The 55855-nt window shown below is 60.9% G+C and carries 57 protein-coding genes (2 of these 57 running past the window's edge); 26 read left to right on the top strand and 31 right to left on the bottom strand.

From position 1 onward, the window contains the following. From C4J86_RS18060 to C4J86_RS18050, 3 genes are all read left to right on the top strand, one after another. Positions 1-549: the 3' portion of a non-ribosomal peptide synthetase gene (locus tag C4J86_RS18060; protein ID WP_124371397.1), read on the top strand. It extends 12348 nt beyond the left edge of the window; only the last 549 of its 12897 coding nucleotides appear in the window; its start codon lies beyond the left edge, outside the window; its stop codon occupies positions 547-549. Positions 550-700: 151 nt separating this feature from the next. Next, positions 701-3394, top strand: coding sequence for a hypothetical protein (locus C4J86_RS18055; RefSeq protein WP_124371396.1), 2694 nt, complete (start codon positions 701-703; stop codon positions 3392-3394). 276 nt (positions 3395-3670) lie between these two features. After that, positions 3671-6388, top strand: coding sequence for a hypothetical protein (locus C4J86_RS18050; RefSeq protein WP_124371395.1), 2718 nt, complete (start codon positions 3671-3673; stop codon positions 6386-6388). 69 nt (positions 6389-6457) lie between these two features. Here C4J86_RS18050 and dsbG read toward each other — a convergent pair whose 3' ends face one another. The 3 genes from dsbG to dsbD are packed head-to-tail and all read right to left on the bottom strand — an operon-like array spanning position 6458 to position 9767. Then, positions 6458-7219: a thiol:disulfide interchange protein DsbG gene (gene dsbG / locus C4J86_RS18045; RefSeq protein ID WP_124367825.1), complete on the bottom strand. Its 762-nt coding sequence runs from the start codon at positions 7217-7219 to the stop codon at positions 6458-6460. Continuing rightward, complete coding sequence (locus tag C4J86_RS18040) at positions 7195-8040, bottom strand: TlpA disulfide reductase family protein (RefSeq protein ID WP_124371394.1); 846 nt, start codon at positions 8038-8040, stop codon at positions 7195-7197. Before C4J86_RS18040 ends, dsbG begins: the two co-directional genes overlap by 25 nt. Beyond that, positions 8040-9767 carry a protein-disulfide reductase DsbD gene (gene dsbD, locus C4J86_RS18035; RefSeq protein WP_124371393.1) on the bottom strand — a complete coding sequence of 576 codons (1728 nt, stop codon included), beginning with the start codon at positions 9765-9767 and terminating at the stop codon, positions 8040-8042. The genes C4J86_RS18040 and dsbD overlap by 1 nt, the downstream gene beginning before the upstream one ends. A gap of 176 nt (positions 9768-9943) precedes the next feature. On the opposite strand from dsbD, the gene C4J86_RS18030 reads away from it, so the two are divergent. From C4J86_RS18030 to C4J86_RS18010, 5 genes are all read left to right on the top strand, one after another. Continuing rightward, complete coding sequence (locus C4J86_RS18030) at positions 9944-10624, top strand: response regulator (protein ID WP_124371392.1); 681 nt, start codon at positions 9944-9946, stop codon at positions 10622-10624. Beyond that, positions 10624-11943, top strand: a complete 1320-nt coding sequence (locus tag C4J86_RS18025) for an ATP-binding protein (protein WP_124371391.1) — start codon at positions 10624-10626, stop codon at positions 11941-11943. Before C4J86_RS18030 ends, C4J86_RS18025 begins: the two co-directional genes overlap by 1 nt. A gap of 120 nt (positions 11944-12063) precedes the next feature. After that, the gene (locus tag C4J86_RS18020) at positions 12064-12831 is read left to right on the top strand and encodes an N-acetylmuramoyl-L-alanine amidase (RefSeq protein WP_124371390.1); all 768 of its coding nucleotides are present in this window, start codon (positions 12064-12066) and stop codon (positions 12829-12831) included. 246 nt (positions 12832-13077) lie between these two features. Further along, complete coding sequence (locus tag C4J86_RS18015) at positions 13078-14478, top strand: aspartate aminotransferase family protein (RefSeq protein ID WP_124371389.1); 1401 nt, start codon at positions 13078-13080, stop codon at positions 14476-14478. A gap of 82 nt (positions 14479-14560) precedes the next feature. After that, positions 14561-14782, top strand: coding sequence for an MbtH family protein (locus tag C4J86_RS18010; RefSeq protein WP_057721389.1), 222 nt, complete (start codon positions 14561-14563; stop codon positions 14780-14782). A gap of 106 nt (positions 14783-14888) precedes the next feature. Here C4J86_RS18010 and C4J86_RS18005 read toward each other — a convergent pair whose 3' ends face one another. The 7 genes from C4J86_RS18005 to minC all read right to left on the bottom strand — a co-directional run bounded on the left by C4J86_RS18005 (position 14889) and on the right by minC (position 21718). Continuing rightward, the gene (locus tag C4J86_RS18005) at positions 14889-17060 is read right to left on the bottom strand and encodes a mechanosensitive ion channel family protein (protein WP_124371388.1); all 2172 of its coding nucleotides are present in this window, start codon (positions 17058-17060) and stop codon (positions 14889-14891) included. A gap of 72 nt (positions 17061-17132) precedes the next feature. Next, complete coding sequence (locus C4J86_RS26890) at positions 17133-17300, bottom strand: hypothetical protein (RefSeq protein ID WP_164485221.1); 168 nt, start codon at positions 17298-17300, stop codon at positions 17133-17135. Between the two features lie 217 nt (positions 17301-17517). Continuing rightward, a complete protein-coding gene (locus tag C4J86_RS18000; RefSeq protein ID WP_124371387.1) occupies positions 17518-18807 on the bottom strand; it encodes a M18 family aminopeptidase in 1290 nt (429 codons plus the stop codon). A 171-nt stretch (positions 18808-18978) separates the two neighbouring features. Next, positions 18979-19614, bottom strand: a complete 636-nt coding sequence (locus C4J86_RS17995) for an RluA family pseudouridine synthase (protein ID WP_124367815.1) — start codon at positions 19612-19614, stop codon at positions 18979-18981. Between the two features lie 96 nt (positions 19615-19710). After that, positions 19711-19965 (bottom strand): cell division topological specificity factor MinE, encoded by a 255-nt coding sequence (gene minE, locus C4J86_RS17990; protein WP_003175252.1) that lies wholly within the window; start codon positions 19963-19965, stop codon positions 19711-19713. Positions 19966-19968: 3 nt separating this feature from the next. Next, positions 19969-20781, bottom strand: a complete 813-nt coding sequence (gene minD, locus C4J86_RS17985) for a septum site-determining protein MinD (RefSeq protein WP_124363734.1) — start codon at positions 20779-20781, stop codon at positions 19969-19971. A gap of 199 nt (positions 20782-20980) precedes the next feature. Further along, the gene (minC, locus tag C4J86_RS17980) at positions 20981-21718 is read right to left on the bottom strand and encodes a septum site-determining protein MinC (RefSeq protein ID WP_124363733.1); all 738 of its coding nucleotides are present in this window, start codon (positions 21716-21718) and stop codon (positions 20981-20983) included. Between the two features lie 118 nt (positions 21719-21836). Between minC and C4J86_RS17975 the strand changes: the two genes are divergently transcribed. After that, on the top strand, positions 21837-22772 hold the full coding sequence (locus C4J86_RS17975; RefSeq protein WP_124371386.1) for a lipid A biosynthesis lauroyl acyltransferase: 936 nt from the start codon (positions 21837-21839) through the stop codon (positions 22770-22772). A 29-nt stretch (positions 22773-22801) separates the two neighbouring features. Further along, positions 22802-23932, top strand: coding sequence for a patatin-like phospholipase family protein (locus C4J86_RS17970; protein WP_124371385.1), 1131 nt, complete (start codon positions 22802-22804; stop codon positions 23930-23932). Positions 23933-24041: 109 nt separating this feature from the next. On the opposite strand, the gene C4J86_RS17965 is transcribed toward C4J86_RS17970, so the two are convergent. The 7 genes from C4J86_RS17965 to puuE form a co-directional block, all read right to left on the bottom strand. Next, positions 24042-24827 carry an outer membrane protein OmpK gene (locus tag C4J86_RS17965; protein ID WP_124371384.1) on the bottom strand — a complete coding sequence of 262 codons (786 nt, stop codon included), beginning with the start codon at positions 24825-24827 and terminating at the stop codon, positions 24042-24044. A gap of 229 nt (positions 24828-25056) precedes the next feature. After that, entirely contained in the window at positions 25057-26403 is a 1347-nt protein-coding gene (locus tag C4J86_RS17960) for a nucleobase:cation symporter-2 family protein (RefSeq protein ID WP_124371383.1), read from the bottom strand. A gap of 175 nt (positions 26404-26578) precedes the next feature. Continuing rightward, positions 26579-27862 (bottom strand): urate hydroxylase PuuD, encoded by a 1284-nt coding sequence (locus tag C4J86_RS17955; protein ID WP_124371382.1) that lies wholly within the window; start codon positions 27860-27862, stop codon positions 26579-26581. A gap of 51 nt (positions 27863-27913) precedes the next feature. After that, positions 27914-28417: an ureidoglycolate lyase gene (locus C4J86_RS17950; protein WP_124371381.1), complete on the bottom strand. Its 504-nt coding sequence runs from the start codon at positions 28415-28417 to the stop codon at positions 27914-27916. Positions 28418-28561: 144 nt separating this feature from the next. Then, complete coding sequence (gene alc / locus C4J86_RS17945; RefSeq protein ID WP_124371380.1) at positions 28562-29557, bottom strand: allantoicase; 996 nt, start codon at positions 29555-29557, stop codon at positions 28562-28564. Between the two features lie 41 nt (positions 29558-29598). Next, entirely contained in the window at positions 29599-30114 is a 516-nt protein-coding gene (uraD, locus tag C4J86_RS17940) for a 2-oxo-4-hydroxy-4-carboxy-5-ureidoimidazoline decarboxylase (protein ID WP_124371379.1), read from the bottom strand. Then, the gene (gene puuE, locus C4J86_RS17935) at positions 30111-31037 is read right to left on the bottom strand and encodes an allantoinase PuuE (RefSeq protein ID WP_124363724.1); all 927 of its coding nucleotides are present in this window, start codon (positions 31035-31037) and stop codon (positions 30111-30113) included. The genes uraD and puuE overlap by 4 nt, the downstream gene beginning before the upstream one ends. Before the next feature lie 389 nt (positions 31038-31426). On the opposite strand from puuE, the gene uraH reads away from it, so the two are divergent. Further along, on the top strand, positions 31427-31780 hold the full coding sequence (uraH, locus tag C4J86_RS17925; protein WP_124371378.1) for a hydroxyisourate hydrolase: 354 nt from the start codon (positions 31427-31429) through the stop codon (positions 31778-31780). Positions 31781-31860: 80 nt separating this feature from the next. On the opposite strand, the gene C4J86_RS17920 is transcribed toward uraH, so the two are convergent. Both C4J86_RS17920 and C4J86_RS17915 read right to left on the bottom strand, forming a co-directional pair. Next, positions 31861-32502: a LysE family translocator gene (locus C4J86_RS17920; protein ID WP_124371377.1), complete on the bottom strand. Its 642-nt coding sequence runs from the start codon at positions 32500-32502 to the stop codon at positions 31861-31863. A 64-nt stretch (positions 32503-32566) separates the two neighbouring features. Next, entirely contained in the window at positions 32567-33913 is a 1347-nt protein-coding gene (locus C4J86_RS17915; RefSeq protein ID WP_124367803.1) for an NCS2 family permease, read from the bottom strand. Between the two features lie 308 nt (positions 33914-34221). Between C4J86_RS17915 and C4J86_RS17910 the strand changes: the two genes are divergently transcribed. Then, on the top strand, positions 34222-34824 hold the full coding sequence (locus C4J86_RS17910; RefSeq protein WP_124363720.1) for a glutathione S-transferase family protein: 603 nt from the start codon (positions 34222-34224) through the stop codon (positions 34822-34824). A 152-nt stretch (positions 34825-34976) separates the two neighbouring features. Here C4J86_RS17910 and C4J86_RS17900 read toward each other — a convergent pair whose 3' ends face one another. Beyond that, positions 34977-35873 (bottom strand): LysR family transcriptional regulator, encoded by an 897-nt coding sequence (locus C4J86_RS17900; RefSeq protein ID WP_124371375.1) that lies wholly within the window; start codon positions 35871-35873, stop codon positions 34977-34979. A 126-nt stretch (positions 35874-35999) separates the two neighbouring features. Here C4J86_RS17900 and C4J86_RS17895 point away from each other — a divergent pair, with 126 nt between their 5' ends. From C4J86_RS17895 to C4J86_RS17885, 3 genes are read left to right on the top strand one after another with little or no spacing between them, the layout of a single operon-like run. After that, positions 36000-37292 carry a CitMHS family transporter gene (locus C4J86_RS17895; protein WP_124371374.1) on the top strand — a complete coding sequence of 431 codons (1293 nt, stop codon included), beginning with the start codon at positions 36000-36002 and terminating at the stop codon, positions 37290-37292. A gap of 1 nt (position 37293) precedes the next feature. After that, positions 37294-38619 carry an acyclic terpene utilization AtuA family protein gene (locus C4J86_RS17890; RefSeq protein WP_124371373.1) on the top strand — a complete coding sequence of 442 codons (1326 nt, stop codon included), beginning with the start codon at positions 37294-37296 and terminating at the stop codon, positions 38617-38619. Further along, positions 38616-38936 (top strand): hypothetical protein, encoded by a 321-nt coding sequence (locus C4J86_RS17885; protein ID WP_124371372.1) that lies wholly within the window; start codon positions 38616-38618, stop codon positions 38934-38936. Before C4J86_RS17890 ends, C4J86_RS17885 begins: the two co-directional genes overlap by 4 nt. A gap of 34 nt (positions 38937-38970) precedes the next feature. Here C4J86_RS17885 and C4J86_RS17880 read toward each other — a convergent pair whose 3' ends face one another. The 5 genes from C4J86_RS17880 to C4J86_RS17860 all read right to left on the bottom strand — a co-directional run bounded on the left by C4J86_RS17880 (position 38971) and on the right by C4J86_RS17860 (position 41753). Continuing rightward, positions 38971-39342: a glutathione S-transferase N-terminal domain-containing protein gene (locus tag C4J86_RS17880; RefSeq protein WP_124363715.1), complete on the bottom strand. Its 372-nt coding sequence runs from the start codon at positions 39340-39342 to the stop codon at positions 38971-38973. Between the two features lie 101 nt (positions 39343-39443). Further along, positions 39444-39989: a GTP cyclohydrolase I FolE gene (gene folE / locus C4J86_RS17875; protein ID WP_124363714.1), complete on the bottom strand. Its 546-nt coding sequence runs from the start codon at positions 39987-39989 to the stop codon at positions 39444-39446. Positions 39990-40067: 78 nt separating this feature from the next. Beyond that, complete coding sequence (locus tag C4J86_RS17870) at positions 40068-40625, bottom strand: Smr/MutS family protein (RefSeq protein ID WP_003175227.1); 558 nt, start codon at positions 40623-40625, stop codon at positions 40068-40070. Positions 40626-40700: 75 nt separating this feature from the next. After that, entirely contained in the window at positions 40701-41021 is a 321-nt protein-coding gene (locus C4J86_RS17865) for a hypothetical protein (RefSeq protein ID WP_124363713.1), read from the bottom strand. Positions 41022-41162: 141 nt separating this feature from the next. Continuing rightward, on the bottom strand, positions 41163-41753 hold the full coding sequence (locus C4J86_RS17860) for a cysteine hydrolase family protein (RefSeq protein WP_124363712.1): 591 nt from the start codon (positions 41751-41753) through the stop codon (positions 41163-41165). A 239-nt stretch (positions 41754-41992) separates the two neighbouring features. Here C4J86_RS17860 and prmB point away from each other — a divergent pair, with 239 nt between their 5' ends. Further along, positions 41993-42901 carry a 50S ribosomal protein L3 N(5)-glutamine methyltransferase gene (gene prmB / locus C4J86_RS17855; RefSeq protein WP_124371371.1) on the top strand — a complete coding sequence of 303 codons (909 nt, stop codon included), beginning with the start codon at positions 41993-41995 and terminating at the stop codon, positions 42899-42901. 126 nt (positions 42902-43027) lie between these two features. Here the strand turns inward: prmB and C4J86_RS17850 are convergent, their stop codons facing one another. Both C4J86_RS17850 and C4J86_RS17845 read right to left on the bottom strand, forming a co-directional pair. Continuing rightward, positions 43028-43831: a hypothetical protein gene (locus C4J86_RS17850; protein WP_124367797.1), complete on the bottom strand. Its 804-nt coding sequence runs from the start codon at positions 43829-43831 to the stop codon at positions 43028-43030. Between the two features lie 99 nt (positions 43832-43930). After that, complete coding sequence (locus tag C4J86_RS17845; protein WP_124371370.1) at positions 43931-44893, bottom strand: alpha/beta hydrolase; 963 nt, start codon at positions 44891-44893, stop codon at positions 43931-43933. Positions 44894-45036: 143 nt separating this feature from the next. Between C4J86_RS17845 and aroC the strand changes: the two genes are divergently transcribed. From aroC to C4J86_RS17825, 4 genes are all read left to right on the top strand, one after another. Continuing rightward, positions 45037-46128: a chorismate synthase gene (aroC, locus tag C4J86_RS17840; RefSeq protein ID WP_124371369.1), complete on the top strand. Its 1092-nt coding sequence runs from the start codon at positions 45037-45039 to the stop codon at positions 46126-46128. A 10-nt stretch (positions 46129-46138) separates the two neighbouring features. Then, on the top strand, positions 46139-47299 hold the full coding sequence (locus C4J86_RS17835) for an MFS transporter (protein ID WP_124371368.1): 1161 nt from the start codon (positions 46139-46141) through the stop codon (positions 47297-47299). After that, a complete protein-coding gene (locus tag C4J86_RS17830; protein ID WP_124371367.1) occupies positions 47296-47826 on the top strand; it encodes an acireductone dioxygenase in 531 nt (176 codons plus the stop codon). Before C4J86_RS17835 ends, C4J86_RS17830 begins: the two co-directional genes overlap by 4 nt. A gap of 209 nt (positions 47827-48035) precedes the next feature. Further along, positions 48036-48305, top strand: a complete 270-nt coding sequence (locus C4J86_RS17825; protein ID WP_124367793.1) for a response regulator transcription factor — start codon at positions 48036-48038, stop codon at positions 48303-48305. A 60-nt stretch (positions 48306-48365) separates the two neighbouring features. On the opposite strand, the gene C4J86_RS17820 is transcribed toward C4J86_RS17825, so the two are convergent. After that, the gene (locus C4J86_RS17820; RefSeq protein WP_003172952.1) at positions 48366-48644 is read right to left on the bottom strand and encodes a DUF3509 domain-containing protein; all 279 of its coding nucleotides are present in this window, start codon (positions 48642-48644) and stop codon (positions 48366-48368) included. 430 nt (positions 48645-49074) lie between these two features. Between C4J86_RS17820 and C4J86_RS17815 the strand changes: the two genes are divergently transcribed. The 4 genes from C4J86_RS17815 to C4J86_RS17800 all read left to right on the top strand — a co-directional run bounded on the left by C4J86_RS17815 (position 49075) and on the right by C4J86_RS17800 (position 52939). Further along, positions 49075-49590, top strand: coding sequence for an ankyrin repeat domain-containing protein (locus C4J86_RS17815; RefSeq protein ID WP_124371366.1), 516 nt, complete (start codon positions 49075-49077; stop codon positions 49588-49590). A gap of 41 nt (positions 49591-49631) precedes the next feature. Continuing rightward, positions 49632-50162, top strand: coding sequence for a hypothetical protein (locus tag C4J86_RS17810; protein ID WP_124371365.1), 531 nt, complete (start codon positions 49632-49634; stop codon positions 50160-50162). A 67-nt stretch (positions 50163-50229) separates the two neighbouring features. Then, complete coding sequence (locus tag C4J86_RS17805; RefSeq protein WP_003172956.1) at positions 50230-50421, top strand: PLDc N-terminal domain-containing protein; 192 nt, start codon at positions 50230-50232, stop codon at positions 50419-50421. A gap of 430 nt (positions 50422-50851) precedes the next feature. After that, positions 50852-52939 (top strand): LTA synthase family protein, encoded by a 2088-nt coding sequence (locus C4J86_RS17800; RefSeq protein ID WP_124371364.1) that lies wholly within the window; start codon positions 50852-50854, stop codon positions 52937-52939. A 61-nt stretch (positions 52940-53000) separates the two neighbouring features. On the opposite strand, the gene C4J86_RS17795 is transcribed toward C4J86_RS17800, so the two are convergent. Further along, the gene (locus C4J86_RS17795) at positions 53001-53153 is read right to left on the bottom strand and encodes a DUF3309 family protein (protein WP_003192767.1); all 153 of its coding nucleotides are present in this window, start codon (positions 53151-53153) and stop codon (positions 53001-53003) included. Between the two features lie 329 nt (positions 53154-53482). Between C4J86_RS17795 and C4J86_RS17790 the strand changes: the two genes are divergently transcribed. Continuing rightward, on the top strand, positions 53483-54298 hold the full coding sequence (locus tag C4J86_RS17790; protein WP_124371363.1) for an SDR family oxidoreductase: 816 nt from the start codon (positions 53483-53485) through the stop codon (positions 54296-54298). A 127-nt stretch (positions 54299-54425) separates the two neighbouring features. Further along, positions 54426-54629, top strand: coding sequence for a carbon storage regulator CsrA (csrA, locus tag C4J86_RS17785; protein ID WP_124371362.1), 204 nt, complete (start codon positions 54426-54428; stop codon positions 54627-54629). Positions 54630-54637: 8 nt separating this feature from the next. On the opposite strand, the gene C4J86_RS17780 is transcribed toward csrA, so the two are convergent. After that, complete coding sequence (locus tag C4J86_RS17780; protein ID WP_003236706.1) at positions 54638-54865, bottom strand: YheU family protein; 228 nt, start codon at positions 54863-54865, stop codon at positions 54638-54640. Between the two features lie 59 nt (positions 54866-54924). Beyond that, positions 54925-55855, bottom strand: partial view of an osmoprotectant NAGGN system M42 family peptidase gene (locus C4J86_RS17775; protein ID WP_124371361.1) — the 3' portion only. Its footprint extends 269 nt past the window's final position; only the last 931 of its 1200 coding nucleotides appear in the window; its start codon lies off the right edge, out of view — the gene reads right to left on this strand; the stop codon is at positions 54925-54927.

Genomic DNA, 55855 nt, shown 5'->3' with positions numbered 1-55855 from the left:
GTGGCGGTGGCTGTGCAAGAGGGCGTCAATGGCAAACACCTGGTTGGCTATCTGGTGGCTGCGGATGAGGCGTTGAACCCTGGCGAACGCCTGGACCGTATCAAGCAACGCCTGCGCGCCGAACTGCCGGAATACATGGTGCCGCTGCACTGGCTGTGGCTTGAGCGCCTGCCGCTCAACGCCAACGGCAAACTCGACCGCAAGGCCCTACCGGCCCTGGAGATCGGCCAGTTGCACAGCCAGGACTACCTGGCACCGCGCAATGAACTGGAAACCGCCCTGGCCGCGATCTGGGCCGAAGTGCTCAAGGTCGAACGGGTAGGGGTGCAGGACAACTTCTTCGAACTGGGCGGACACTCGCTGCTGGCGACACAGATCGCTTCACGGGTGCAGAAGACGCTGCAGCGGGATGTGCCGCTGCGGGCGATGTTCGAATGCAGCACGGTGGCGGAGCTGGCCGAGTATATCGAGGGGTTGGCGGGGAATGAGATCAGTGCCGAGAAGGTGGATCGGTTGAGTGATTTGATGGCGGAACTGGAGGGATTGTAAGGCGGCCGTTGGTCTGGAAGATCGGGTTTTTCCAGCAGAACTGTCAATTCTGACAGTAGGCAGGATTCCTGATCCACGTGTTAGATAACCGCAGTTTCCGGCCCATCCGGCCGGGCCCGACGGTGATCTAACGCTGGACAGGAGTCTTATCGTGGCGAGCAAAATACCTGCAAAAAAAAACGGTTCCGTTCAGACAGCTAATTCGCTGCCAGCCGTTGAAACGGAACTGCCCTATGCGATTATCGAGCACGCTGCGAACAACAGCGTGCTGTATCCCATTGATGCGATTGATGGCACGACGGCCACGCTGACGCTGCCGGCGAATGCCACCAACGTCATGTTCTATATGGCGGTCAAGGATCAGGACCAGCCAAGCTTCGAGCCGATCTCTGTGGAAAACGGCGTCAATGTCGTCGACATTCCGGCACGGTGGATCAGCTACTGCATCGGGCACACGGTATTGATCAAGTACACGGCCAATGCAGGGGGGCGGGCACTGGAATCCCTGACCCTGGAGTTGGAAATCCAACAGATCAGGGAGGAGCATCTCGTCGTCTCAAGGCCGGTGTTTACCCATGCCAAGGAGCAGTGGAGTACCTGGTACCTGCGTATGCAGGAGTTTACGGGGGATGAAATTGTCGCGATCAAGGCCTGGCCGATGATTCAACCCGGGCAGCGGTTGTTTGTCGTTGTTGCGGGTAACCAGCATGTCGCGCCTTATCGCTTCGCCTGGGTGGCCAGGGATCATGTGGTGCAGGAGCACGAAGCCCATCCAGACCATGTTTTCCGCTTTACGCTTTCGCGAGGCTGGCTGTCCAGGCTGGACGACTATTCGGCGATCACCGCCCATCTGGGCGTGATTTGGGACACCACCGCCCCGGTATACCCTGCGCCTGGCGATCCGCTTCTGGAGAATCCGCTCCCAGTGAACGCCGAGGATTTCCACCTGCGCACCACTTCGTTGTTGCTGGTCGACCCCGGACAGGAACTGAACCCACCGCACTTGAAGGAGTCGGTGGAGCTACGCCCAGGTCAATGGCAGGTCAACCCTACCAATACGGTCAACGGCGGGCATGCAATCGTCAGCTACGACGGCATGTTCGAGGGCGACCATGTCTGTGCCTATGCGTCGGGCCCGAATTACGCGCCGGTGGCCCTCGGCTGCCAGGACGTGAAGAAAGACGAGACGAGCCTGTCGTACGATGTTGCCCCCGATATCGTTGCAGCGCTGTTCGACAAGACGCTGACGCTCAACTACTGCCTCCAGTTCAACAGTTATCTACCCCAATCTTCCCCCGATCGCCACATCAAAGTGCTTGCTCCGCACCTGACCACACCGGATATCGAAGAAGCGACGATGGGGACCGTTAATCTCACTACGTTCAACAACGATGCCACGGGTGTGGTACCTCTTTTTGACTATGCCAAAGAGGGCCAATGTTGCTGGATGTGGCTGACGGGCGTGGATGAGGACGGCGCGGCCTTGCAGTTGGATGTGTTGCAGGACGTGCCACTGAAGCCGCACTGGCTAATCGATGGCGTGGATACGTCCATCGTCCGGAATGCTCTGAAAAAACTGGCGGATTGCAGCGACTTCAAGCTGCATTTTGCGGCGAGCTTCGATGGACAGTGCGATCGATCGACCGCCCACGAATTCCCGGCTCGATCTTTCGCCATCGTCCAGGAACAGCGAGTGCTCAAAGCGCCCACCGTGCATGAGGCTGTGGGCAACGAGCTGACCGTGTGGAATGGACGAAATGGCGTGCATGTCGAGGTGAGTTACCTCGGTAACCACCCCAGTCACACCCTCAGTCTGTGCTGGACGAAGCCAGACGGAGCGTGCTGGCCGCTGGACTCCCAGCCGGGCACCGCCAGCGGAACCACTACTTTTTTGGTACCTCGAGAGGCGGTGATCGAAAGCATCGGCAAAACGGTAAAGATCAACTACACCGTCACCAGTGCTTGCAAGGTGCAGACTTCAGATGATTTGAATTTGCACATCAGCGTACCGGTGCGCCTGCCGACGCCGGTGGTGGAACAGGCCACGCCACGCGCTACTCAATACGGCATTCTCGATCTGGCTACCTTCCCCGCAGATGCTCTAATCACAGTTGAAACCTGGTGGTTTGCACTGGCCGGGCAACGTGTCTGGCTCAAATGCACGGGTATCAAAAAAGATGGCACTGAGCATACTTTCTATGTGGTGAAGGGCCTGCCGCTTACCGCCGAGGAGGCCCAAGCGGGGCTCTCTCAAACGATGAGTCGATCAGATATTTTGCTGTTAAAACATGATTCTCCGCTGACCGTCACCTGCATTACAGCGCCAGATAGCAACGATCCAGAAAGGGATTCCATCACTTTTCCAGTGTTGAACCTGATTGTGAAGCGGCAACTGATCTGTCAGGAAGAGCGCTTTGAGGGATTGGCGCAGGGGACGTTTGCCGCAGGCGGCAGTATTCAGACGAAGTTGATGAAAATAACCTTTCAATCGGGGGCGGGTCTGGCGGGTATAACGACCTATGGTAACGACAACTATTACTCAGGTAACCACCTTGTCATGTGCCAACATTCCGATCATCAAATTCCACCACAGCTGCATCGATTTGATTTCAGTCGTGAGCTGGAATCTGTCAGGTTCAGTTGGTCCTGGAAACAACGTCCAGGGACAGTCACCTTTTATGGCCCCGCCGGTAATGTGGTCCGGCAAGAGACCTATACCGAGGATTGGCGAGGCGGTTTCTGGGTCGAGTTGGCAACGTCGCCTGGGACCTCGGTAGCGTGGATGACGGTACTTGTAGAGGACTACTCGTTTATCGATAACTTCAGCATGTGCTACCGCGAGTAAGCTGTGTTTGCTGATATACAGTTAGCGAACCCCATGAGTTGTTGTTCTAGGTGAGTGCCCGCCCAGTGCGGGTATTCTCCTGGCTGAGTTGGCGTTGCATGGATGGCGCATTGGCGGGGTTTTGAGACGGCCGCTGGTCTGAAACGCCTAGACTGTCCAGCAGAACTGTTAATTCTGACAGTAGGCAAGGTTCTTGATCCAAGGGTTAGATAACCGCAGTTTCTGGCCAGTCTGGCCAGTCCCGACGGTGATCTAACGCTGGACAGGAGTCTTATCGTGGCGAGCAAAATACCTGCAAAAAAAACCGGTTCCGTTCAGGCAGCTAATTCGCTGCCAGCTGTTGAAACGGAACTGCCCTATGCGATTATCGAGCACGCTGCGAACAACAGCGTGCTGTATCCCATTGATGCGATTGATGGCACGACGGCCACGCTGACGCTGCCAGCGAATGCCACCAACGTCATGTTCTATATGGCGGTCAAGGATCAGGACGAGCCGAGATTCGAGCCAGTTTCTGTCGAAAACGGCGTGAATGTCGTCGACATTCCGGCACCGTGGGTCAGCTACTGCATCGGGCACACGGTATTGATCAAGTACACGGCCAATGCAGGGGGGCGGGCATTGGAGTCCTTGACGCTGGAGCTGGAAATCCAACAGATCAGGGAGGAGCATCTCGTCGTCTCAAGGCCGGTGTTTACCCATGCCAAGGAGCAGTGGAGTACCTGGTACCTGCGCATGCAGGAGTTTACGGGGGATGAAATTGTCGCGATCAAGGCCTGGCCGATGATTCAACCCGGGCAGCGGTTGTTTGCCGTTGTTGCGGGTAACCAGCATGTCGCGCCCTATCGCTTCGCCTGGGTGGCCAGGGATCATGTGGTGCAGGAGCACGAAGCCCATCCAGACCATGTTTTCCGCTTTACGCTTTCGCGAGGCTGGCTGTCCAGGCTGGACGACCATTCGGCGATCACCGCCCACCTGGGGGTGATTTGGGACACCACCGCCCCGGTATACCCTGCGCCTGGCGATCCGCTTCTGGAGAATCCGCTCCCAGTGAACGCCGAGGATTTCCACCAGCGCACTACCTCATTGCTACGCGTCGACCCTGCGCTGGATCTGAAACCGCCGCACTTGCGCGAGTCTGCGCATTACAACGGTGAGTGGTGCCTCAATCCTGAAAACACCCAGGAGGGAGGGGAGATCGTCATCCAGGGGCTGGACACTTACAAAGGTGACGAGGTGCGGTTTTATGTAAGCGGGCCCGGTTATGCGAAAAAGCCGTTGGGGGATTACACGGTTGAACAGGACGGCGAGATGCCTCTCGTCAAACTGCCGGCCTGTGTGGTGGCATGTTTCTTCAACAAGCAGATGACGTTGAGCTATGACCTCGCCGTCAGTGGCAGGGTACAGCCGTCCCCAGTAAGGGTGATCAAGGTTTTAACCGCCGAATTTGAGCGCCCGTTGATTGAAGAAGCGAACCCGGATCGGTTGTTGTGCCTTGATAACTTTTCAGGGGATGCAAACGTGATAGCGCCCTTGGGGGCATATGGTCAGTGCGCGAGCCATTGCTGGATGTGGATCGATGCTAAACATGCAGACGGCAGCGCTTACCGCTTGGATATCCTGGACGGTGAAGTTGTCACGGACGCTTGGAAAAGCGACGCCGTCAGGGCTGATATTCCAAGGGTTGCATTGGAGAAGATCGGCGATTGCTCCAAGTTTGAACTGCGCGTCAAGGCCAGCTTTTGCGAGGCGAGCGAACTGAAGGACGTCCTCGAATTCCCACCCGCAACATTCACAATTTACCAGCAACCCCTGACGCCACGGGCACCCACAGTCAGGGAGGCACAGGGCGGTGTTTTGGTGGCGTGGAACGGTCGCGAAGGGGGGCATGTCGAGGCGGTTTACGATGGCTATCAGCCGAGCCACCAGCATACTGCCCAATGGTGCTTGAAAGGGGAGGACAGTTGCTGGTCACTGCCTTTGCAGCAGGGTACGTCCGACCCGGTCACTTTCCTTGCCTCCCGCGAACAAGTGATCAACAGCTTGCGCAAGACCGCACTGATTTCTTATACCGTGATCAATGCCTGCAAGCAGATGGTGTCCGAGACACTGGAGTTGCAGGTTGGTGAGCCCATCATGGCGCGGCGTCCTCGTCCCGTGGTGAGGCAGGCCACTGGCAACATCCTGGATCTGCGTACCTTCCCAGGGAAGGATGCAGAGGTCATCGTCAAGAGCTCCGATGTCGACGTCGATTTGGCGTGGTGGTTTTTCATGGAGGGGCATTTCGGGGTTATGACGCTTGAAGGAACTGCAAAAGATGGCTCTTCGACCACCGTACCGATCATGGCGAGGCGCCTCGAAAGCAGTGATAGGTACGAATTGTCGTGCTTGATCCCACGCTCGGATTTGGAGAAGTTAGCAAGTAATACGCAGATCACCATTAACTTTTCGCATTTCATAGGCCCAGATCCGGTTAAAAGCGTCGAGATCAAGTTTCAGCCGTTGACGTTGAACTTCATCAGAGCGCTTTACGACCTCACTGATTTTGACCCATCCGGCAAAGGCTGGAATGGTTGGCAGAGAGGCTTAGGCGCATTAGACCCCAACGATCTGGAGTTGAGAGATGATCCGTGGGGCGGCTGGATTGGTTACTGGTTGCGTGACTACAGTTATACAGATACATCCAACCCTGCTACTGAGAGCGAGAAAATGTTTAAGATTTTCACCGATCTGGAACCGGGGCGCTCATATCATTTCTCAGCCTTGGTCTGTAATAGTAGTGGTCAAGGCGCCTCCCCCCTCATGGCGTTAGCCGTTGATAGAAAAGATATAACCGCGGTGATACAACCTCCGACAACCTGGCAGACACTTGAGGGCGTATTCGTAGCTACTTCAAGGACCGCAAGACTTAGCGTTAATAATCACCAAATGGGTGCGGTCCGTGGTAACGATTTTGGAGTCACTATGCTCAAGCTCAACGAAGTCCAGCAATAGTTAACTGAGGTGGATCAAGCATAAGGCCTTCGATGTTCGGAGGCCTTATCCATAACGTATGCGCGTTGCTTATTTGGGCCCCAGTATCTTCACCAACTTCTCCGGCGACGGCGCCCCTTGCTGTTGCTGCAAGCCACCCTTGTCATCCAGATAGAAAATTGCCGGCGTCGCCGACAACTCCAGTTCCTCCATCAACTTCATATTGGCATCGAGCTTGGCCTCGATATCCGCCGGGATTTTGGCCAGTGCCTGCAACTTGCTGCCCTTGCCGGCGCCTTCGTGTTCTTCCAGGGCTTTTTGCGGGTCTTTGGCGGCTAACAGCGCTGCGGATTTGCCTGGGCTGTCTTCGCGGATGATGCCGACCATGATGTGGCGCAACTGCACCTTGCCGGCTTTTACCCAAGGGCGGGCTTGTTCCCAGAACATGTTGCAGTACGGGCAGTTGGGGTCGCTGAACAGGTAGACGGTGCGCGGTGCATTGACGTCGCCGTCCTGGATCCAGCTGCTCTTTTCCATCTTGGCCCAGACTTCCTTGGACATCGGTGCGTACACCAGTTTTTCCAGGGGCGCGCTGCTCAGGTCGTTGCCCTGGGCGTCGTACAGGTTGCCGGCGATCACGCTTTTGCCGTCGGCGGTCAGGTACAGCGCCATGCCGCGGTTCTGGTACTGCGCGGCGTAGCCGGTAAGGCCGCTGGGGGCGTCGAATTTGCCGAGGATTTTAGCGCCCTTGGCTTCGATCTGTTTGATCGGGGCCGGCCAGTCTTCGGCCTGGGCCAGGGTGGCGGCGAGCGTCAAAGGCAGCAGGGTCAGCAGGTGGCGGAGGCGAGGCATGTGGGTTTCCTTTGTGGGGCGGTGTCGAAGGGTTCCATGGCACGGGCCAGGCTGGCTTGGGACAGTTCGCCGAGGTGGCTGTTGATCAGGCGCCCGTCGGCTGTGTAGAACAGGGTGGTGGGCAGGGCCATGGAACCCACGGCCTGGCCGAGGCGACCGCTGGCGTCGAACAGCACGTTATCCAGGTTCAGGCCCTGAGTGGCCAGGTACGTGCTGACGCTTTGCATGCTCTCGGCCTGGTTGACGAACAGGAAGGTGACGTCCGGGCGTTGGTGCTGCGCGCGTTCCAGCACCGGCATTTCCCGACGGCACGGCGGGCACCAGGTGGCCCAGAGGTTGATCACCAGCGGGCCGCCTTTGTAATCGGCCAGTTGCACCACATTGCCGTTGGCATCGCGCAAGGTGATGTCCGGCAGTTGCGAGCCCTTGTCGTAAAGGTGCAGGGACAGGCTGGCCATGCCCCAGAACACCAGGCCGCTGATTACCCCGGCACTCAGTGGCTTGCGCAGGGCCGGGCGCCGCCAGCCGTAGGCCAGCGCTCCCAGCACCAAGGCGATAACGCCGGGCCAGGCGAGAAAGCCGCCGTCGCGCAGGTCGACCATCTGCAGCCAGTCGTTGCGGTAATCGCTCCAGTACATCAGTACAAAGCTGACGCGCGCGGTCAGCATGCCGAGCAGGAACAGGCTGAACAGCACCGATTCGGGGTTTTCACCGCCACGTTTGGCCACGCGCCAGCCCACCAGGGTGGCAAGAATCAGCGCGCTGATCAGCAGGATATGATTCAGGGCGATGGCGAAGGTGCCGATGGTGAGGGTCAGCATCAGCGCGCGTCTCGGGTTTGCGTCCAGCGTTGCAGGAAGGCGGCGGCATCCACTTCGCCGGTGATGCGCTGGGCACGACGTTCTTCACCGTCCGGGCCGATCCACACGAAGCTCGGTGGCCCAGGGACTTTGTAACGGCCAAGCAGTTCGCGGCTGGCGGCGTTGTCGGCGGTAACGTCCAGGCGCAGCAGGCGCACGTCTTTCAAGGCATCCATCACTTCAGGTCTACCGAACACCTGTTTTTCCATGATCTTGCACGACACGCACCAGTCGGCGTAGTAATCCACCAGCACCCATTGGCCCTGGGCCTTGGCGCTGTCGAGCTGGCTTTGCAGGGCGGCGGGGTCGTTGATGGTCACGAACGCATCGTGCGCGCTGGCGGTGACCGAGACCTGCGCGCCGCTGTAGACCTTCAGCGGTTGCCACAGCTCATCGCTGCCACCCGCCGCGCCCACTACCAATATCGCGCCCCACAGTCCCAGCAGCAGGGAACCGGCGCCACACACCTTGGCGGCCAGGCCGTATTCACGGGCCAGGGCCCAGCCACAATAGGCCATGACCAGCGCCAGTGCGCCCCACAGGCCGATCCACAGGCTTTCGTCGACCACCGGGCGGATCATCAGTACGGCGGTGCCGAGAAACAGGAAGCCGAAGATGCCCTTGAGCACGTTCATCCAGGTGCCCGGCTTGGGCAGGAACCGGTTGCCCACGGTGACCAGCAGCAACAGCGGGATGCCGATGCCGATGCCCATGGCAAACAGGATCAGGCCACCGTGCAGCGCATTGCCGCTCTGGGCGATATACAGCAAGGCGCCGGCCAGGGGGGCGGTCATGCACGGGCCCACCAGCAGGCCGGACAACGCGCCGAGAATGCCGGCACCGACCAGGCTGCCACCGCTTTGCTTGCGGCTGACATGGTCCAGGCGATCGCGCAGGAAGGCCGGCAGTTGCAGTTCAAAGAAGCCGAACATCGGCAGGGCAAGGAGCACGAACAACGCGGCGAAACTGCCGAGGATCCACGGGGTTTGCAGCAGTGCGGCAAGGTTGCCACCGAGCAACGCGGCCATCACGCCCAGCGCGGCATACACCAGGGCCATGCACACCACGTAGCTGCTGGCCAAGGCAAAGCCGCGACGCGGGCTGGCACCGCTGCCCACCACCAGCCCGGCGAGGATCGGCAGCATCGGCAGCGAGCAGGGCGCAAACGCCAACAACAGGCCCAGGCCGAAAAAGATCAACAGGCTCCAGCCCAGGCTGCGCTGTTGCAGGCCGCTGGCCAGGCTCTGGTCCTGGGCCTCGGCGGTGGCGGCGACTGCCGGGTTGCCGCCCAGGTCCACGGTGATCGATTGCGGCGGATAGCACAGGCCGGCATCGGCGCAGCCCTGCCAGCCCAGTTTGACCTGGCCGGTGGCGCCAGCCGGGATCTTCACTTCCAGGCCCTGGCGATACACTTGCTGTTCGCCGAAGAACTCGTCGCTATGGGCTTCGCCCTGGGGCAACACGGGCTTGTCGGCCAAGCCGTCGAACTTCATGCGCTGCTGGTACAGGTAGTAACCGTCGGCAATCTGCCAGTACAGCTGGGTCTCGCCGCTTTCAAGACGTTCGGAGGTAAAGGTGAACGCTTTGCCCACCGGCAGGAAATCAGGTTTGGTCTCGAAAGGGTTGCCCGGCGCGGCCTGGGCCAGCCCCGCGAACAACACCAGCAGAAAGGTCAATAGATGCCGCATGGTCCAGCCTTAGTTCGATACAAGTGAGACACACAGTGTGTGGCGTTGATTAACCGATGATTAACCGGGCGCTATTCTAGAGTGTAGAGATTCTATGGTGTTGCGAAGTTCGCGGCATAATGCGCGCTTAATCCGTGCCTTTTCTAATCACCCGCATCTTTCATGAAGGGTTCAGCATGCACGTACTGGTCTGTGAAGACGACGAACTGATCGCCAGCGGCATCGTGGCCGGCCTCACCGCCCAGGGTTTCACGGTCGAACGCGTGGGCACAGCGGCGGCGGCCAGGGCGATGCTCAGGGCGGCGACCTTCGACATCATGGTGCTCGACCTTGGCCTGCCCGACGAGGACGGCCTGAAACTGCTGCAACAACAGCGCAGCCAGGGCCTGGAAATTCCGGTGCTGATCCTCACCGCGCGTGACTCGGTGACCAACCGCGTCGACGGCCTGCAGGCGGGTGCCGATGACTACCTGCTCAAGCCCTTCGACCTGCGCGAGCTCGCCGCCCGCCTGCAAACCCTGCTGCGCCGCGTGGCGGGGCGCAGTGTCAACCTGATCGAACATGGCCGCCTGGCGTACGACCCCAGCAGTCGCGAGACTTTCCTGGGCGGCCAGCCGGTGGACCTGTCGCGTCGTGAACAAGCGCTGTTGCAGGCCCTGCTGCACAACAAGGGCCGTGTGCTCTCCAGCGAGCAGCTCAAGGACAGCGTCTACGGGTTCAACGACGAACTGGAAAGCAACGCGCTCAATGTGCATATCCACCACCTGCGGCGCAAATTGGGCAATGGCATCGTCGAGACCGTGCGCGGCCTCGGCTATCGCCTGGGCCCGGCCGATACAGGAGAGGATGCTTCGTGATGAGCCTGCGCCTGCGCCTGACGTTCAAGCTCGGCGCCGCGTTTGTGTTGATCTGGGCCCTGGCGGCGGCCTGGATGCTCAACGACCTGCGCAACCAGATGATGTTTTCCCTCGACCAGCGCCTGGTCGCCTCGGCGCGTATGGTGGCCGGGCTGACCGAACAGATGCCGGGCCTGGCCAGCGTCGGTGCCGGCACCCATTTGCGCACCGAACAACTCAATGTACCGGGGGGCATGGCCTGCCAGGTCAGTTCCCTGCATGGCGAAATCCTGGCGCGCAGCCATACCACGCCGGATGAGGGGCTGGAGTCGCGCAAGAGCGGTTTTCGCGACCAGATGATCGATGGCGTGGGCTGGCGCAGTTTCACCCTGTCCCGTGGCGACCTGCTGATCACCACGGCCGACCGTCAGGTGGAGCGTGAGGCGCTGAACCTGTCGATCCTGCTGGCGGCCTCAGTGCCGGTCGGCGTGGCCTTGCTGGGGTGCCTGTGCTTGCTGTGGCTGGGCATCGGCCAGAGTCTGGTGCCGCTCAATCGCATGCGGGACGCCTTGATGCGCCGCAGCGCCGACTCGCTCGAACCGCTGCAGATCCACCCGCTGCCCAGTGAACTCAAGCCGTTGCTCGACACCCAGAACCAACTGTTGCAACGCATCGCCAAGACCATCGAGCGCGAACGCCGCCTGACCGGCGACGCCGCCCATGAACTGCGCAGCCCGTTGACCGCGATCAAGACCCACCTGCAAGTGGCCCGCATGACCGAAGGCGCGGCGCGTGACCAGTCCCTGGCCCACGCCGAGGAAGGCGCCGACCGCTTGCATCGCACTCTGGAGCAACTGTTGCTGCTGGCGCGGGTAGAGGGCAGCTTGTCGTTCGATGACGGTTTGCAGTCCAGCGCCGAGGACGTTGCCAGGCTGGCGATCCAGGACGCCAACGCCGGGGACAATTCGCGCATCGACCTGGTCCTGGCGGACAGCCTTGCCGCCACCCCGGTGGACATGCCCGTTGGCCTGGCCGTCGCGGCCTTGCGCAACTTGCTGGACAACGCTCTGCGCCATACTCCGGCCGATACCCGGGTGGAGCTGAAGGTGTCGTCCAGCGCTGACAAGGTGATATTCCGCGTGCGTGACCATGGCCCGCAGATATCCAGCGAAGACCTGCAATACCTCACCCAGCGCTTCTGGCGCAACGGCAGCAGCGAAGGCTGTGGCCTGGGCCTCGCGATTGTTCAAGCGATCGTCCAGCGCTGCGCTTGCTCGTTGACGTTCGACAGCCAGGCGGATGGCCTGCGGGTTGAATTGGGCATGCCGCTGCGACGCTGACTTTTCTGCAAGTGCCAAATAGTTACCGCCCGCTTGAAGCTCACGCCTTCAGGATGGCGGTAATTTTTTTGCGCTTGAAAGGGCCGAATGATTCGGCCCGTACTGAAAAGGACGGATCTTATGTTGGTCATCGATACCAGTTTCCCTGCCAGGGACTTCAACGAACGTAACGGCGAGCCGGTGGGGCAAGTACTCTTGCATTACACCGCGGCGCCCTTTGTCTCGTCCTTGCGCACCCTGACCCAGAACGGGGTCAGCGCTCACTATCTGCTGCCCGATCCTGACGAACCGGCCTACCGCGCCGCCGGCTATGACGAACTGCGCGTGTTTCGCCTGGTGCCCGAGGACAAGCGCGCCTGGCATGCCGGGGCGAGCCATTGGGATGGGCGGGATAACCTCAACAGTCGCGCGATTGGCATCGAAATCGTCAACCTGGCGCGCGATGACAAAGGCGTGTTCACCTTCCCGGCGTATCGCGAGCAACAGGTGGAGGTTTTGATTACGCTGGTGCGCGATATTCTGGAGCGTTATCCGCGGATCGGACCGGTGGATATTCTCGGGCATTCGGATGTGGCGTACTGGCGCAAAAGCGACCCGGGGCCCGAGCTGCCTTGGCGCTGCCTGTATGAGGCCGGAGTAGGCGCCTGGTTTGACGAGGCAACCCGAGCGATGTACCAACGCCGGTTTAGCCTGGGGTTACCGCCGGAGGTGGAGGTAGAGCGGGCCTTTCAGCGGTATGGCTACAAACCGGCGTGGAACCGCCAAACCTTTGAACAGCGGACACGGGCGTTTCAAATGCACTTTCGGGCGCGGGATTACGCAGGGCTTCTGGATGCCGAGACCTGCGCGATCCTGTATGCGCTCAACGACAAATACCGCGGGCTTTGAAACCAAACGCCATTCAAATGTGGGAGGGGGCTTGCTCCCGATAGCGGAGTGTCAGCTAACCATTGGCTGCCTGATACACCGCCATCGGGAGCAAGCCCCCTCCCACATTTGATTTGCACACGTCTGTAAATCTGACCAGGTCCCTAAATCCCCCCGCACCTGATGCGTCTTCAGAACATGAAGTCCGTGCGCATTCCCCGCCCCCCACGGATGACCACCATCACCCGCGTATTGAGGGATCGAGAGATGTCAGTCGCCACCAGCCCCATCGAAGCCGCGCCTGTGCACGTCAGCGAAACGCTCTACCAGTTCGACGACAGCCCGTTGCTGGCTCGCCAACGCCAGCAGGAGTCCAATGCCCGCAGCTACCCGCGGCGCATTCCCCTGGCGCTCAAGCGGGCCAAGGGTATCTATGTCGAAGATGTGGAAGGCCGCAGTTTCATTGACTGCCTCGCCGGCGCGGGCACCCTGGCGCTCGGCCATAACCACCCGGTGGTGATCCAGGCCATTCAACAAGTGTTGAGCGATGAGTTGCCGTTGCACACCCTGGACCTGACCACGCCGGTCAAGGATCAGTTCGTGCAGGATTTGTTCGGCCTGCTGCCGCCGGAACTGGCGCGCGAGGCGAAAATCCAGTTCTGCGGACCCACCGGCACCGATGCGGTGGAAGCGGCCTTGAAGCTGGTACGCACTGCCACCGGGCGCAGTACGGTGTTGTCGTTCCAGGGCGGTTATCACGGCATGAGCCAGGGCGCGTTGAGCCTGATGGGCAGCCTCGGGCCGAAGAAGCCGCTGGGCGCATTGCTTGGCAACGGCGTGCAATTTTTGCCATTCCCCTACGACTACCGCTGCCCGTTCGGCCTGGGTGGCGCGCAGGGCGTGCGGGTCAACCTGCATTACCTGGAAAACCTGCTCAACGATCCCGAAGCCGGCGTGTTGCCGCCGGCAGCGGTGATTGTCGAAGTGGTGCAGGGTGAGGGCGGCGTGGTCCCGGCCGATCTCGACTGGCTGCGCGGGCTGCGGCGTATCACCGAACAGGCGGGCGTCGCGCTGATCGTCGATGAAATCCAGAGTGGCTTTGGCCGCACCGGCAAAATGTTTGCCTTCGAACACGCGGGCATCATTCCCGACGTGGTGGTGATGTCCAAAGCCATTGGTGGCAGCCTGCCGCTGGCAGTGGTGGTGTACCGCGACTGGCTCGACACTTGGTTGCCGGGCGCCCATGCCGGGACCTTCCGTGGCAATCAGATGGCAATGGCGGCGGGTTCGGCAGTGATGCGCTACCTCAAGGAGCACGACCTGGCCGCCCATGCGGCGGCGATGGGCGAGCGCCTGAGTGAACATCTGCGTCTGCTGCAGCGCGACTTCCCGCACCTGGGAGATATTCGCGGGCGTGGGCTGATGCTCGGCGTGGAACTGGTTGACCCGGATGGCGTGCGCGATATCCAAGGCCACCCACCGGTGCATCGCCAGCTCGCGCCGTTGGTACAACGTGAATGCCTCAAGCGCGGCCTGATCCTGGAGCTGGGCGGGCGGCATGGCGGCGTGGTGCGTTTCCTTCCACCGCTGGTGATCACCGCCGCCGAGATCGACCGGGTCGCCGAGATCTTCGGGCGCGCCGTGGCGGCGGCGCTCGCCAGCCTCTAATTTTCCCGGCCCCTGAAACGTTTCTAGAGATATCAGCGCTGCGCATGGTGCGCGGCCAGCCTTTGAGCGACGGAGAACCGCAATGACCTCAGTATTTGACCGCGACGACATCCTGTTTCAGGTAGTGGTCAACCACGAAGAACAGTATTCGATCTGGCCCGACTACAAGGCCGTGCCGGAAGGCTGGCGAACCGTGGGCAAGAGCGGCATGAAGAAAGAGTGCCTGGCCTATATCGAAGAGAACTGGACGGATATGCGTCCGCTGAGCTTGCGCCAGAAGATGGATGGCGCTGCACTCGCGTAAGCGCCGCGCTTCAAATGTGGGAGGGGGCTTGCCCCCGATAGCGGTCTGTCAGTCAGCTTATTTTTCAGCTGACCCACTGCCATCGGGAGCAAGCCCCCTCCCACAGTTAATTTGTACCGTCCTGCGGTTTGTCTTTCTCCAATCCTCCCGTCACCACCTGCACACTCAAGCGCGGTGTCGCCAGGTCGAGCCCGGCTTCATCCAGATGCCGCTTGAGTGACAGGTTGAACGCCCGCGACACTTCCCACTGCTTGATCGGCGCCGTCTTGAACCGTGCGCGCAGGATCGCGCTGCCCGATTCAAAACTCTCCACGCCTTGAATCTCCAGCGGCGACCAGATATTGCGGCGTTGCAGTGGATCATTGCGCATGGCGTGGCCGACATCGCGCATCAGCTTGATCGCGTCGTCGATCTCCATGTTGTAGGGGATCGCCACACGGAAGATCGCGTAGCCGAATTCCCGCGAGTAGTTCTTGATGCTCTTGATCTCGCTGAAGGGAATGGTGTGCACGATGCCGTCGATATCGCGCAGGCGCACGGTGCGGATGGTCAGCCCTTCGACGGTGCCGAGGTGGCCGCCGACGTCCACGTAGTCATCGATGGCCAGGGAGTCTTCGATAATGATGAACAGGCCGGTGATCAGGTCGGCCACCAGCGACTGCGCACCGAAACCGATCGCCAGGCCGATTACACCGGCACCGGCCAGCAGTGGCGTGACGTTCATGCCCATGTTCGCCAGGGCGACGATGGCGGCGATGATAAAGATGGTCACGAACAGCACGTTGCGGATCAACGGCATCATGGTTTGCGCCCGCGCGTTGGCCAGGCCTTTGCGCGAGCGGGTCAGGGCGTGATGGATCGCGGTGTCGCTCAGAATCCAGATCAGCCAGGCAAACAGTAAAGTCCCGCCGAGGCTGAACAGCTTGACGCTGATTTCATGGCCGTCGCCTTCGGTAAAGCGAATCAGCGACAGGCCCCACACGCGCAGGCCCAGTTCGATAAACACCAGCCACACCGCCAGGTGCGCCAGGGTGTAGACGAAGCTTTTCAGGCGGTCGGAGTACAGCGCATGGCGCTTGTGCCCGCGTTGCGGCTTGAGGGCGTGGCGCCGCACCAGCCCGTTGATCACCATGCACAACACCAGCAACACGGTGCACAGCAGCGACTGGCGCAGGGCGGTGCTGGTGTCGCCGGCGGACAGGAAGGTGGCGAACAGCGAAATACCCACCAGCAACAATGCCGGCAAGTACCAGAAAGTGCCGATGATCGACAGGGTATCGGTGAGGGCGCGGCGCGTCAGGCGGCGCGACAGTGGCTGGTTACGGATCAGGTGAGCGATCGGCCGACGGAAGCGCAGGATAAACACGCCAGTGGACAGCGCCGCCATCACATTGGCCACGGTTGCAGCCGTATGAGCCAGGTGCTGGCCGAGCGCCGTGACCAGCCGCGGGTCGCTCAAGGCTTCACCAAAGGCGGCGAAACTGCCGATCCACCACAGCGGGCGAAAGGCCTGATGGCGCAGGATATACAGGGCGCGATGGCGGTGCGGGCCGTCCAGCAGGGAAAACGCAATCACGCAGATCGCCGAGAAACAGGTGCCGACGACCAGGGCGTAAGCCAGCACCATCGCCAGGGATTTGCCCAGGGACGAGGGCAGGGCGTAGCTCAGGTAAACCGTGATCACCAGGGCGATCAACCACGGGCCGAGTTTGCGCAGGGCGAAGCGCAGCATGTCCCAGGTGCGTGGGTGTTGCGGAAGCTCTTCAGGCAGGCCGAAGCGTTCGCGCACGCGGTGACTGAGCCAGATCAGCGCGGCGGCCAGCAGGCTCCATACCGCCAGGATCACCGCAAAACCAAAGATGATCGGCAGCCATTCAGTGGCCGGCAGCATCAGTGCGCTGAGTTCGTCCCTGGCCAGGTCGACTTCATTGGACCAGCGGCCCAGCGGGCTGTCGGCGCCGGAAAACTGCTGTTCAAAGCCCGACAGCGTGCTGCCGATCAGGCCGAGCACACCGAGTTCGGCCGCCGGCTGGGCTTTTTGCGTGGCGGCGCGCAGTTTCTTCAAGTCGCTCAGCAACTGGGTGCGCTGCTGATCGTTCTCCAGGGTCTTGATCACCTCGTCCAGCGACTGCCCCAAAGGCACCTCGGCCTGGGGCTGGGCTTTGTTGGAGCTGCCCAGCATTCCGGGCAAGCCCACGGCTTGGGCGCAGGTGATAGGCAGCAGCGTGAGCAGGGCGATGAGCAGGTAGCAGGGCAGGGCAAACAGACGGGAAAGCACGAGGCAGTCAACCTTGAAAACGACGAATTGGCCGAGTGTACGAGGCCGCTATGCCAGATGCGAGCGCATTTGTTATTCCGCCAGTTTGGCGAGGATCTTGTACACCACAGTGCCCAGGATCAGCAGCATGCCGACCCACATGCCGAACACGCCAAGGGGTTTGTCGCGAAAGTTGAAGCCGACGGCGAGCAGGAGCATGCCGATCATGATCGGGATAAGCATGGCGTGGAAAGAGGACATGGAGATCATCAGGCGACGGCCTTGTCGGAGTGGGAGTTCTGACAAGTCTAGGTCGGATCGGGGGAAATGCAGGTGATATGGATCAGGTGCACGCATAACCAATGTGGGAGGGGGCTTGCTCCCGATAGCGGTGGGTCAGTCAACAGATACTTTGACTGACACTCTGCCATCGGGGGCAAGCCCCCTCCCACATTTTTGACTGAGTCAGCCTGGCAAATCAGGGCAGGTCGCGGCTGGCGTAGAACGCGCCCAATACCTTCACCAGATGCGCCAAGTCATGGCTACCACACAGCTCGCGGATGGAATGCATGGCAAACGTCGGCAGGCCGATGTCCACGGTGCGCACACCCAGGTGGCTGGCGGTGATCGGCCCGATCGTCGAACCGCAGCCCATATCGCTGCGCACCACAAAGCTCTGCACCGGCACTTCCTGGGCCATGCACAGGTGGCGGAAGAACCCGGCGGTTTCGCTGTTGGTCGCGTAGCGCTGGTTGCTGTTGACCTTGATCACCGGGCCGGCGTTGAGCTTGGGACCGTGGTTGGCGTCGTGTTTTTCAGCGTAGTTCGGGTGCACGCCATGGGCGTTGTCTGCAGACACCAACAGGGATTTCTGAATGGTGCGTACGAATTCTTCACCTTCTGGCAGCAGGCGACGCAGGGTCTGTTCGAGCATCGGGCCATCGGCGCCGCAAGCCGAGCAGGAGCCGACTTCTTCATGGTCGTTGCACACCAGCACGCAGGTTTCATCGGTGTCGCTGGTGAGCAGGGCTTGCAACCCGGCGTAGCACGACAGCAGGTTGTCCAGGCGCGCACCGGCAATGAAGTCGCCATTGAGGCCAATCACCGCAGCGCCTTGAGTGTCGTAGAAGCTCAACTCGTAATCGAGTACCACGTCGGCGTTCAGCCCATGCTCGCGAGCCAATTGTTCGGTGAGCACGGCGCGAAAGTCCACGCGCTCGTCACCGGCAAACTGCGCGAGGATCGGCGGCAGTTCGGTCTGGGCATTGATCGCCCAGCCCTGGTTGGCCTCACGGTTCAGGTGGATGGCCAGGTTGGGAATGATGGCGATCGGCAGCTTGAAGTCGATCAGCTGGCTTTCGACCTTGCCATCGCGGCGGAACGTGACGCGGCCGGCCAGGGACAAGTCGCGGTCGAACCACGGGGCCAGCAAGGCGCCGCCGTAGACTTCCACGCCCAACTGCCAGAAACCCTGGCGTTGCAGCTCGGGCTGGGGCTTGACCCGCAGACACGGGCTGTCGGTGTGGGCGCCGACCATACGGATGCCGTCTTGCAGCGGCGAATGGCGGCCCAGTTTGAACGCGATGATCGAGGAATCGTTACGGGTCACGTAATAGCGACCGTTGGCTTCGGTGGCCCAGGTGTCACGCTCGTCGAGACGCTGGTAACCGGCCGCTTCCAGGCGCTGGGCGAGGGCGGCAGTGGCATGAAAAGGAGTAGGGGAGGCCTTGAGGAAGTCGATCAGGCCTTGATTCAACGCATCGCGCATAAATAGCTCCAGACAGCAATGCGCGGAGTTTACCGTCCGAGGGCAAGAAGTGCACAGAACAAATGTGGGAGGGGGCTTGCCCCCGATGGCAGTGGGTCAGTCAACAGATTCAGTGACTGACACTCCGCTATCGGGGGCAAGCCCCCTCCCACATTTGACCGTATTCACAATCTAAAAAGGCGCCGGGCACTCGAAGCGCAAGCGCTCGTGGCTTTGTGGGTGAGTGAAGCTCAGCATGCTCGCGTGCAGGCACAGGCGCGGCCAGGCGGCGAGGGCCTGTTCGTGGGCATACAGGCCATCGCCGAGCAGCGGATGGCCGATGGACAACATGTGCACGCGCAACTGGTGCGAGCGCCCGGTGATTGGTGTCAGTTCGACGCGGCACCAGTCGCCGCAACGTTCCAGCACCTTCCAGAAAGTCAGCGCGTGCTTGCCGAACTCATGGTCGACCACATGGCGCGGCTTGGTCGGCGGGTCATAGCGCAAGGGCAGGTCGATGCTGCCGCTGTCCAGTTCCGGCTGGCCCCAAGCCAAGGCGGTGTAGGCCTTTTCTGTTTCGCGGTCGTGAAACTGGCGTGACAGTTCGCGGTGGGTATCAGCGTCCCGCGCCAGCAGGATGATGCCCGAAGTTTCCCAGTCCAGGCGATGGACGATGCGGGCTTCGGGGTAGCCGTTTTCCTGCAGGCGGGTGATCAGGCAGTCCTTGTTGTCGTCGGCGCGGCCGGGCACCGAGAGCAGCAGGGTCGGCTTGTTCACCACCAGGACAGCGTCGTCCTGATGCAGAATATGGATGTTGGACAGCGGCATTAAACAGCCTCGTAACAAACGCCAACGGCGGCTCGCCCACCCGGTTCCCGAAAAGGGATCAAGGTGATCGAGCCGCCGTGGCGGCCGCCTGTTCGATCAACGATCAGGCAGGGTGATATTGAGTTCCAGAATCGAGCAGCTGCCGTCATTTTCCAGGGCGACATGCACGTCATCGTTGCCGATATTGACGTACTTGCGGATCACCTCGACCAGTTCCTTCTGCAAGGCTGGCAGGTAATCCGGGGTGCTGCGTTGGCCGCGTTCGTGCGCCACGATGATCTGTAGACGCTCTTTCGCGACCGACGCGGTACTTGGCTTTTTGTTGGCGCGAAAGAAGTCGAGAAATTTCATTGTTCAATTGCCTCCAAAGATACGCTCGAAGAATCCCTTCTTCTTGACATCGAGGAAGCGGTGTTCCACGGTCTTGCCCAGCAGGCGATCCACAGCATCGCTGTACGCCTGGCCGGCGTCGCTCTGGTCGTCGAGAATCACCGGCACGCCTTGGTTGGACGCTTTCAGCACGGCCTGGGATTCCGGGATCACACCGAGCAGGGTCACCGCGAGGATGTCCTTGACGTCTTCAACGCCGAGCATTTCGCCGTTGCTGACGCGCTCAGGGTTGTAGCGGGTCAGCAGCAGGTGTTCCTTGATCGGCTCTTCGCCTTTTTCGGCGCGCTGGGACTTGCTGGCCAGCAGGCCGAGCATACGGTCGGAGTCGCGTACCGAGGACACTTCCGGGTTGGTCACCACGATGGCTTCATCGGCGAAGTACATCGCCAGGTGAGCACCGGTTTCGATACCGGCCGGGGAGTCGCATACCACGTATTCGAAGGTTTCTTTCAGTTCGGCGAGGACTTTGCCTACGCCTTCCTTGGTCAGCGCATCTTTGTCACGGGTCTGGCTGGCGGCCAGCACATACAGGTTCTCAAGGCGCTTGTCCTTGATCAGGGCCTGTTGCAGGTTGGCTTCGCCGTTTACCACGTTGACGAAGTCGTATACCACGCGGCGTTCGCAGCCCATGATCAGGTCGAGGTTACGCAAACCCACGTCGAAGTCGACGATGACTGTCTTGTGGCCGCGCAGAGCGAGGCCGGTACCGATAGCGGCGCTGGTGGTGGTCTTACCCACACCACCCTTGCCGGATGTAACCACGAGAATCTTGGCCAAGGTGTTTCACCCCTAAGGAAAAAGGACTTTTGGTCCCTGAAAAACATCTCTTGAAACTCGCTGCAGGCGGACAGCCTTTGTAGGAAGAAGCCAGGATTTTTCCGGGGAAAACACCAACTTCATATAGTCCTACGCAAGTATTGCCGGTTTCGCTTTGCTATCAGAGCCTAGAGATGCTTGGAAAATGCGGCAGTATCCGTTAAAGACGAATGATGTTCAACACATCGCCCGACAGGTTGACCTGTACCGAAGCCCCCCACAGCGGATCGCGGCGCAAGTCTTCGGACACCTTGTACTGACCCGCGATGGAAACCAGCTCAGCGGTCAACTGCTGGCAGAAAATACGCGCCTTGGTATCACCCTTGATGCCGGCCAGGGCACGTCCGCGCATCGGGCCGTATACATGGATATTGCCATCGGCGAGAAGTTCCGCGCCGGGGCTGACCGAGGACACCACCACAAGGTCGCCGCCCTGGGCGTAAATCTGCTGCCCGCCGCGCACGGGCGAGGTGATGATCTTGGTCGGCCGGATCGTGGGTTCCGGTGGTTTTTCCGGTTTTTTCTTCTGTTCACCGACCAATGGTTCGAGCGGACGCTCGCGCGCGCCGGACGGCGGCAGTACTGGCAGTTCAATGGCGATGGCCGCGGCAATGTCTTCGATACGGCTGGCGCGAATCGCCAGGGTACGCAGGCCATGGGAGCGGCACACGCGCATCAGCCCGGGCAGGTCGATGACGCCCTGGCCGGCCGGCAGCTTGTCCAGGGCCAGCACCAGCGGGGCATTGTTGAAGAAATTCGGCGCCAGGGCGACCTTGGCGGCCAGTTGGCGGTCCAGGGCGTCGAGGTCATTGCGGGCCAGTTCCAGCACGGTAATGGCGAGCATGCTGCCTTTCAGCTGGAACACGGGATCTTGGTCTAGCGGTTCGGTTTGGCTCATGGTCGGCAAAGCGGCTTGTCACGAAAAGTGTCGAGACTTATAACGAGAACACTCACCCGCCGCAAGCCGAGTCGAACCGTTGTAGAATGCGCGGCCCTTGTCTTTACCGGAATCTGTAATGGATCGCCCGCGTTTTCGAGCTGTATTTCTTCACCCGCGTTTTTGGCCATTATGGCTGGGGCTGGGCCTGCTGTGGCTGGTCACCCAACTGCCGTACCGCGTGCTGCTGACCATTGGTCGCCTGCTGGGCGCGGGCATGTACCGCGTGGCCGGTGAGCGACGCCGCATCGCCGCGCGCAACCTGGAGTTGTGCTTCCCGGAAAAATCCGCCAAGGAGCGCAAACGCCTGCTCAAGGAAAATTTCGCCTCCACCGGTATCGCCTTCTTCGAGATGGCCATGAGTTGGTGGTGGCCCAAACCGCGCCTGGCGCGCCTGGCCCATGTGCAAGGGTTGGAGCATCTCAAGCAGGCGCAATTGGACGGCAAGGGTGTGATCCTGATGGCCTTGCACTTCACCACCCTGGAAATCGGCGCTGCCCTGCTCGGGCAAAAGCACACCATCGATGGCATGTACCGCGAGCACGGCAACCCGCTGTTCGACTTTATCCAGCGCCGTGGCCGGGAGCGCCACAACCTCGATTCCCTGGCGGTGGAGCGCGACGACGTACGCGGCATGCTCAAGCTGCTGCGCGCCGGCCGGGCGATCTGGTACGCGCCGGACCAGGACTACGGCGCCAAGCAAAGTATCTTCGTGCCGCTGTTCGGCATCCAGGCCGCCACTGTCACGGCCACCAGCAAGTTCGCGCGCCTGGGCAAAGCCCTGGTGGTGCCGTTCACCCAGGAACGCCTGGCCGATGGCAGCGGCTACCGACTGGTGATTCATGCACCCTTGACGGATTTCCCCGGCGAGACTGACGAAATCGACTGCCTGCGCATCAACCAGTGGGTCGAAGCCTCGGTGCGCGACTGCCCCGAGCAATACCTGTGGACCCACCGCCGCTTCAAGAGCCGGCCACCGGGTGAACCCAAGCTGTACGAAAAACGCCGTCGGTAAGACTTACCTTTCCCATATGGAGTGACGCAATGCGCCCAGCTGAACCGGTCACAGGCTTGATTCTTTCCGGCGGCGGGGCGCGAGCGGCGTATCAGGTTGGAGTGTTGGCGGCGATCGCCGAATTGCTGCCGCCGGGGGCGCCGAACCCGTTTCCGGTGATCGTCGGCACGTCGGCCGGGGCGATCAATGCGGTCACCCTGGCCAGTGGCGCGACGGACTTCACCGCCGCTGTCCAGCGCCTCACCGCATTCTGGCAAGGCTTTCGCAGCCACCTGGTGCTGCGCAGCGACTGGCCGGGCGTGGTCCGCCAGGCCAGTCGTTTCCTGATTCATAGCCTGTTGGGCCTGGGCAGGCAGCTCCCGGTGGCGTTGCTCGACAGCTCACCGCTGCGCGATCTGCTGCAGGACAAGCTGCACCTGGCGGGCATTGACGACGCCATCCGGCACCGGCATCTGCACGCCGTGGCGGTCACCGCGTTCGGCTATGAATCCGGGCAGGCGGTGACCTTCTATCAAGGCGGCGGCACCATCGAACCCTGGCTGCGCCATCGGCGCATTGGTGTGCCGACGCCACTCACGGTGGAACACTTGCTGGCCAGTTCGGCGATTCCCTTGCTGTTCGCCCCGGTGAAGCTCGACCAGGAATACTTCGGTGACGGCGCCGTTCGCCAGTCGGCCCCGATCAGCCCGGCCCTGCACCTGGGCGCGAGTCGCGTGCTGGTGGTGGGCGTCAGCGGTAACCCGCGCGGCAATGAACCCTCGATGCAACGCACCTACACCGGCCAGGAACCGACGCTGGCGCAGATCGGCGGGCACATGCTCAACAGCACGTTCATTGACAGCCTGGAAAGCGATATCGAATTGCTGGAACGCTTGAACCAATTCAGCCATGTCTCGCCGGGGGTGGCGGCCGTGGAGGTGCTGGTGATTGCGCCCAGCCAGCCGATCGACGAAATCGCGGCCCGGCATCGGCAGGAATTACCAGCGGCATTGCGCTTGTTTTTGCGCGGGCCAGGGGCGACCAAGACCAGTGGGGCAGGGGTGTTGAGTTACTTGCTGTTCGAGGCGGGGTATTGCAGTGAGTTGATCGAGTTGGGGCGCCAAGATGCGTTGGCCAAGCGCGAGGAGATCACCCGGTTCTTAGGCCTGCCACTTATCTAAATGTGGGAGGGGGCTTGCTCCCGATAGCGGTGGTTCAGTCACTGATAGGTTGACTGACACACTGCCATCGGGAGCAAGCCCCCTCCCACATTGGTTATGCGCCGTTCAATCAGAAGTGATACTTGACCAGGAAGCTTGCGGTGTCCTGAGTCGTCTTGAAGGCGCCGCTGTCCTCGATCCCGTACTTGTTCTTCCAGTAGTCGTATTCAAACCCCACATACAACTGTTTGTCGCCCCAATGCAGCGCCTTGCCCAGATCGTATTTGACCTGTGGGTTGAAGTGCAGGTTGGCGTGATAGGTGCCACGGGCGTTCTTGTCGTTATCCACCACCCAGTCCATGAAACCGTCGATCAGCACATCGGAGTTGCCCACAGGAAGGGTGTACGACCACACCGGCGTGATTTGCCACACGCCGTCGCCGGGGCGATTGCCTTCGGTCTGGCGCTGGTAGAAGTTCAACTGGAAGTAGTCGAACCCCGGAATATTAAAGTCAATCGCCGGGCCCAGCAGGTACGACTCGTTATCGCCTTCGCCGAACTCGTAAGTGAAGGCCAGCAATACATCTTTGATCGGGCCGAATGACAGGTCTTTATCCAGAATCTTGCCGAACGACAAACGTGGGCTGAACTCGCCGTAGTAAGTATTCGGACCGACGTTGCCGTCTTCCTTGCCGTTGTAAAAGATGCGGTCAAGGAAGAAGAAGTTGTCGCCGTACTTCCACGCGTCGGCATGTTCGAACGTGACGGTTTGCTGGATCTGCGGGTTGACGGTAAAGCTTTTGCCCCATAGATACGTCAGGCTGTTGTTCTGCCACTGCAGCAAATCACCGGCCACGGCTTGGCCATCGGCCAGCAGGGATCCCGCCAGCATCAGGCCTTTGAACATAGGTTTCATTCGGTGCTCCCGAGTTAAAGTTTTATGTTTTTTCTAATCTGGCGCTCTGGTGTGGCGCCTTTGGATCTGCTGAAGAACTCGTCTGATTGGTCAACTTTATGGCTATAGCAAAAGCCGCGCCAAGGCGGTGAAAAAACCGTCGATTCAAGCGGGCGCGGAGAATACTGGCTCCCACGTCCGGGCTCAAGTGCGCCGTTACAGCGCACACAGGGCGACGGTGGGGCGTGCGTCAGGGGCGGGCGTGCTCGACGGCGGGGCGTTCAGCACCGCCGAGAATGTTGAACAGTATGTTCAGCGACAACGCGCTCAGGGTGGCCATGGCGATGCCACTGTGGGTTATCGGACTCATCCACATTGGCAATTGCGCGAAGAACTCCGGACGCACCACCGGGATCAAGCCCATGCCGATGCTCACCGCCACCAGCAACTGGTTGCGCCGGTCGGCGATATCGGCTTCCTGCAGGATCTTGATGCCGGTCGCCGCGACCATGCCGAACATGGCGATCGCCGCGCCGCCCAGCACCGCCGGTGGAATCGACGCCACCAGGTAGGCGGCCTTGGGCAACAGGCTCAGCACAATCAGAAACGCCCCGGCCATGATCGTGACCGAGCGGCAACGCACGCCGGTCATCTGCACCAGGCCGATATTCTGCGCGAACGAGGAGTGGGTGAAGGTGTTGAAGAACCCGGCAAAGAATGACGCGCCGGCATCACACAGCAAACCGCGACGCAGCATCTTCGGCGTGACGTCCTGGCCGGTGATCTTGCCCAGGGCGAGGAACATGCCGGTGGATTCGACAAAGATGATCACCACCACCAGGCACATCGACAGGATCGGCGCCAACTCGAACTTGGGCATGCCGAAGTGCAGCGGCGTCACCACTTGCACCCAAGGCGCCTGGGCCAGGCCGCTGAGGTCGACCATGCCGAGCGTGCCGCACAAGGCGTAGCCCAGCGCCATGCCGATCAGGACCGAGATGTTCACCCAGAAACCGCGCATGAAACGGTTGATCAACAGAATGGTGGCCAGCACCAGGGCAGCGACCGCCAGGTACACCGGCGAGCCGAACGTCGCGGCAGCGCTGCCGCCACCGGCCCAGTTCACGGCCACGGGAAACAGCGAAAGGCCGATGGCGGTAATCACGGTACCGGTCACCAGCGGCGGGAAAAAACGTACGACCTTGGACATGAACGGCGCGATGAGCATGCCGAAGAACCCGGCGGCGATGGTCGCACCGAAGATCCCCTGCAAGCCGATACCGGGCATGCCGGCCATGGCGACCATGCTGCCGACGGCGGCGAAACTGGCGCCCATCATCACCGGCATGCGAATACCCACCGGGCCGATGCCGAACGACTGCACCATCGTGGCGATACCGGCGACCAACAGGTCGGCGTTGATCAGGAAGGCGATTTCTTCACGGCTCAAGCCTGCGGCCTGGCCAATGATCAGGGGCACGGCGACAGCACCGCCGTACATCAGCAAGACGTGTTGCAGGCCTACCAGAATCAGTTGCAAGAGGGGCAGCCGCACCATGGCGGGTGCGGCAGGGTTCTGCGTTTCTAACTGGGACATGCAACACCTCGGATCTTTTTATTTTTGTGTTGTGTGGAACGCGATCTTCAAAACACGGCAGTCCACCTGTGGGAGGGGGCTTGCTCCCGATAGCGGTGTGTCATTCAAAGTATCTGTGACTGAGCCACCGCCATCGGGAGCAAGCCCCCTCCCACATTGGAACTGTGTGAATCAATCAGTTGGTACGCGCCCCCTGGTTGATCCAGGTGCCAATCAAATCCCGCTCCTGCTGGGTCATCTGGGTGATGTTGCCCAGCGGCATGATCTGGCTCGCCACGGCCTGTGCTTGAATGCGCGCCGCCTGTTGCTGGATCTGCGCAGGCGTGTCGAACATCACCCCGGCCGGTGCGGTGCTGAACAGCGGGCTGGTGGGCTTGGCCGAATGGCAGACGGTGCAACGCTGCTCGATCACATGGTGCACCTGGCCAAAGTCGGTGCTGGCCTGGGCAGGTGCCGGTTCAGCTGCCGGGGCTGCAGGCGCAGCCGGTTTCACGCCGCCGCCCAGGGCGGTTTCCGGCAACGGCTGGTACTCGATCGCCGCCGGTGCCTTGGCCACTTCCGGCGCCGGCGAGGGCCCGGTCACGTACGCCAGGCTGATCATCGCCAGCGCACCCACCGGCAAGGTCCAGGCATACTTCTGGCTGTTATGCCGGGTGTTGAAGTAGTGCCGCACCAACACTGCCGCCACCGCGATCCCGGCCAGGATCAGCCAGTTGTAGTGGCTGCCATAGGTGCTCGGGAAGTGGTTGCTGATCATGATGAACAGCACCGGCAAGGTGAAGTAGTTGTTGTGCCGTGAGCGCAGCAAACCCTTGGCCGGCAGCGCCGGGTCGGGGGTGCGGTTCTCGGCGATGGCCGCTACCAATGCGCGCTGGGCGGGCATGATGATGCGGAACACGTTGCCGACCATGATCGTGCCGATCACCGCACCCACATGCAGGTAGGCGCCACGGCCGCTGAACACCTTGCTGAAGCCGTAGGCCGTCGCAATCAACAGCACGAACAGGATCAAGCCGAGCAGGGCAGGGCGCTTGCCCAGGGCCGAGTCGCAGAGGAAGGAGTAGACGAACCAGCCGACGAACAGTGAGCCGATGCCCAGCAAGACGCCTTCGGTGCCGCTCAGGCTGCTGCCGGGGGCGAGCAGGTACAAGGTCGGATTCCAGTAGAACACCACGCACAGCAGCGCAATGCCTGACATCCAGGTGAAATAGGCTTCCCATTTGAACCAGTGCAGGTTGTCCGGCATGGTCGGCGGGGCCAGTTTGTATTTTTCCAGGTGGTAGATGCCGCCACCGTGGATCGCCCACAAGTCGCCAGCCAGGCCGCTCTTGGGGTTGACGCGATTGAGGTTGTTTTCCAGCCAGACGAAGTAGAAAGAAGCGCCGATCCAGGCGACGCCAGTGATCATGTGAACCCAGCGCACGCTCAGGTTCAGCCATTCCATCAAATGTGCTTCCACAGTCTTTACCTCTCGCCTGTCGCCCTTGTTGTCGGGTGATCAGACCTTCTCTTATTGGTGGGGGGCGAGGATCAACCGCTCATCCTCTTTGAAAAAATGCTCATCGCAGTTATTGCCTGTGCCACTGCGATCAACCACCAGGAAGTCATCCCGCTTTTCGATCGTCAGCACCGGGTGGTGCCAGACGCCGCGATGGTAATTGATGCCCTGCCTGCCGTTGGTGACGAAGGCGCGGACCAAGCCTGATACAGGTGCATCGCCAAGTGGCGCGACCACGATCAGAAAGGGGTTGCCGAGCAGCGGAATGAAGGCCTGGCTGCCCAGCGGGTGTCGCTCCAGCATGCACACGGTCAGCGGCATGTCCTGCGCGTCGGCGCGGAAGATGCTGATGATGGCGTGGTCTTCAGGCTGTGCTGTTTCGACCGTCGCCAGTTTGTGAAAGCGCATGGTCGACCCGTTGTTGATCATGAAGTGATCGCTGCCATTGGTTTCGATAACGTCTCCGAAGGGGGCGAAGGCTTCTTTGGTCAGGGGCTCGATCGTCAGTGTGCGCATGGCTGTCTTCTTATCCGAATGCTGTGTTGGATCTGTTGTTGTGGCGAGGGAGCTTGCTCCCGCTGGGCTGCGTAGCGGCCCTGAAATCCTGGGAGCGCTTCGCACTCCAGCGGGAGCAAGCTCCCTCGCCACAGGGGTTACTGCTTATTTGGCTACCTTGCCCAACACCCGCAGGCGACTCACGCCCCCATCCGGGAACACATTCAGGCGAATGTGGGTAATCGGCCCCAGCGCCTTGATCTGCTCGGCGAAGGTGTGTTCGGCGTGCATTTCCAGTTTCTGTGCCGGCAGCAGTTCACGCCAGAACAGCGATTGGGTCTCGATCTGGCTGTCGGTGCCACCCTTGACGAACGCGCCCTGGATCGAACAGGTGTCCGGGTAGTTGCCCTTGAAGTGCAGGGTGTCGACGATGATTTTCTCGATTTCGCCAGGATGGCCCAGCGCGACGATCACCCAGTCATTGCCCGGCGTACGGCGACGTGCGGTTTCCCAGCCATCGCCCATGTTGATGCCACGGCCTGGGTTGAGGATGTTGCTCATGCGCCCGAAGTGTTCATCGGAGCAGGCCAGGGCACGCCCGCCATTGAGCGCGGCGGCCAGGTCGACCTGTTCGTTGTCGCCTACCGCAGACCAGTCGCGGAACGGCACACCGTACACGCGCAGACGGGCCACGCCGCCATCCGGGTAGATGTTGAACCGCAGGTGGCTGAACGCCTGCGCGTTATGGATCTCGTGGTAATGGTGGCTGTTGCCTTGCAGCTCGACGGCCGACAGCACTTCCACCCACTGGGTGTCGGCATCCGGCTCGCCCGAGGCGAGGAAGCAGGCTTCCAGGGAGGCCGACGGCGGGTAGTTGCCGGTAAAGAATGAGGTGTCGATGTCCACGCCCTTGATCGAGCCCGGTACGCCCAGGCGGATCACCGCGCTGTCGTAGCCTTCGAAGCGCTTGCGGCGTGACTCCCAGCCGTCCATCCACTTGCCGTTGTCATCGAAAACGCCCTCCTTCCACACGGCCGGGGTCGGCTGGAACAGGCGGTTGGCGTCGGCGAACCAGTCATCGGTGACTTCGATGATCTTGGTGCCCAGACGGGCGTCGGCGAGGTTGACGAACTTCTCGAAAGGTACGGGTTGCGCTTTCATTCTTCTTGTCTGCCTTGGATAGAGTGGCTGGGGATGGTCATTCAGAGGGTCAGTAATCGGAACAACGCGATCTTGTTGATCTCGGCCAGCGCGCAGTTGAACTCGGCTTCAACCGAGTTGTGAATGCGCGTTTCGAACGCGGCCAGGATCTGGTGCCGGTTGCTGCCTTTTACCGCCATGATGAAGGGAAACTTGAACTTGGCCTTGTAGGCCTCGTTCAGCTCGGTGAAGCGCGAGAACTCTTCGGCCGTGCATTGGTGTATACCGGCGCCAGCCTGTTCTCCAGTGCTGGCTGCGGTAAGCTGGCCCTGGACGGCCGCACGGCCGGCCAGGTCCGGGTGAGCGTTGATCAGGGCCAACTGGCTGGCGTGATCGGCGCTCAACAGGATATCGCTCATGCGCTGGTGCAGGGTTTCGATCTGGTCGATCGACGCATCCTGGCCCAGGTCTAAGGCCTTTTCGGCCACCCATGGCGAGTGTTCGTAGATATCGGCGAAGGCGGCGACAAATTCATCGCGGCTCAGGCTCGACGGTTTGAGGGTTTGGAATGCAGTCATTTCGCCGCTCCTGGGCAGGGGTGGGTGTGCTGCCAGTGCCGGGCGATGTCGACGCGGCGGGTGAACCACACCTGTTCATGGCTTTTGGCGTACTCGATAAAGCGCTTCAACGAAGCCAGGCGCGCCGGCCGGCCGATCAGGCGGCAGTGCAGGCCGATGGAAAGCATCTTCGGCGCCTCGGCCCCTTCGGCATAGAGCACGTCGAAGGCGTCCTTGAGGTATTCGAAAAAGTCGTCGCCCTTGTTGAAGCCCTGCACCTGGGTGAAGCGCATGTCGTTGGTGTCCAGGGTATAAGGGATCACCAGATGCGGCTTGCCGGTGGGCGTGTTGGGCTCCCAGTAGGGCAGGTCGTCGTCGTAGGTGTCGCAGTCATACAGGAAGCCGCCTTCCTCCATCACCAGGCGCCGCGTGTTGGGGCCGGTGCGGCCGGTGTACCAGCCCAGCGGGCGTTCACCGGTCAGCTCGGTGAGGATGCGGATCGCTTCGAGCATATGCTCGCGTTCCTGGGCCTCGTCCATGTACTGGTAGTCGATCCAGCGGTAGCCGTGGCTGCAGATCTCGTGGCCGGCGGCAACCATGGCGCGGATTACGTCCGGATGGCGCTGGGCGGCCATGGCCACGGCGAAGATGGTCAGCGGGATGTCGAATTCCTTGAACAGCTTGAGGATGCGCCACACCCCGGCACGGCTGCCGTATTCGTACAGCGACTCCATGCTCATGTTGCGCGCGCCCTGCAGCGGTTGCGCCGAGACCATTTCCGAGAGGAAGGCTTCGGACTCTTTATCGCCATGCAGAATATTGCGCTCGCCGCCTTCTTCGTAATTGAGTACGAACGACAGCGCGATGCGTGCATTGCCCGGCCAGTGGGGGTGAGGAGGGTTACTGCCGTAACCGATCAGGTCGCGTGGGTAGTCAGCGCTCACTGCAGTCTTCCTTCTTGTTCGTGGTAGCAAGTGTGTGTGGCGGCCGGGCAGCGGAAAGACTGGATGGCGTCACAGCGATGAGTGATTGTATACAACTTATTGCTCACTTTGTAAGCCTGCATTTCTGCATTTTTTCGCTGAGGGTGCTTAGAAAAGCTGTAGCAAGAAACTTGCCTGACTGGTCAGCAAATGGACAAAAGGTCGTTTGAAAGCAAGGATGATCAAGGAATTGATCCTTTGTGCAGCAATGGCGAAAGAATCCTCAGCTTTGTGATTTTTATTGTGTACAATTTTTTTGAAAAATGTCTTAATCAGCTCTCGCCGGCTTTTTCGATGCTCTGAAAGAGTGCGGGTTCTTTATGACTGACTTCGGGAGGCGCATAAACGCCATGGGACGTTTGACCACACACGTTTTGGACGCCGCGCACGGCTGCCCCGGCAGCACAATCAAGGTTGAGCTGTACCGCGTCGACGGCGCGCAACTAACGCTGGTCGCCGCCGCCGTGACTAACGACGACGGTCGCTGCGACGCACCGTTGCTGCAGGGCGACGACTACCGCAGCGGTGTCTATCAATTGCAGTTCAGCGCCGGCGACTATTACCGTGCCCGTGGCGTGCAGTTGCCGGAGCCGGCTTTCCTCGATGTGGTAGTGCTGCGGTTCGGCATCAGCGCCGAGCAGGATCACTACCACGTTCCGTTACTGATTTCGCCTTACAGCTATTCGACCTATCGCGGTAGCTGAGCGTCACCTCGCTTCATACCCCCAAGCTCTTCGTTGGTTTTTTGCCCGCCCACACTGCGGGCTTTTTTTCGGCTGCGCATTCAACCCAGTGGCGCTCGAGCCTTGATCAGCGAGGCCAGGCCAGCGCAGCCGAACAAGGCGGCGCTGATGCGGTTGAACCAGCTCTGGCCCGAGCCGCTACGCAAATACCGCGCGGCGCTCCGCGCACCCAGGCCGTAACCAAGCTTGCACAGCAGGTCGAGCACGGTCCAGGTGGCGATCATGGTCAACAGCTGCGGCAGGAATGCCTGATCCGCGCTGAGAAAATGCGGCAGGAAGGCGGCAAAGAACAGGATGTCCTTGGGGTTGCTGGCCCCCAGCACAAAGGCGCGACCGAACAGCACGCGAAAACGTGGGGTCGACGCCACCTGTGGCACATCAGCGCCCTCGGCCGGCCGACGTGATTGCTGCCAGCTCTGCCAGGCCAGGTAAAACAAGTACATCGCGCCGACGATTTTCAGCGCGCTGAACACTTGCTCGGACGCCAGCAACAACGCGCCCAGGCCCAAGGCCGAGGCGCTCAGCAGGCAGATCGAGGCAAATACCCCGCCCAGGAACGCCGGGTACGAACGGCGCAGGCCGTAGTTCAAGCTGTTGCTGATCATCAGCAGAGAAAGAGGGCCAGGGATCAGGATCACCACCAGCGCCGCGCCGCTGAACAGCAGCCAGGTTTCCAGGTTCATTGCAGTCCTCCAATCGTACAAAAGCCCCACCCGACGGGGTGAGGCGCGGTGCAGCCGTGGGGCCTTACAGGAAGGCGAACTTGGCGATAAAAATCACGCACAGCACCCACAGGCTGACGGAAATTTCCTTGTGCTTACCGGTGCCGGCCTTCAGCGCGACATAGGTGATAAAGCCCAGCGCGATGCCGTCGGCCACCGAGAAGGTCAGCGGCATCATGATTGCCGTGACGATGGCCGGAATGCTGTCGGTGGCCTCGTCCCAATTGATATGCGCCATGCTCGCCATCATCAGCATCGCCACGTAAATCAACGCGCCCGCCGTGGCATAGGCTGGAATCATGCCCGCCAGCGGAGCAAAAAACATCGCCGCCACGAACAAAATACCCACCGTCACCGCCGTCAGCCCGGTGCGCCCGCCAGCAGCCACCCCGGCGGCGCTTTCCACGTAGCTGGTCACGGGCGGCACGCCGACCATAGCCCCGAACACGCTGGAGGCGCTGTCGGCTTTCAACGCACGGGACAGGTTATCGATCTTGCCGTCGGCATTGACCAGCCCGGCCCGTTGCGCAACGCCCATCAGTGTACCGGCAGTGTCGAACATGTGTACAAAAAGAAAGGCAAATACCACGCTGATCATGCTGACATTGAACACACCCTTGACGTCCATGGCCATCCAGGTCGGCGCCAGGCTCGGCGGGGTGGAGAGAATGCCGTTGTAGTGCACCAAGCCCAGGCCCCAGCCAGCCAAGGTCACGGCGATGATGCTGATGAGGATCGCGCCGAACACGCGGTGGTAGCTGAGGATCGCAATCAGCAGGAAGCACACCGCCGCCAGCAGCGGCGCGGGCTCGTGCAGCGAGCCGAGCTTGATCAGCGTGGCGGGGCTGTCGACGATGATGCCGGCGGTCTTCAGGCCGATCACCCCGAGAAACAAGCCGACGCCCGCGCCCATGGCGTGGCGCAGGCTCACCGGAATGCTGTTGAGCAGCCATTCGCGCACGCGGGACAAGGTGAGGCCCATGAACAGCACGCCCGAGATAAACACCGCACCCAGCGCGGTTTCCCAGTGGTAGCCCATGGTGCCCACCACGGTGTAGGTGAAAAACGCGTTCAAGCCCATGCCCGGCGCCAGGCCCACCGGCCAGTTGGCGTACAGGCCCATCAACAGGCAACCCAGCGCGGCGGCGATGCAGGTGGCGACGAAGGCCGCGCCGTGATCGATGCCAGCGTCGGCCATGATGTTGGGGTTGACGAAGATGATGTAGGCCATGGTGATGAACGTCGTGAGGCCGGCGATCAACTCGGTCTTCACTGTGGTGCCATGCAAACGCAGTTTGAACAGGCGTTCCAGCCAGCCGCCTTGGGGCGCGGCGAGATCCAGCGTAGGGGCTTCGGTTTTGCGGCTATCCACAGCGAGTACTCCTCAATCGTTTTATTGTTATTTCCAGCGCCGGTCACATGAGTGGGCGACAGCGCTTTGAGGTACTGGCGGGTTTTGTTGACCATTAGGTCAGGAACTCGCACGAAGCGAATTATGCTTTTGTATACAAATAAAGCAAATAATGTTTTCGATTATCTTGGCGGAAAGGGATGAAAGGCTGCTTCCAGCGCAGTCGGCCAGATTTATTCTGCCGCACGCCTTGAAACAATCCCTCGATACCCGCACTTTGATGGCGCAAGCGTTCGCTCAGAGCGCGCGAAGCGGCAGAAGGGGAGCCCATGTATAAGGTTTATGGCGATTACAGATCGGGCAATTGCTACAAGGTCAAATTGATGCTCAGCCTGTTGGGCATCCCGTACCAATGGATCGATATCGATATTCTCAAGGGTGACACCCAAACCCCTGAATTTCTTGCCAAGAACCCCAACGGCAAGATCCCGGTGCTGGAACTGGAAGACGGTACCTGCCTGTGGGAGTCCAATGCGATCCTTAACTTCCTCGCCGATGGCAGCGAGTTTTTACCCAGTGAGCCGCGCTTGCGCACCCAGGTGTTGCAGTGGCAGTTCTTCGAGCAATACAGCCACGAGCCGTATATTGCGGTGGCGCGGTTCATTCAGTTTTATCTGAACATGCCGCAGGATCGCCTCGAAGAATACAAGACCAGCCACAAGGGCGGTTACAAAGCACTGAAGGTCATGGAGCGTCAGCTGCAAGCCACGCCGTACCTGGTGGGCGAGCAGTATTCGATTGCCGATATCGCGTTGTATGCCTATACCCATGTGGCCCATGAAGGGGGCTTTGACCTGGCGCCTTATCCGGCGGTGCAGGCATGGTTGCAGCGCGTGGCCAGTCATCCAAACCATGTGGCGATGCTGGGCTGAGCCACCTTCCGAAGGTGGGATGGGCTCACTGCAGGAGCGAGCTTGCTCGCGAAAAACGCCCGGGCAACGCGTTCATTCTGGATAAACGCGGTGGCCCTGAGTTCTTCGCGAGCAAGCTCGCTCCTACAAAAAGCCTTGCCCCCCTCCCACATTTAGTCCGGTGGTGTGTCAGATAACTCTGCGTTGAGCAGTTCAAAACAGCGTTGCGCCGCCGGGCTCAATGCCATCCCACTGCGACTGATCAAGCCGATCTCTCTGTTCACCCCAGGATGGTCGATGTTGATCCGCTTCAACCCCTCCAGGCTATCCGCCGCCGACTCCGGCAGTACGCTGATCCCCAACCCCTGGCGCACCAGCGCCAGCACCGTGGACATGTAGTTGGCCTCCATGCCCGCATTCAGCGTCAGCCGCGTTTCATCGAACAACGCATCCACCTGTTCGCGCACGCTGCTGTCGCGGCCGGTGAGGATGATCGGCTGGTCCGCCAGTTGTTCCAGGGTCAGCTGCCGATGGTGCGCGAGGGCGTGACCCAGCGGCACGAACGCGCAGAGCCGGTCATTGAGGACCGGCACGAAGTCCAGGCCGTGGCTCAGGCGCGCGCGCACGCCGATACCGAAGTCCACCTCGCCGGAACGCACCTGGGCCTGGATGCGGTGGGCCACCAGGTCATGCAGGCGCACTTCGATCCCGGCGAAACGTTCGCGAAACAGGCGCAATACCGGCGGCAGGCTGCCGGCGCACACCGAGGGCAGGGCGGCGATGGTCACGACGCCACGGCGCAGGGCTGCGAGATCGCGCGAGCCGGTGACGATGTTGTCCAGGTCCAGCAGCAGTTTTTCCATGGGGGCACGCGCGTCGTGGCCGGCGGCGGTGATAGCCACATGGCGTGGGCTGCGGTCGAGCAGGGCGACGCCCAGCCACTCTTCCAATTGTTGCACCTGCACGGTCAGCGCCGAGGGGGACAGGTTCAGCTCGCTGGCGGCCTTGGTAAAGCTGCCGGTGCGAGCAACGGCGAGGAACGCCTGGATGTGTTGGATGCTGTTTTTCATACGGGCGGCTTCATTTTGTTTTTTCGAACACTGGTGTCTGAATATTCCAATTTACAAAGCCTAACCTGATTCCAATACTCCAGGGAAAACAATAACCGGCCCATCAAGGCCGCTCTGGAGTAACCCATGCTCGCTACCCTGGGTGTCATTACCATTCTGTGTCTGCTTGCTGCCGTCATGAGCAAGCGCCTCTCGCCGCTGGTGGCGCTGATCGCCCTGCCGATCATTTCCGCGTTGCTCGGTGGCTTCGGTCTGCAAACCAGCGCCTTCATCATTACCGGCATCAAGAACGTCGCCCCCGTGGTGGGCATGTTTGTGTTCGCCATTCTGTTTTTCGGGATCATGACCGATGCCGGCATGCTCGACCCGATCATCGAGCGGATTCTGCGCACGGTAGGGACGCGTCCTACACGAATTGTCGTCGGTACTGCGACCCTGGCGCTGCTGGTGCACCTGGACGGGTCCGGCGCGGTGACCTTCCTGGTGACGGTGCCGGCAATGCTGCCGCTGTATACGCGGCTGGGCATCGACAAACGCATTCTGGCGTGTGTCTGTGCCATGGCGGCCGGGGTCAATTTCCTGCCGTGGACCGGCCCGGTGCTGCGCTCGTCGGCAGCCCTGCATGTGCCGGTGGCGGACCTGTTCCAACCGTTGATTCCAGTGCAGATCGTCGGGCTGATCTTTGTGTTCGCCTGCGCCTGGTGGCTGGGCCATCGTGAAGAAAAACGTCTGGGCCTGGGGGCCGGCTCCAGCGTGGACGCGGTGCCGCAACGGGTGCTCAGTGACGCCGATATCCAGCTGCGTCGGCCACGGTTGTTCTGGGTCAACCTGATCCTCACTGTGCTGGTGATGGTGGTTATGATCGCCGGCTGGGTCGACCCGGTGGTGATGTTCATGCTCGGCACCGTGGTGGCGCTGTGTATCAACTACCCCAACGTCGACGCCCAGCGCGCCCGTATCGACGCCCATGCGAAAACCGCCCTGACCATGGCCAGCATCCTGCTTGCCGCCGGCGTGTTCACCGGCATCATGCAAGGCACCGGCATGCTCAAGGCGATTGCCGAAGTGGCGGTGGCGCAGATTCCCGCGGGTCATGGCAAGTTGATCCCTGCGGTGGTGGGCTTCATTTCCATGCCGTTGAGCATGCTGTTCGACCCCGATTCCTACTATTTCGGCGTGATGCCGGTGATTGCCGAAGTTGGCAAGGCGCTGGGTGTCGACCCGCTGCAAGTGGCCCAGGCCTCGTTACTGGGCGTGCACACCACGGGCTTTCCGGTCAGCCCGTTGACCCCCGCGACTTTCTTGTTGGTGGGCCTGTGCAAGATCGAGCTGGCCGATCACCAGCGCTTCACCATTCCTTTTCTGTTCGCCGCGTCGGTGTTGATGACCCTGACCGCGCTGCTCCTGGGAGTTATCTGAGATGAAAACCTTGCGCATCGGCGCCGGTGCCGGCTACTCCGGTGACCGTATCGAACCCGCCGTGGAACTGGCCGAACAGGGCGACCTGGATTACCTGGTGTTCGAATGCCTGGCCGAACGCACCATCGCCCTGGCCCAACAGGCGCGCATCAGCGATCCGGCAGGCGGCTATGACCCCTTGTTGAGTGAGCGCATGCGCCGGGTGCTGCCCTTTGTCGGGCTGCATGAAGGCCGCCGCCGTTTGCGCGTGATCACTAATATGGGTGCGGCCAACCCGGTGTCGGCCGCCGTCGAAGTGCGGCGCATCGCCCATGAACTGGGGGCGAACCTCAAGGTGGTGGCCGTGGTCGGCGATGACGTGTTGGCCGCATTGCATCCCGAGCAGTTGCTGGACAACGGCCAGACCCTGGGCACGCTGGGTGAGCGGCTGATTTCGGCGAATGCCTACCTGGGCGTGGACGGCATCCTAGAAGCCCTGCGCGCCGACGCCGATGTGGTGATTACCGGGCGTGTGGCCGACCCGTCATTGTTTCTCGCGCCGCAAATGTTCGAATTCGGCTGGGCCGCCGACGATTGGCAGCGCCTGGGCAAGGGCACCCTGGTCGGGCATTTGCTCGAATGTGCCGGGCAGGTCAGCGGCGGTTATTTTGCGGAGCCAGGCTTCAAGGATGTGGATGACTTGGCACGCCTGGGCTTTCCGTTGGCCGAGATCGATGCCGACGGCACTGCCTTGATCACCAAGGTCGCGGGCTCCGGGGGGCAGGTCAGCCGCGCCACCTGCAGCGAACAACTGATTTACGAAGTGCACGATCCGCAAGCGTATTTGACCCCGGACGTCACGGCCGATTTTTCACAGGTAGGGTTTGTCGAGGAGGGCGTTGATCGGGTGCGTGCCCACGGCGCCACAGGGCGGGCGCGGCCCGAACAATTGAAAGTCAGCGTCGGTTACCTTGACGGTTGGATCGGAGAGGGGCAGATGTCCTACGGCGGCCCGGGCGCTGTCGCACGGGCGCAACTGGCGCGCGAGGTGGTGCTCAAGCGTCTGGAACTGACCGGTGTGAAAATGCAGGAAGTGCGCGCCGAGTTGATCGGCATGGATGCCTTGCATGGCCCGCGCAGCAATGCCGAGCCTTGGGAAGTGCGCCTGCGGGTCGCCGCCCGGTGTGAAGAACGCAGCGACGCCGTGCGCATCGGCAATGAAGTGGAAACCCTCTACACCAACGGCCCTGCTGGCGGTGGCGGGGCGAGCAAGAGCGTGCGCCAGGTGGTGGCGGTGGCGTCGTTGCTGCTGCCTCGTGACAGGGTCAAACCGAGGATAGAAGCATGAAGTTGCATTCACTGGCCCACTCCCGCACCGGGGATAAGGGCGATACGTCGAACATCTCGATCATTGCGTATCGCGCCGAGGATTACCCGCTGCTGTGTGAACAGCTTACTGCCGAGCGCGTCGCCGCGTTTTTCGCAGGCCTGCTGGAGCCCGGCGCGGCGCCGGTGCGACGTTATGAGTTGCCCAACGTACAGGCGCTGAACTTCGTGCTGCCGGGCATCCTGCGCGGCGGCGTCACGCGTTCACTGGCACTGGATGCCCACGGCAAGTGCCTGGGCTCGGCGTTGCTGGACCTGGATATGTCAGCACCAAACTAAATGTGGGAGGGGCTTGCCCCCTCCCACAGGGCATTCAGATCGCGGCGAAGCGCTTGTCCAGGTAGTCAATGATGACCTTGGAGTCATACATCCAGGTGGTCTGGCCGTTTTCTTCGATGCGCAGGCATGGCACTTTGATCTTGCCGCCTTGCTCCAGCAGGGTCTGGCGGTCGTGCTCGTTGTTCTTGGCGTCCTTGAGGGCGACCGGCACATTCAGGCGATGCAGGGTGCGGCGGGTTTTCACGCAGAAGGGGCAGGCGTGGAACTGATACAGGGTCAGGTCCTTGGCGGCTGCGTTGACCTTGGCCTGTTGTTCGGCCGGGCGCTGCTTTTTGCGCGGACGGGTCAGGAAGTCGCCGGCGATGATGATCTGGCCGAGGCCCACTCGAAGTGCTTTGACGAACATGGCTGAAAGCCTCTTGCCCATGAAGAAGGGGTCGCAGCTTACCTGAATTCTGCAGGCGAAAAAAAACCGGCGATGAACGCCGGCTTTTCCTACACAGCCACTTACTTGATCAGGCTGAGAAATTCGCTGCGGGTGGCCGCGTTTTCGCGGAACTCACCGAGCATCACCGACGTGATCATCGACGAGTTCTGTTTTTCCACACCGCGCATCATCATGCACATGTGCTTGGCTTCAATCACCACCGCCACGCCCAGGGCGCCGGTCACTTGCAGCACCGCGTCAGCGATCTGGCGGCTGAGGTTTTCCTGGATCTGCAGGCGACGCGCATACATGTCGACGATCCGCGCGACCTTCGACAGCCCCAGCACTTTGCCGCTCGGGATGTAGGCAACGTGAGCCTTGCCGATAAACGGCAGCAGGTGGTGTTCGCACAGCGAGTACAACTCGATGTCCTTGACCAGCACCATTTCGCTGTTGTCGGAGCTGAACAAGGCACCGTTGGTGACTTCTTCCAACGTCTGTTCGTAACCGCGGCAGAGGTACTGCATCGCCTTGGCGGCACGCTTTGGCGTGTCGAGCAGGCCCTCACGGGAGATGTCCTCGCCGAGTTGGCCGAGAATCTCTGTGTAATTCTGTTCCAGGGACATGAAACTACCTGTGGGATTTTCGCAAAGCGCAAGGTTACGGGGGCGGACACATCGCTGCAAGCCTGACGATGGCACTTGTTACTCGTCGCGGCCTTCCATCATGGTGCGCTTGAGCATCACATACACCGCGCCGGCGCCGCCGTGGCGAGCCTGGCACGAGGTAAAGCCAAGGACCTGGGCGTGCTGGCGCAGCCAGGTGTTGACGTGGCTCTTGATCATCGGCCGCTTGCCGTCCAGCCGCACGGCCTTGCCGTGGGTGACGCGCACGCAGCGGATTTCGAACTTGGTGGCTTCGGCAAGGAAGGCCCACAGTGTTTCGCGGGCTTTTTCCACGGTCATGCCATGCAGGTCGAGGCTGCCTTCGAACGGGATCTGGCCGGCCTTGAGCTTGCGCATCTGGCTTTCCTGTACCCCGTCACGTGCCCACATCAGCTCATCTTCGGGGCCTACGTCGATCACGAACTGGTCCGACAAGCCATCCACGGTGGTGGCATCGGTGCGCACGGTCGCGGCCTGGCGCAGCTTGGCAATCTGCGCCCGATCAGCCTTGGGTTTGCCGGTGTCGGCGCGGTCGTGCTTGATCGGCTTGACGCCGCGCAGCTCGTTCTTGAACAGGGAAAAATCGTCGTCTTGCATGTCAGCCTCCGCGAAGGGCGGGCAGTTTACCTAAATCGCGGCGGACAGGGCGCAGCAAATGCTATCCAAGCGCCATCAGTCGTGTTTTTTCATCAGGTGCGAAGCGATGTTCAACGAGAGCGGCTGGCGCATTCTGCGCCGGCTGCGGCGCCACAACCACACACCCAGCCACACCACCAGCAGGCCGATGCCCAACAGGATCGCCGAACCGCCAGGGCTGGCGTTCAGTTCGCCGAGTGCCGGCGAATGCCCAAACAGGCCGGCGCCACCCGCGCCCGCCAACGCCACACCTACAATCGCCAGCAGCGCGGCAATGCCCGCCACCAGGCGCAGACGCCAGTTGCTCGGGCCCTTGGGGCGCAAGCGACGAGCATCAAAACCATCGGATATCTTCATTCCGACCTTTCCTCCAGGGTATCGGCCCTTCGACCGGAAGATACACAGGTTGTTCCTGTGCCCGGGGTAAATGCGCGAAATGAACCCGCTTTGCGGATGAGCGGGGCAATCAACCGGGCGCACCGCTCATTACAGGGGCGATCAGATGAGGTCTTTGGTCAATGCCAGGGTGGCGAAGTTGTCAGCCATGATGGCCATTTCGGTTTGCTGCACATGCTCGGCGCTGAGCACGCCGCCTTTGTAGGGCAAGTCGCGGGTGGCGCAGGCATCTTCCACCAGGGTGCAGCGAAAGCCGAGGTTCTTGGCGGCGCGCACCGTGGTGCTGACGCTGGAGTGGCTCATGAAACCGCAGACGATCAGGTCCAGCGAACCCAGGTCCTGCAGGTGTTTTTCCAGGCCGGTGCCGTGGAAGGCGCTGGGCAGCAACTTGCCGATGATGGTTTCGTCGCCTTCAGGTTCCAGGCCGGGGATGAATTCGCCGCGCTCGCCTTGCGGATCGAACAGGCCGCCCACGGTACCCAGGTGACGCACATGCACGATCGGCCGCCCGGCGTTGCGCGCAGCGGCCACCAGTTGCTTGATGTTGCCGACCGCCGCGTCCATGCCCGAGAGGGCGAGTGGGCCGCTGAGGTACTCCTTCTGGGCGTCGATGATCACGAGCGTCGCATGGGCAAGGTTGGCAGCTGCGTAACCACGACCGCTGAGTTGAAACATCGTCTTTGGAACGGACATTCTGGGGCTCCTGTCAGGGGGGCGTTTGTGACATTGTCCACTGGCTGAGCGGTTCTGTGAATCGCTACCATCGTAAGGTACGCCGTTGTTGACGTGCAGCCCTGTCAAGTGGGTGAGTTGGTTAAGCCCATGGTGGCAATTTGGATGAAATCCGACGGATGGCGAAGGCGTTTCGTACATCGTCGATACAGGTGAACGCTGTTAGAATCGCCAGTCGTTTTTTCCAGGAGTCTGCCCCCGTGATCACTTCCCGCCTGCGCACCTTGCGCGACCATATCCGTTGGGCTGTCAGCCGTTTCCATGGGGAAGACCTGTTTTTTGGCCACGGCACCGACAATGCCTGGGACGAAGCCCGGCAACTGGTGCTCGGCGCCCTGCATCTGCCGTGGGAAATTGCCGACAGCTACCTGGACTGCAATCTGGAGGAAGAGGAGATCTCCCATGTGCAGCGTTTATTGCATCGTCGCATCCATGAGCGTATGCCCACCGCCTACTTGCTGAAAGAGGCCTGGTTCTGCGGCCTGTCGTTCATTGTCGATGAACGGGTGTTGATCCCGCGTTCGCCGATTGGCGAGCTGATCGAAAACCGCTTCGAACCCTGGCTTGCCCAGCCGCCGGCGCGCATTCTGGACCTGTGCACCGGCTCCGGTTGCATCGGCATTGCTTGTGCCTACGAGTTCCCGGACGCCGAGGTGGTGCTGGGCGACTTGTCCTTCGAAGCCCTGGAAGTGGCCAACCAGAACATCGAGCGGCATGGCGTCGATGAGCGCGTGTATACGGTGCAGGGCGACGGCTTCGAGGGCCTGCCGGGGCAACGCTTCGATTTGATCGTGTCGAACCCGCCTTACGTGGATGCCGAAGATTTCGCCGACATGCCGGATGAATACCAGCACGAACCCGAGCTGGGCCTGGCCTGCGGCGATGATGGCCTGAATCTGGTACGACGGATGCTGGCCGAAGCGGCGGACCACCTGACCGAGAAGGGTCTGCTGATTGTCGAAGTGGGCAACAGCCAGGTACACGTCGAGGCGCTGTACCCGGAAGTGGACTTTGCCTGGCTGGACTTCCAGCGCGGTGGGCATGGGGTGTTCATGCTCACGGCTGAGCAGTGCCGGGCGCATCAAGCAATCTTCACCGATAGGATCTAACTGAAGAAACACGGTCAATGTGGGAGGGGGCTTGCTCCCGATGAGGCAGTGTCAGTAAATGCATTGCCAGCTGACACACCGCTATCGGGAGCAAGCCCCCTCCCACAAGTGATCGCATTTCACCTGCTAGCGGTGCGTGGCGATCCAGATCAACAGTCCCGCCTGAAACACCGTAAACGCCACCAGACAAGTGATGGTAAAGCGCAACCCGCTGTCCTCGCGCTTGAACTTGGTGACCTTTTCCTCTTCCTTGCGCAGTCTCACTTCGTGCTCGGCCAGGTTGTGCTCGGCCTGTTGCAGCATCTGTGCGGCTTCGAGGATTTCGACGAATTGCACCTTCTCGGTGTTCCAACTGTCCAGCACCTCGCTGACTTTGCCCGGCTGCACGTTACCCTTGAGGTGCTGCACGTCGGCGTAGGCCACGTCAAAACCCTGGATGCGCAGGAAGTGATCGCGGCGCAGGCGCGTGGCTTCGTTGAGCGCGTCCTTGTTGGCCAGGTCCACGCCGTCGACGCGGTAGTGTGACCACTTCTTCTTGGCCCATGCAGCGGCCTGGGCGACCAGAAAACGGCCGAGACCGCGGTTGACCGGTTCGATTTCCAGGCTGTTACCCGGGCCGAAGTGCACGCGATGTTTATCGTGATCTACCCAGATATCCAGCTGGTTCTGCTCGCGGCGTACGCGCTGGCCAGGCAATTGGATGACCATGCGCAACAGGCTGTGATGCGAGTCATGGCGCTCGGCATAACCGAACTGCACAAAGCGCAATGGCCGCGCGCCGGTCGCACGGTCGGTGGCCAGCGGGGCGAGGCGCAGCATCTTGAAATGTTCGGCGTGCACGTCCGCCCAGGGCAGCGCCGCTGCTGCGGCGGCCTCGGTTTCTGCCGGGGTATCGGCGGTGGTTTCTGGGGTTGCTTCAGTGGTTGTCATGCGGCGCGATCCTGTCCAAGCCCTGCGAGCCGACCGTCTTTTTACGGTCGACTCTGGGCTTATCGGCCGCTTTCTTCAGGACTGGAGGCCAATTGCCGCTTAACCAGAGGTAAGTCCGTCGATAAAGCGCACTATCCGCTCGCCCAGTTCGGCGGCGAGGGGCAATTTCGGGTCGTTGTAGGACGCCAGTTGCTGCTTGACGTTGTTGGGCACGATGCGCATGACATGGTTCATGCCTTCGATCACGGTCAGTTGCGCGTCCGGCTTGGCCTTTTTCAGCTGCTGGGCATCGCCGACGCCGACCTGGATGTCGTTGGTGCCCTGAATGATCAGGGCGGGCATGGTCAGCCGTGCGAAGGCCGCCGACGGATCGGCGCGGAACAGGCTGATCAGATAAGGCTGCACGCTGGGTCGGAAAATACCTTCCAGCGGGCGCGGCACATCGGCGTCCACCTGGCCGGCCTTGAGGTGGTCGAGAATTTCGTTACTGCGCAGCAGCAGGGCCGGGGGCAGGTGATCGGCCAGTTGCTGGCGAATGACTTGATCGACCGGGCGGGCGCTGCCGGACAGGGAAATCACCCCGGCCGGACTCAATTGCGGCGCGGCGAGGGCTGCGACCAACGCGCCCTCACTGTGGCCCAGCACGATCAGCGGGCCCATGCGCTTGTCGGCCTTGAGCAACTTGCCCCAGGCCACGGCGTCGGACACGTAGGCGTCGAGGGTCAGGTTGCGCTCGTCAGGGGTCGCGGCAAGGCTGGCGGCCACGCCGCGTTTGTCATAGCGCACGCTGGCGATATTGTGCCGGGCCAGCACCCAGGCCAGGCGCTTGAGGCTGTCGTTGCGCGCGCCGTCGGCGCTGTTGCCGTTGCGGTCGGTGGGGCCTGAGCCGGCGATGATCAGCACCACCGGCACGGGTTGCTCGGACTGCGGCAGTAGTAGCGAGCCAAACAGCTCACCGCTGCCGGTGTCCAGGCTGATCGGCCGTTGCAGTACGACAGGGGAGGCGGCCTGGGCCGCGACGGTAAACAAGGTGAGGGTGAACAGCAAAACTCGCAGCATCATCGCGCCATCATTGGAGAGGTGCCGGTTGGACCAACGTCTACCGGTAAGGTTTCGAGGATGAACTAGTGGGTTAGCCTGCGTATACTGGCCGCCTTAAGTTATTACGGTTGACTTGTTTCAACTGACTTCACGGAGCGCCCTGCATGTCCGGCAATACCTTCGGCAAGCTGTTCACTATCACCACCGCGGGCGAAAGCCATGGCCCGGCGTTGGTCGCCATTGTCGACGGCTGCCCGCCCGGCCTCGAGCTGTCTCTGCAAGACCTGCAGCGTGACCTGGACCGTCGCAAGCCCGGCACCAGCCGTCACACTACCCAGCGCCAGGAACCCGATGAAGTCGAGATCCTCTCCGGTGTGTTCGAAGGCCGCACCACCGGCTGCGCCATCGGCCTGCTGATCCGCAATACCGACCAGAAGTCAAAGGACTACTCGGCGATCAAGGACCTGTTCCGCCCGGCCCACGCCGACTACACCTACCATCACAAATACGGCGAACGCGACTACCGTGGCGGCGGCCGCAGCTCGGCCCGCGAAACCGCGATGCGCGTGGCGGCCGGTGCCATCGCCAAGAAATACCTGGCGACCCAGGGCATCGTCATCCGTGGCTATATGAGCCAGCTCGGCCCGATTGAAATCCCGTTCAAGACCTGGGACAGCGTCGAAGACAACGCCTTCTTCTGCCCCGACCCGGACAAGGTGGCGGAACTGGAAGCCTACATGGACCAATTGCGCCGCGATCAGGATTCGGTCGGTGCCAAGATCACCGTGGTAGCCGAGGGCGTCAAGCCGGGCCTGGGCGAGCCGATCTTCGACCGTCTCGACGCCGAACTCGCCCATGCGCTGATGAGCATCAATGCGGTCAAGGGCGTGGAAATCGGCGCCGGTTTCGCCTGTGTGGCCCAACGCGGCACCGAGCATCGCGATGAGATGACCCCGCAAGGTTTCCTCAGCAACAACGCCGGCGGCATCCTCGGCGGTATCTCCTCGGGCCAGCCGATCGTGGCGCACCTGGCGCTCAAGGCCACGTCGAGCATCACCACGCCGGGCCGCTCGATCGATGTGCATGGCAACCCGGTGGACGTGATCACCAAAGGCCGCCACGACCCGTGCGTCGGCATCCGCGCCACGCCGATTGCCGAAGCCATGATGGCCATCGTGTTGATGGACCACCTGCTGCGCAACCGCGGGCAAAACGCTGATGTGCAGGTGAGTACGCCGGTACTGGGCCAGCTGTGAAGGGCTGAAGGTGACAGCCCTCCCTTATTGGCGCCTTTCCAGCTTTTACCTGTTCTACTTCGCCCTGCTCGGGGCGACGGCGCCATTCCTGGCGTTGTACTTCGATCACCTGGGCTTTTCCAGCGCGCGTATCGGCGAGCTGGTGGCCATTCCCATGCTGATGCGCTGCGTGGCGCCCAATCTTTGGGGCTGGCTGGGCGATTACACCGGGCGACGCCTGGCCATCGTGCGCTTTGGCGCGGTGTGCACGCTGTTGAGTTTTTCGCTGATTTTCGTCAGCAAGACCTACGCCTGGCTGGCCCTGGTCATGGCCTTGCACGCGTTCTTCTGGCACGCGGTACTGCCGCAGTTCGAAGTGATCACCCTCGCTCACCTGCAACAGCAAACCTCGCGCTATAGCCAGATACGCTTGTGGGGCTCCATCGGCTTTATCCTCACCGTCGTGATCATGGGCCGCCTGTTCGACTGGCTGAGCGTGGATATCTACCCGGTGGTGGTCGTGGTGATCATGGCCGGCATCATCGGCGCCAGCCTGTGGGTGCCGAATGCGCAGCCCACCAGCCACGGCAAGCGCCTGGCCGGTGACGGGTTTATCCGCCAATTGCGCAGCCCCGGCGTGCTGGCCTTCTATGCCTGCGTGGCGCTGATGCAGATGAGTCATGGCCCGTATTACACCTTCCTCACGCTGCACCTGGAACACCTGGGCTACAGCCGTGGCGTGATCGGCCTGCTGTGGGCGCTCGGGGTGGTGGCGGAGGTGTTGATGTTCCTGGGCATGAGTCGCATCCTGACGCGCTTTTCCGTGCGCCGGGTACTGCTGGCCAGTTTCCTGCTGGCAGCACTGCGCTGGTTGCTGCTCGGTGCGTTTGCCGAATTTTTCTGGGTGCTGCTGTTGGCGCAAGTGCTGCATGCCGCCACGTTCGGCAGTTTCCATGCGGCGGCCATCGCCTTCGTGCAGCGCAGTTTCGGCGATCGTCAGCAAGGCCAGGGCCAGGCGCTTTACGCCGCGCTGGCCGGCACCGGTGGTGCGCTGGGTGCGCTGTATGCCGGTTATAGCTGGAATCTGCTGGGGCCGTCCCTCACCTTCAATATCGCCAGCATCGCGGCCCTGGCTGCCGCCGTTATCATTGGCCTTCGATTGCAAGAGCCGAACCAAGGAGCCGTGCAATGAGCTACGTCGCTGTCTACCCCCTTACTACACCCGACACCCCGAACAAAGTGCTGACCCACTTCGACGACATTCAGTCGACCCTGGCCGAAAAAGGCGTGCGCTTTGAGCGCTGGCAGCCCGGCGCGCTGGAAAAGGGCGCCAGCGAGGCGCAGATGATTGCGGCGTATCAGTCGCAGATCGAGGCGCTTGGCTACGCCCGTTTCAAAGTGATCAGCGTGACCGGTGATCATCCCCATAAAGACGCGCTGCCGGCCGAGCGCCTGAGCGAGCACACCTGCCGTGAAGATCAAGCGCACGGCTTTATCGCTGGCCAGGGATTGTTCTCGTTGCGCATTGGCGATTATGTCTACGGCGTGCGGTGTGAAAAGAACGACCTGCTGATCGTGCCCGCCAACATGCCCCATTGGTTCGACATGGGCGAGAACCCGCACTTTGTCGCGCTGCATATGTTCAACACTGCAGAGGGTTCGGTGCCGACCTTGACCGGTAATGACATCGCCCGTGACTTTGCCAAGCTGGACGACTAATACAAGACATTTTAAATGTTCAATCCCGGCACGTTGGAATGTGCTGTGGGAAGAAGCCTAAATACATGTAGGGCTTGGCTGTTTATCCTCGGCCTTGCTCTCTCATTTCGCCAGTTATGTAACTCTCTCCTCATTCAATGTTTATGTCGCTGTCTATAGGAAGAATCCGAAGGGTGACAGCGCATCAGCATATAAAAAAGGAGAAAGTAATGAATCGCCCCGAGGAGTTATCTCAGCCGTTGGACGTTTTGCCGACGGTTATCAGAAGACGCTTGAGTTTGCTCGGCAAGCCCCTGACCAAGACGGAGCTGCAGATCCTGCGGTGGGCCTCCGAAGGTAAGACCATATGGGAGATGAGCAGGATTCGCTGCACCTCGGAGGCCACGGTCAAATTCCATCTGCGCAATATCTACGGCAAGCTCGATGTGAATAACCGCGTGCAGGCGATGAATGAGGCGGCGCGCCAGGGCCTGTGCTGACGGCATAAAAAAGGGCCGCGACGCTCAACGGCGTCGCAGCCCTCTGTAGCTGGGTGAAGCTTATGCCGAGTGGTAGGTCGGCAAGGCAAAGCGGTTCTGGCTTTGCAGCATCGAAATTTGCGGCAGTTCACTGGCTTGCTCGGCCAGGTCGCGGCGGATCGCGCTGATCACCCAAGTGAGTTGGTCGGCGGTGTGCAACTGCTGATACGAGATCGAGCGTTTCACCTGCTTGCCTTCGCTGTTGCGCAGGGTCAACAGGATGCCGCCGTCCGGACGTGGCTGGGTGGTGACGTCGTAGTTGGAAAATACCGAAGCGAATTTATCTTGGATCAGGCTCATGTCTATCAGCTCCATTGGCTCAAGTGGGCAAGCATGGAGTGAGAGGTGCAGTGATTGTGCCAGTATTGAGCATCTTAAAAAATCATTGTAAATCAATAACTTATAATTTTTCAGGATTTTCGTTTTCGTGCAATTTGCATGAAGGGCTATCGTGCATCCTGCATTTTGCGTTATCCAACCGGTTACTTTTCACGCGCAATGCATTTTCCCTACCGATTATGACCGTGGGTTTCGCGGATAAATTCCATTCAGGCCGCAGGCGCTCATCGGGAGACGGCACAGTTTGAGTCCCGCGTGTACAGCTAAAGATGGGTTGGCACCACGTTCGCTATTGATTGTGCCTATCGGCACTTTTGACAAAAAAGCCATGACAGCAGGGAACTCCATCGGGACACTGGGCGCCATATACAGCATCACACAGGAGCCCTACATGTCGACTCAGCCCAAACAGATGACCGAAGACGAAGCCGCCGAATTCGCCGAGCAAGTCTTCGACGTCGCCCGCAAAGGCGACGCCGCCATGCTCGCAGCGCTCTTGACCAAAGGCTTGCCGGCCAACTTTCGGAATCACAACGGTGACACGTTGCTGATGCTTGCGGCCTACCACGGCCATGCCGAGGCAGTAAAAGTGCTGCTGGAGTTCAAGGCCGATCCCCTGATTGCCAACGATAAGAACCAACTGCCGATTGCCGGTGCGGCCTTCAAGGGCAACCTGGCCGTGGTCAAGGCGCTGATCGAGGGCGGAACCCCGATTGAAGCGGCTTCTTCGGATGGGCGCACGGCATTGATGATGGCGGCCATGTTCAACCGCGTCGAAATGCTCGAATACCTGCTCGGCCAAGGGGCCAATCCCAAGGCTACCGACGCCCAGGGCGCGACGGCGCTGGCCGCGGCGCAGACCATGGGGGCGGTGGATACGGCGGCGTTGTTGCAAAAACTGGTGTAGGCTACGCGCCCTCGAAAACCCGCCCGTCACAGGACCACCCCATGAAAACCGCTCTCGTCGAACTCATCAGCAAAATCAGCGCCGGCGTCATGGCCGAGGACGAGGTGGTGCGTATCGCCGACGAAGCGGCTCAGGCCTACGCGGACCCTGCGGCTTTTCTGGCGGCCAATCCGGATATCAACTACGACGATACCTTCCCGATTCCGCTGGGGGAGTGGGTAGTAATTGGCAGCCTGCCGGACACCGTACTGTTCCAGGCCGACACCTACGCCGACCTGTTTGCCCAGATCGTCGCCTCGTTTGGTCCGGGCGTGGCGTTCAACCTCAAGCCCAAGCAACTGGCGAAGACCGAAGACCTGACGGCCCTCAACCGCATCCAGATCCAAATGAGCGCTCTGAGCCCGGAAGACGGCGGCTATGTGCTGCTCAACTTCAGCCAGTTGCTCGATGACGAAATCCAGGCCGTGCTGGTGTTCGGCAATGACCTGCCGCGCGTGCTGGAGCTGTGCGCCGAGGTCGGCATCCAGGCCGAACCGTCGCTGGAAGCCCTGAAGATTGCCGTACACGTCTGAAATAAAACGGAACCCCGGCCAGGGCTGACTATCCTACAAGGGCATGCCCTCACTTAGGAGCGACACCATGGGTTCCACTTTCAACGGCCTGATTGGCCTGATCATCCTCGCGCTGGATATCTGGGCGATCATCAACGTGTTCAAAAGCGGCGCGAGCACGGGCGCCAAGGTGCTGTGGATTTTGCTGATCCTGCTGCTGCCGGTACTGGGCCTGATCATCTGGGCGATCGCCGGGCCGCGCGGTAACGTGCGCATCTGATCGCTCGCTCACTTCAAATCCAGAGTGAGCACAATAATGTGGGAGGGGGCTTGCTCCCGATGGCGTAGTGACAGTCACTCTATCCAGTGCTGACCCACCGCCATCGGGGGCAAGCCCCCTCCCACATTTGCTTTCAGTGCGGCAGGGAGATTTGTGTGTCGAAATATTCGCTGCACGAAATTTTCACATCCCATCCAAGACAATTCGCCCGCATTGTTCCGCTGCCAAGGGTTCCGCTGGCAAGGCTCTATCCCCCGAGTGCCCATAAAGGCACGGCGGCGGCGCTTGTTCAGTAATTTATAGCGTTGATGCCGTTGATCGGGCACCATTTGCCCCACCGCGTTAACCGCCCACCCCGGCCAGCCTGGGCGAGGGACGGACGCCACTGCATTATTTCGCAACTTCAACTTCCAATGGGTCCTAAAACGACATGGCAAACCCGGACGCCCTGAATCAGCCGCGCGCTTCAAATCGCCTGCTGCAACCGACCGTCAAATCCCATCTGGCGTACACGCTGCTTTGCGCACTGGTCATGATGGTGATGTTCTCCCTGCTGCGCCTGGCGTTGCTGGTCTACAACCGCGAGATGATCCTCGATACACCGGCCTCGACCTTCCTGGAAGCGTTCGCCAACGGCCTGCGCCTGGATATCCGCCTGGTGATGTACCTGCTGATCCCGCTGCTGCTGGCGTTGTTCAGCGTACGGGCCATGGCGGCGCGTGGGTTCTTCCGCTTGTGGTTGACCGTCGCGTCCAGCATTGCGCTGTTCCTGGGCCTGATGGAGATGGACTTCTACCGTGAGTTCCACCAGCGCCTCAACGGCCTAGTCTTCCAGTATGTGAAAGAAGACCCGAAAACCGTGATGAGCATGCTCTGGTACGGGTTCCCGGTGGTGCGTTACCTGTTGGCCTGGGCCGTGGGCACGCTGATCCTGAGCATGGCCTTCAAGGGCGCCGACCGCGCAACGCGCCCGCGTGGCCCGTTCAGTGGCGGCAGCATCGGCACGCGCCCGGTGGCGCCGTGGTACAGCCGCATCGCGGTGTTCGTGGTGTGCCTGCTGGTCGCAGTGGTCGCCATCCGCGGCACCCTGCGCCAGGGTCCGCCGCTGCGTTGGGGGGATGTCTACACTACTGATTCGAACTTCGCCAACCAGCTTGGCCTCAATGGCACGCTGTCGCTGATCGCTGCGGCCAAGTCGCGCTTCTCCGAAGATCGCTCCAACATCTGGAAGGCCACCCTGGAGCAACCGCTGGCCACCCAGACCGTGCGGGACATGCTGGTGCTGCCGAGCGAAAAACTGGTGGATACCGACACCGCTGCCGTGCGCCGTGATTTCACGCCACCGGCCGAGAAGACCCTGCCGATCAAGAACGTGGTAGTGATCCTGATGGAAAGCTTCGCCGGTCACTCGGTGGGCGCCCTGGGCCGTCCAGGCAACATCACGCCGTACTTCGACAAGTTGTCCAAGGAAGGCCTGCTGTTCGATCGCTTCTTCTCCAACGGTACCCACACCCACCAGGGTATGTTCGCCACCATGGCCTGCTTCCCGAACCTGCCGGGCTTCGAATACCTGATGCAGACCCCCGAAGGCAGCCACAAGCTGTCGGGCCTGCCGCAGTTGCTCAGCGCGCGTGATTTCAATGATGTGTATGTCTACAACGGCGACTTTGCCTGGGACAACCAGTCAGGCTTCTTCAGCAACCAGGGCATGACCAACTTCATTGGCCGCAATGACTTCGTCAACCCGGTGTTTTCCGACCCGACCTGGGGCGTGTCCGACCAGGACATGTTCAACCGTGGCCTGGAAGAACTGAAGGCCCGCGAAGGCGGCAAGCCGTTCTACGCGCTGCTGCAAACCTTGTCCAACCACACCCCGTACGCCTTGCCGACGCCATTGCCGGTCGAGAAAGTCACTGACCGTGGCAGCCTCAACGAGCATTTGACCGCCATGCGTTACTCCGATTGGGCGCTGGGCCAGTTCTTCGAGAAGGCCCGCAAGGAGCCGTACTTCAAGGAAACCCTGTTCGTGGTGGTGGGTGACCACGGCTTCGGTAACGAGCAGCAGATCACCGAGATGGACCTGGGCCGTTTCAATGTACCGATGCTGATGATCGCGCCGGGCATGCAGGAAAAGTTCGGCGAGCGTGACCACACCGTGGGCACCCAGATCGATATCGTCCCGACCATTATGGGGCGCCTGGGCGGTGACACCCTGCACCAGTGCTGGGGCCGCGACCTGCTCAACCTGCCGGAAGGCGACAAAGGCTTCGGCGTGATCAAACCGTCGGGCAGCGACCAGACCGTCGCCCTGCTCACGGCTGATCGCGTGCTGGTCTTGCCCAAGGAAATGCCACCCAAGCTGTGGCAATACGAACTGGGCGCCAACCCGACCGGCAAAGTAATCGCCGAATCGCCCGACGAAGCGGCGCTGAAGCAGAAACTCGAGTCGTTCCTGCAAACCGCCACCAAGAGCCTGCTGGATAACACCGCAGGCGTGGTAGACGGTAAGCCGGATTAACGGATCGGCAATAAAAAAGAGGCCTCATTGAGGCCTCTTTTTTTGTGCGTTGAAACGGTGTTTATATTTTGCCGAGTAACAACAGCACCAGCAGAACGACCAGCACTACGCCCAGGATACCCGACGGGCCATAACCCCAGTTACGCGAGTGCGGGAACACTGGCAGGCCGCCGACCAACAGTAGAATCAGGATAATGATCAGGATCAGGCTCATGGTTTTATTCCTTATAGGCCTTGCGTAAAGACCGGTTATTCAGCGGGAGTCTCGTCCACTTGATTATGGACGGCTTAACAACTCCGACTCTGTCACTTCACAGAAAATTCCGTATTTTTTTAAAGCAATTTGGTTGCTCGCTTATTTCTTTTAACACCTGCGCAAATACATCAACTTAGTTGAAAAATATTGAACTTAGGCTATGCGCGCGCATCCGACCGAGCCCGCGGTTTGCCTGGGGCATTCATCACTCTGATGGTGCGTGGGCGCGGCAAAAACCTTCGCTACACTGCCGGTCACTCCTCTGGTGAACCACAAGGCTACTTCCTATGCAAAACCGCATGATGATCACTGGCGCCGGGTCCGGCCTGGGTCGTGAAATCGCTCTGCGCTGGGCCCGCGAGGGTTGGCAGCTGGCCTTGTCGGATGTCAGCGAAACTGGCTTGCAGGAAACCCTCAGGCTGGTGCGCGAAGCCGGTGGCGATGGTTTCACCCAGCGCTGCGATGTGCGTGACTACAGCCAGCTCACCGCGTTCGCCCAGGCCTGCGAGGTGAAGCTTGGCGGCATCGATATCATCGTCAATAACGCCGGCGTGGCGTCCGGTGGGTTCTTTGCCGAGTTATCTCTTGAAGACTGGGACTGGCAGATCGCAATCAACCTGATGGGCGTGGTCAAGGGCTGCAAGGCGTTCCTGCCGCTGCTTGAAAAGAGCAAGGGGCGCATCATCAACATCGCCTCGATGGCCGCGCTGATGCAGGGGCCGGCCATGAGCAACTACAACGTGGCCAAGGCCGGTGTGGTGGCGCTGTCGGAAAGTCTGCTGGTGGAACTCAAGCAGCAGGAAATCGGCGTGCATGTGGTATGCCCGTCGTTTTTCCAGACCAATCTGCTCGATTCATTCCGTGGGCCGACCCCGGCGATGAAGGCGCAGGTGGGCAAGTTGCTCGAGAGTTCACCGATCTCGGCGACGCAGATCGCCGACTACATTTATCAACGCGTGGCTGCCGGCGAGTTCATGATTCTGCCCCACGAGCAGGGGCGGATGGCGTGGACGCTCAAGCAGAAAAACCCGCAGTTGCTGTATGACGAGATGACGCTGATGGCCGATAAAATGCGCGCCAAGGCGCAGGCTACCAAAGCCTGATCTGGATGCGGTCTGTCAGGTAAATTACCTCTCCATGTAGGTGACGCCTGATTTGGCCGCGTGCCATTGCTGGTTACGCTTCAAGCGAGCAAGGTCGGGGGCCAGACACTCGAAAAGGACACCCGCCATGCTGGTCTTAAGCCGTGTTGTAGGCGAAACCATCGCCATCGGCGATGACATCGTCTTGCACATTCTCGAAATCAACGGGCGCCAGGTGAAATTTGGCATCGAAGCGCCCGTAGGGATCAGCGTGCATCGCGCTGAGGTCTACCGCAAAATCCTCGAACGCCAGGCCAGCGCCACTCATCCGGTGCCGGTACCTACCCCTTAGCCTCGTCGTCAGTCAAACAGGTGCTTGGGCACGTCGTGCTTGAGCATCAACTGGCATTGTTCGCTGTCCGGATCGAACACGATCAACGCCTGGCCCTTGGTCAGTGCCTGGCGTACGCGCAATACGCGGGTTTCCAGCGGTGTGTCGTCGCCATTGTCGGTGCCATCGCGGGTAACGAAATCCTCGATGAGGCGGGTCAGGGTGTCGACTTCAAGCGCGTCGTAGGGAATCAGCATACAAGCCTCAGGTGTCAGGTCCCGGCGATGCTACTGTGCCGGGACCTTGGTTGCCAGTATCAGCTGTTGTCGGCGTCGGACTTCTGGCCGACCAGGCTGTCCACCGACGGCACGCGGGTATCGCTCTCCATGTGCGTCTCATGCTCGATCTGATGGCTGAAGCGGTCCAGGGAGCCTTGGGCCGGTTGCGCATCGCTGGCAAAGACCGGTGGGCTGAGGATGTAGGCGCCGAGCAGCCGACTGAGGGCCGCCAGGCTGTCGATATGGGTGCGCTCGTAACCGTGGGTGGCATCGCAACCGAACGCCAGCAGCGCGGTGCGGATGTCATGCCCGGCGGTCACTGCCGAATGCGCATCGCTGAAGTAATAGCGGAACAGGTCACGGCGCACCGGCAGATCGTTATCCGCCGCCAGGCGCAGCAAGTGCCGTGACAGGTGATAGTCATACGGCCCACCGGAATCCTGCATCGCCACGCTCACCGCGTGTTCGCTGGAGTGTTGGCCGGGGGCGACCGGGGCGATATCGATACCGACGAACTCACTCACATCCCAGGGCAGGGCGGCGGCCGCGCCGCTGCCGGTTTCCTCGGTGATGGTGAACAGCGGGTGGCAATCGATGAGCAAGGGTTCGCCGCTGTCGATGATTGCCTTGAGCGCGGCGAGCAGGGCGGCGACGCCGGCTTTGTCGTCCAAGTGACGCGCGCTGATGTGACCGCTTTCAGTGAACTCCGGCAGTGGGTCGAACGCCACGTAGTCACCGATGCTGATCCCCAGGGAATCGCAGTCGGCGCGGGTCGCGCAATAGGCATCCAGGCGCAATTCGACGTGGTCCCAGCTCACCGGCATTTCATCCACGGCGGTGTTGAACGCATGCCCGGAGGCCATCAATGGCAACACGCTACCGCGAATCACCCCGTTGTCGGTGAACAGGCTGACGCGGCTGCCTTCGGCAAAACGGCTCGACCAGCAGCCGACCGGCGCCAGCGTCAGG

The sequence above is a fragment of the Pseudomonas sp. R2-7-07 genome (genome assembly GCF_003852355.1).
In the GTDB taxonomy this organism is placed as follows: domain Bacteria; phylum Pseudomonadota; class Gammaproteobacteria; order Pseudomonadales; family Pseudomonadaceae; genus Aquipseudomonas.
This window is presented reverse-complemented; position numbering and strand designations above follow the sequence as displayed.

What these genes read in the sequence shown, in the direction of transcription:
- C4J86_RS17885 (WP_124371372.1), top strand. Translation starts at nt 38,616, where the DNA reads ATGAAGTTGCATTCACTGGCCCACTCCCGCACCGGGGATAAGGGCGAT.
- C4J86_RS17795 (WP_003192767.1), bottom strand. Translation starts at nt 53,153, where the DNA reads ATGAGCCTGATCCTGATCATTATCCTGATTCTACTGTTGGTCGGCGGC.
- C4J86_RS17865 (WP_124363713.1), bottom strand. Translation starts at nt 41,021, where the DNA reads ATGAAGATATCCGATGGTTTTGATGCTCGTCGCTTGCGCCCCAAGGGC.
- C4J86_RS17830 (WP_124371367.1), top strand. Translation starts at nt 47,296, where the DNA reads ATGAGCTACGTCGCTGTCTACCCCCTTACTACACCCGACACCCCGAAC.
- C4J86_RS17950 (WP_124371381.1), bottom strand. Translation starts at nt 28,417, where the DNA reads ATGCGCACACTGACGATCGAGCCCCTGACCAAAGAAGCCTTCGCCCCC.
- C4J86_RS17975 (WP_124371386.1), top strand. Translation starts at nt 21,837, where the DNA reads ATGGATCGCCCGCGTTTTCGAGCTGTATTTCTTCACCCGCGTTTTTGG.
- C4J86_RS18030 (WP_124371392.1), top strand. Translation starts at nt 9,944, where the DNA reads ATGCACGTACTGGTCTGTGAAGACGACGAACTGATCGCCAGCGGCATC.
- C4J86_RS17870 (WP_003175227.1), bottom strand. Translation starts at nt 40,625, where the DNA reads ATGCAAGACGACGATTTTTCCCTGTTCAAGAACGAGCTGCGCGGCGTC.
- C4J86_RS17960 (WP_124371383.1), bottom strand. Translation starts at nt 26,403, where the DNA reads ATGTCCCAGTTAGAAACGCAGAACCCTGCCGCACCCGCCATGGTGCGG.
- C4J86_RS17900 (WP_124371375.1), bottom strand. Translation starts at nt 35,873, where the DNA reads ATGAAAAACAGCATCCAACACATCCAGGCGTTCCTCGCCGTTGCTCGC.
- C4J86_RS18000 (WP_124371387.1), bottom strand. Translation starts at nt 18,807, where the DNA reads ATGCGCGATGCGTTGAATCAAGGCCTGATCGACTTCCTCAAGGCCTCC.
- C4J86_RS17910 (WP_124363720.1), top strand. Translation starts at nt 34,222, where the DNA reads ATGTATAAGGTTTATGGCGATTACAGATCGGGCAATTGCTACAAGGTC.
- C4J86_RS18015 (WP_124371389.1), top strand. Translation starts at nt 13,078, where the DNA reads ATGTCAGTCGCCACCAGCCCCATCGAAGCCGCGCCTGTGCACGTCAGC.
- C4J86_RS18025 (WP_124371391.1), top strand. Translation starts at nt 10,624, where the DNA reads ATGAGCCTGCGCCTGCGCCTGACGTTCAAGCTCGGCGCCGCGTTTGTG.
- C4J86_RS17880 (WP_124363715.1), bottom strand. Translation starts at nt 39,342, where the DNA reads ATGTTCGTCAAAGCACTTCGAGTGGGCCTCGGCCAGATCATCATCGCC.
- C4J86_RS17780 (WP_003236706.1), bottom strand. Translation starts at nt 54,865, where the DNA reads ATGCTGATTCCCTACGACGCGCTTGAAGTCGACACCCTGACCCGCCTC.
- aroC (WP_124371369.1), top strand. Translation starts at nt 45,037, where the DNA reads ATGTCCGGCAATACCTTCGGCAAGCTGTTCACTATCACCACCGCGGGC.
- C4J86_RS17790 (WP_124371363.1), top strand. Translation starts at nt 53,483, where the DNA reads ATGCAAAACCGCATGATGATCACTGGCGCCGGGTCCGGCCTGGGTCGT.
- C4J86_RS17970 (WP_124371385.1), top strand. Translation starts at nt 22,802, where the DNA reads ATGCGCCCAGCTGAACCGGTCACAGGCTTGATTCTTTCCGGCGGCGGG.
- C4J86_RS18020 (WP_124371390.1), top strand. Translation starts at nt 12,064, where the DNA reads ATGTTGGTCATCGATACCAGTTTCCCTGCCAGGGACTTCAACGAACGT.
- alc (WP_124371380.1), bottom strand. Translation starts at nt 29,557, where the DNA reads ATGAAAGCGCAACCCGTACCTTTCGAGAAGTTCGTCAACCTCGCCGAC.
- C4J86_RS17890 (WP_124371373.1), top strand. Translation starts at nt 37,294, where the DNA reads ATGAAAACCTTGCGCATCGGCGCCGGTGCCGGCTACTCCGGTGACCGT.
- C4J86_RS18040 (WP_124371394.1), bottom strand. Translation starts at nt 8,040, where the DNA reads ATGCTGACCCTCACCATCGGCACCTTCGCCATCGCCCTGAATCATATC.
- C4J86_RS17895 (WP_124371374.1), top strand. Translation starts at nt 36,000, where the DNA reads ATGCTCGCTACCCTGGGTGTCATTACCATTCTGTGTCTGCTTGCTGCC.
- C4J86_RS17815 (WP_124371366.1), top strand. Translation starts at nt 49,075, where the DNA reads ATGTCGACTCAGCCCAAACAGATGACCGAAGACGAAGCCGCCGAATTC.
- C4J86_RS18010 (WP_057721389.1), top strand. Translation starts at nt 14,561, where the DNA reads ATGACCTCAGTATTTGACCGCGACGACATCCTGTTTCAGGTAGTGGTC.
- C4J86_RS17800 (WP_124371364.1), top strand. Translation starts at nt 50,852, where the DNA reads ATGGCAAACCCGGACGCCCTGAATCAGCCGCGCGCTTCAAATCGCCTG.
- dsbD (WP_124371393.1), bottom strand. Translation starts at nt 9,767, where the DNA reads ATGCGGCATCTATTGACCTTTCTGCTGGTGTTGTTCGCGGGGCTGGCC.
- minC (WP_124363733.1), bottom strand. Translation starts at nt 21,718, where the DNA reads ATGAGCCAAACCGAACCGCTAGACCAAGATCCCGTGTTCCAGCTGAAA.
- C4J86_RS17845 (WP_124371370.1), bottom strand. Translation starts at nt 44,893, where the DNA reads ATGATGCTGCGAGTTTTGCTGTTCACCCTCACCTTGTTTACCGTCGCG.
- C4J86_RS17965 (WP_124371384.1), bottom strand. Translation starts at nt 24,827, where the DNA reads ATGAAACCTATGTTCAAAGGCCTGATGCTGGCGGGATCCCTGCTGGCC.
- C4J86_RS17860 (WP_124363712.1), bottom strand. Translation starts at nt 41,753, where the DNA reads ATGTCCGTTCCAAAGACGATGTTTCAACTCAGCGGTCGTGGTTACGCA.
- C4J86_RS17820 (WP_003172952.1), bottom strand. Translation starts at nt 48,644, where the DNA reads ATGAGCCTGATCCAAGATAAATTCGCTTCGGTATTTTCCAACTACGAC.
- C4J86_RS17850 (WP_124367797.1), bottom strand. Translation starts at nt 43,831, where the DNA reads ATGACAACCACTGAAGCAACCCCAGAAACCACCGCCGATACCCCGGCA.
- csrA (WP_124371362.1), top strand. Translation starts at nt 54,426, where the DNA reads ATGCTGGTCTTAAGCCGTGTTGTAGGCGAAACCATCGCCATCGGCGAT.
- folE (WP_124363714.1), bottom strand. Translation starts at nt 39,989, where the DNA reads ATGTCCCTGGAACAGAATTACACAGAGATTCTCGGCCAACTCGGCGAG.
- uraD (WP_124371379.1), bottom strand. Translation starts at nt 30,114, where the DNA reads ATGACTGCATTCCAAACCCTCAAACCGTCGAGCCTGAGCCGCGATGAA.
- uraH (WP_124371378.1), top strand. Translation starts at nt 31,427, where the DNA reads ATGGGACGTTTGACCACACACGTTTTGGACGCCGCGCACGGCTGCCCC.
- C4J86_RS26890 (WP_164485221.1), bottom strand. Translation starts at nt 17,300, where the DNA reads ATGTCCTCTTTCCACGCCATGCTTATCCCGATCATGATCGGCATGCTC.
- C4J86_RS17810 (WP_124371365.1), top strand. Translation starts at nt 49,632, where the DNA reads ATGAAAACCGCTCTCGTCGAACTCATCAGCAAAATCAGCGCCGGCGTC.
- C4J86_RS17825 (WP_124367793.1), top strand. Translation starts at nt 48,036, where the DNA reads ATGAATCGCCCCGAGGAGTTATCTCAGCCGTTGGACGTTTTGCCGACG.
- minE (WP_003175252.1), bottom strand. Translation starts at nt 19,965, where the DNA reads ATGAAATTTCTCGACTTCTTTCGCGCCAACAAAAAGCCAAGTACCGCG.
- C4J86_RS17805 (WP_003172956.1), top strand. Translation starts at nt 50,230, where the DNA reads ATGGGTTCCACTTTCAACGGCCTGATTGGCCTGATCATCCTCGCGCTG.
- dsbG (WP_124367825.1), bottom strand. Translation starts at nt 7,219, where the DNA reads ATGCCTCGCCTCCGCCACCTGCTGACCCTGCTGCCTTTGACGCTCGCC.
- C4J86_RS17920 (WP_124371377.1), bottom strand. Translation starts at nt 32,502, where the DNA reads ATGAACCTGGAAACCTGGCTGCTGTTCAGCGGCGCGGCGCTGGTGGTG.
- C4J86_RS17995 (WP_124367815.1), bottom strand. Translation starts at nt 19,614, where the DNA reads ATGCCGCTGTCCAACATCCATATTCTGCATCAGGACGACGCTGTCCTG.